At 65.3% G+C, this 57,671-nt stretch carries 46 protein-coding genes (2 of these 46 cut by a window edge); 22 read left to right on the top strand and 24 right to left on the bottom strand.

The window, feature by feature from the left end:
- The 4 genes from IPI56_01975 to IPI56_01960 form a co-directional block, all read left to right on the top strand.
- Positions 1–1,024, top strand: partial view of a HAMP domain-containing histidine kinase gene (locus IPI56_01975; protein ID MBK7544511.1) — the 3' portion only. 929 nt of this gene lie to the left of the window's left edge; 1,024 of the gene's 1,953 nt are visible here — the last part of the coding sequence; its start codon lies beyond the left edge, outside the window; it ends in the stop codon at positions 1,022–1,024.
- A complete protein-coding gene (locus IPI56_01970) occupies positions 1,021–1,701 on the top strand; it encodes a response regulator transcription factor (protein MBK7544510.1) in 681 nt (226 codons plus the stop codon). The genes IPI56_01975 and IPI56_01970 overlap by 4 nt, the downstream gene beginning before the upstream one ends.
- Positions 1,698–2,702 (top strand): tetratricopeptide repeat protein, encoded by a 1,005-nt coding sequence (locus IPI56_01965; GenBank protein MBK7544509.1) that lies wholly within the window; start codon positions 1,698–1,700, stop codon positions 2,700–2,702. The genes IPI56_01970 and IPI56_01965 overlap by 4 nt, the downstream gene beginning before the upstream one ends.
- Before the next feature lie 121 nt (positions 2,703–2,823).
- Positions 2,824–3,180: a hypothetical protein gene (locus tag IPI56_01960; protein ID MBK7544508.1), complete on the top strand. Its 357-nt coding sequence runs from the start codon at positions 2,824–2,826 to the stop codon at positions 3,178–3,180.
- A 114-nt stretch (positions 3,181–3,294) separates the two neighbouring features.
- Here the strand turns inward: IPI56_01960 and purD are convergent, their stop codons facing one another.
- The 14 genes from purD to nrdR are packed head-to-tail and all read right to left on the bottom strand — an operon-like array spanning position 3,295 to position 18,341.
- Entirely contained in the window at positions 3,295–4,587 is a 1,293-nt protein-coding gene (gene purD / locus IPI56_01955) for a phosphoribosylamine--glycine ligase (GenBank protein ID MBK7544507.1), read from the bottom strand.
- Positions 4,584–5,978: an amidophosphoribosyltransferase gene (locus IPI56_01950; GenBank protein MBK7544506.1), complete on the bottom strand. Its 1,395-nt coding sequence runs from the start codon at positions 5,976–5,978 to the stop codon at positions 4,584–4,586. The genes purD and IPI56_01950 overlap by 4 nt, the downstream gene beginning before the upstream one ends.
- Before the next feature lie 10 nt (positions 5,979–5,988).
- Positions 5,989–6,780, bottom strand: a complete 792-nt coding sequence (gene purQ / locus IPI56_01945; GenBank protein MBK7544505.1) for a phosphoribosylformylglycinamidine synthase I — start codon at positions 6,778–6,780, stop codon at positions 5,989–5,991.
- Positions 6,777–9,161, bottom strand: a complete 2,385-nt coding sequence (purL, locus tag IPI56_01940; GenBank protein MBK7544504.1) for a phosphoribosylformylglycinamidine synthase subunit PurL — start codon at positions 9,159–9,161, stop codon at positions 6,777–6,779. The genes purQ and purL overlap by 4 nt, the downstream gene beginning before the upstream one ends.
- Positions 9,158–9,619 carry a phosphoribosylformylglycinamidine synthase subunit PurS gene (locus IPI56_01935; GenBank protein MBK7544503.1) on the bottom strand — a complete coding sequence of 154 codons (462 nt, stop codon included), beginning with the start codon at positions 9,617–9,619 and terminating at the stop codon, positions 9,158–9,160. The genes purL and IPI56_01935 overlap by 4 nt, the downstream gene beginning before the upstream one ends.
- 13 nt (positions 9,620–9,632) lie before the next feature.
- Positions 9,633–10,514: a phosphoribosylaminoimidazolesuccinocarboxamide synthase gene (locus tag IPI56_01930; GenBank protein ID MBK7544502.1), complete on the bottom strand. Its 882-nt coding sequence runs from the start codon at positions 10,512–10,514 to the stop codon at positions 9,633–9,635.
- Between the two features lie 19 nt (positions 10,515–10,533).
- Positions 10,534–12,060 carry a glutamine-hydrolyzing GMP synthase gene (gene guaA, locus IPI56_01925; GenBank protein ID MBK7544501.1) on the bottom strand — a complete coding sequence of 509 codons (1,527 nt, stop codon included), beginning with the start codon at positions 12,058–12,060 and terminating at the stop codon, positions 10,534–10,536.
- Entirely contained in the window at positions 12,057–12,608 is a 552-nt protein-coding gene (locus tag IPI56_01920; protein ID MBK7544500.1) for a hypothetical protein, read from the bottom strand. Before IPI56_01920 ends, guaA begins: the two co-directional genes overlap by 4 nt.
- The gene (locus IPI56_01915; GenBank protein ID MBK7544499.1) at positions 12,608–13,021 is read right to left on the bottom strand and encodes a hypothetical protein; all 414 of its coding nucleotides are present in this window, start codon (positions 13,019–13,021) and stop codon (positions 12,608–12,610) included. The genes IPI56_01920 and IPI56_01915 overlap by 1 nt, the downstream gene beginning before the upstream one ends.
- A gap of 21 nt (positions 13,022–13,042) precedes the next feature.
- Entirely contained in the window at positions 13,043–13,402 is a 360-nt protein-coding gene (locus IPI56_01910) for a signal peptidase I (GenBank protein MBK7544498.1), read from the bottom strand.
- Positions 13,403–13,430: 28 nt separating this feature from the next.
- On the bottom strand, positions 13,431–14,597 hold the full coding sequence (locus IPI56_01905) for a GuaB3 family IMP dehydrogenase-related protein (protein ID MBK7544497.1): 1,167 nt from the start codon (positions 14,595–14,597) through the stop codon (positions 13,431–13,433).
- Between the two features lie 30 nt (positions 14,598–14,627).
- The gene (locus IPI56_01900) at positions 14,628–15,188 is read right to left on the bottom strand and encodes a dCTP deaminase (protein MBK7544496.1); all 561 of its coding nucleotides are present in this window, start codon (positions 15,186–15,188) and stop codon (positions 14,628–14,630) included.
- 6 nt (positions 15,189–15,194) lie between these two features.
- Positions 15,195–17,741 (bottom strand): adenosylcobalamin-dependent ribonucleoside-diphosphate reductase, encoded by a 2,547-nt coding sequence (locus IPI56_01895; GenBank protein MBK7544495.1) that lies wholly within the window; start codon positions 17,739–17,741, stop codon positions 15,195–15,197.
- Positions 17,742–17,774: 33 nt separating this feature from the next.
- Positions 17,775–18,341 (bottom strand): transcriptional repressor NrdR, encoded by a 567-nt coding sequence (nrdR, locus tag IPI56_01890; protein ID MBK7544494.1) that lies wholly within the window; start codon positions 18,339–18,341, stop codon positions 17,775–17,777.
- 342 nt (positions 18,342–18,683) lie between these two features.
- Here nrdR and IPI56_01885 point away from each other — a divergent pair, with 342 nt between their 5' ends.
- The 6 genes from IPI56_01885 to phoU are packed head-to-tail and all read left to right on the top strand — an operon-like array spanning position 18,684 to position 23,620.
- Entirely contained in the window at positions 18,684–19,535 is an 852-nt protein-coding gene (locus IPI56_01885) for a phosphate ABC transporter substrate-binding protein (protein MBK7544493.1), read from the top strand.
- Positions 19,532–20,470: a phosphate ABC transporter permease subunit PstC gene (gene pstC, locus IPI56_01880; GenBank protein MBK7544492.1), complete on the top strand. Its 939-nt coding sequence runs from the start codon at positions 19,532–19,534 to the stop codon at positions 20,468–20,470. Before IPI56_01885 ends, pstC begins: the two co-directional genes overlap by 4 nt.
- Positions 20,467–21,372 carry a phosphate ABC transporter permease PstA gene (gene pstA, locus IPI56_01875; protein ID MBK7544491.1) on the top strand — a complete coding sequence of 302 codons (906 nt, stop codon included), beginning with the start codon at positions 20,467–20,469 and terminating at the stop codon, positions 21,370–21,372. The genes pstC and pstA overlap by 4 nt, the downstream gene beginning before the upstream one ends.
- Complete coding sequence (locus tag IPI56_01870) at positions 21,369–22,130, top strand: phosphate ABC transporter ATP-binding protein (protein ID MBK7544490.1); 762 nt, start codon at positions 21,369–21,371, stop codon at positions 22,128–22,130. Before pstA ends, IPI56_01870 begins: the two co-directional genes overlap by 4 nt.
- Positions 22,108–22,938: a phosphate ABC transporter ATP-binding protein gene (gene pstB, locus IPI56_01865; GenBank protein MBK7544489.1), complete on the top strand. Its 831-nt coding sequence runs from the start codon at positions 22,108–22,110 to the stop codon at positions 22,936–22,938. Before IPI56_01870 ends, pstB begins: the two co-directional genes overlap by 23 nt.
- A gap of 13 nt (positions 22,939–22,951) precedes the next feature.
- Positions 22,952–23,620, top strand: a complete 669-nt coding sequence (gene phoU / locus IPI56_01860) for a phosphate signaling complex protein PhoU (GenBank protein MBK7544488.1) — start codon at positions 22,952–22,954, stop codon at positions 23,618–23,620.
- Between the two features lie 45 nt (positions 23,621–23,665).
- Here the strand turns inward: phoU and IPI56_01855 are convergent, their stop codons facing one another.
- Positions 23,666–24,790, bottom strand: a complete 1,125-nt coding sequence (locus tag IPI56_01855) for a VWA domain-containing protein (GenBank protein MBK7544487.1) — start codon at positions 24,788–24,790, stop codon at positions 23,666–23,668.
- Between the two features lie 118 nt (positions 24,791–24,908).
- Here IPI56_01855 and IPI56_01850 point away from each other — a divergent pair, with 118 nt between their 5' ends.
- The gene (locus IPI56_01850) at positions 24,909–25,247 is read left to right on the top strand and encodes a hypothetical protein (protein MBK7544486.1); all 339 of its coding nucleotides are present in this window, start codon (positions 24,909–24,911) and stop codon (positions 25,245–25,247) included.
- A gap of 51 nt (positions 25,248–25,298) precedes the next feature.
- On the opposite strand, the gene IPI56_01845 is transcribed toward IPI56_01850, so the two are convergent.
- From IPI56_01845 to IPI56_01835, 3 genes are all read right to left on the bottom strand, one after another.
- Complete coding sequence (locus IPI56_01845; protein ID MBK7544485.1) at positions 25,299–25,637, bottom strand: hypothetical protein; 339 nt, start codon at positions 25,635–25,637, stop codon at positions 25,299–25,301.
- Positions 25,634–26,710 carry an A/G-specific adenine glycosylase gene (mutY, locus tag IPI56_01840; GenBank protein ID MBK7544484.1) on the bottom strand — a complete coding sequence of 359 codons (1,077 nt, stop codon included), beginning with the start codon at positions 26,708–26,710 and terminating at the stop codon, positions 25,634–25,636. Before mutY ends, IPI56_01845 begins: the two co-directional genes overlap by 4 nt.
- 83 nt (positions 26,711–26,793) lie before the next feature.
- Positions 26,794–40,512: a 4-alpha-glucanotransferase gene (locus tag IPI56_01835; protein ID MBK7544483.1), complete on the bottom strand. Its 13,719-nt coding sequence runs from the start codon at positions 40,510–40,512 to the stop codon at positions 26,794–26,796.
- 140 nt (positions 40,513–40,652) lie between these two features.
- Between IPI56_01835 and IPI56_01830 the strand changes: the two genes are divergently transcribed.
- The 7 genes from IPI56_01830 to IPI56_01800 are packed head-to-tail and all read left to right on the top strand — an operon-like array spanning position 40,653 to position 46,758.
- Positions 40,653–41,261, top strand: a complete 609-nt coding sequence (locus tag IPI56_01830; GenBank protein MBK7544482.1) for a sigma-70 family RNA polymerase sigma factor — start codon at positions 40,653–40,655, stop codon at positions 41,259–41,261.
- Entirely contained in the window at positions 41,261–41,728 is a 468-nt protein-coding gene (locus IPI56_01825) for a zf-HC2 domain-containing protein (GenBank protein ID MBK7544481.1), read from the top strand. Before IPI56_01830 ends, IPI56_01825 begins: the two co-directional genes overlap by 1 nt.
- Positions 41,706–42,623, top strand: coding sequence for a hypothetical protein (locus IPI56_01820; GenBank protein MBK7544480.1), 918 nt, complete (start codon positions 41,706–41,708; stop codon positions 42,621–42,623). The genes IPI56_01825 and IPI56_01820 overlap by 23 nt, the downstream gene beginning before the upstream one ends.
- 23 nt (positions 42,624–42,646) lie before the next feature.
- On the top strand, positions 42,647–43,573 hold the full coding sequence (locus tag IPI56_01815; GenBank protein ID MBK7544479.1) for an ABC transporter ATP-binding protein: 927 nt from the start codon (positions 42,647–42,649) through the stop codon (positions 43,571–43,573).
- The gene (locus tag IPI56_01810; GenBank protein ID MBK7544478.1) at positions 43,570–44,286 is read left to right on the top strand and encodes an ABC transporter permease subunit; all 717 of its coding nucleotides are present in this window, start codon (positions 43,570–43,572) and stop codon (positions 44,284–44,286) included. Before IPI56_01815 ends, IPI56_01810 begins: the two co-directional genes overlap by 4 nt.
- Positions 44,277–45,857 carry a GldG family protein gene (locus IPI56_01805; protein MBK7544477.1) on the top strand — a complete coding sequence of 527 codons (1,581 nt, stop codon included), beginning with the start codon at positions 44,277–44,279 and terminating at the stop codon, positions 45,855–45,857. Before IPI56_01810 ends, IPI56_01805 begins: the two co-directional genes overlap by 10 nt.
- Positions 45,850–46,758, top strand: a complete 909-nt coding sequence (locus IPI56_01800) for a DUF4340 domain-containing protein (protein ID MBK7544476.1) — start codon at positions 45,850–45,852, stop codon at positions 46,756–46,758. Before IPI56_01805 ends, IPI56_01800 begins: the two co-directional genes overlap by 8 nt.
- A gap of 4 nt (positions 46,759–46,762) precedes the next feature.
- Here the strand turns inward: IPI56_01800 and IPI56_01795 are convergent, their stop codons facing one another.
- The 6 genes from IPI56_01795 to IPI56_01770 form a co-directional block, all read right to left on the bottom strand.
- Complete coding sequence (locus tag IPI56_01795) at positions 46,763–47,770, bottom strand: HAMP domain-containing protein (GenBank protein MBK7544475.1); 1,008 nt, start codon at positions 47,768–47,770, stop codon at positions 46,763–46,765.
- A gap of 13 nt (positions 47,771–47,783) precedes the next feature.
- A complete protein-coding gene (locus IPI56_01790; protein MBK7544474.1) occupies positions 47,784–49,358 on the bottom strand; it encodes a hypothetical protein in 1,575 nt (524 codons plus the stop codon).
- Positions 49,355–49,783: a hypothetical protein gene (locus IPI56_01785; GenBank protein ID MBK7544473.1), complete on the bottom strand. Its 429-nt coding sequence runs from the start codon at positions 49,781–49,783 to the stop codon at positions 49,355–49,357. Before IPI56_01785 ends, IPI56_01790 begins: the two co-directional genes overlap by 4 nt.
- The gene (locus IPI56_01780) at positions 49,780–51,270 is read right to left on the bottom strand and encodes a hypothetical protein (protein ID MBK7544472.1); all 1,491 of its coding nucleotides are present in this window, start codon (positions 51,268–51,270) and stop codon (positions 49,780–49,782) included. Before IPI56_01780 ends, IPI56_01785 begins: the two co-directional genes overlap by 4 nt.
- A gap of 102 nt (positions 51,271–51,372) precedes the next feature.
- Positions 51,373–52,275, bottom strand: a complete 903-nt coding sequence (locus tag IPI56_01775; GenBank protein MBK7544471.1) for a hypothetical protein — start codon at positions 52,273–52,275, stop codon at positions 51,373–51,375.
- A 134-nt stretch (positions 52,276–52,409) separates the two neighbouring features.
- Positions 52,410–52,973: a hypothetical protein gene (locus IPI56_01770; protein MBK7544470.1), complete on the bottom strand. Its 564-nt coding sequence runs from the start codon at positions 52,971–52,973 to the stop codon at positions 52,410–52,412.
- Between the two features lie 351 nt (positions 52,974–53,324).
- Between IPI56_01770 and IPI56_01765 the strand changes: the two genes are divergently transcribed.
- The 4 genes in view from IPI56_01765 to IPI56_01750 are tightly spaced (each overlapping or abutting the next) and all read left to right on the top strand, a layout consistent with a single transcriptional unit that may run on beyond the window.
- The gene (locus IPI56_01765) at positions 53,325–53,723 is read left to right on the top strand and encodes a response regulator (protein ID MBK7544469.1); all 399 of its coding nucleotides are present in this window, start codon (positions 53,325–53,327) and stop codon (positions 53,721–53,723) included.
- Positions 53,720–55,897 (top strand): CHASE domain-containing protein, encoded by a 2,178-nt coding sequence (locus IPI56_01760; protein ID MBK7544468.1) that lies wholly within the window; start codon positions 53,720–53,722, stop codon positions 55,895–55,897. The genes IPI56_01765 and IPI56_01760 overlap by 4 nt, the downstream gene beginning before the upstream one ends.
- Positions 55,890–57,428: a response regulator gene (locus IPI56_01755; protein MBK7544467.1), complete on the top strand. Its 1,539-nt coding sequence runs from the start codon at positions 55,890–55,892 to the stop codon at positions 57,426–57,428. The genes IPI56_01760 and IPI56_01755 overlap by 8 nt, the downstream gene beginning before the upstream one ends.
- Positions 57,428–57,671, top strand: the 5' portion of a protein-coding gene (locus tag IPI56_01750; GenBank protein ID MBK7544466.1) for a HEAT repeat domain-containing protein. It continues 815 nt past the right edge of the window; the window shows 244 of its 1,059 coding nt (coding positions 1–244); the start codon lies at positions 57,428–57,430; the stop codon falls past the right edge of the window. The genes IPI56_01755 and IPI56_01750 overlap by 1 nt, the downstream gene beginning before the upstream one ends.

The raw sequence follows: 57,671 nt of genomic DNA, 5'->3' as shown, positions 1-57,671 counted from the left end.
GGCGGCCGCGCCGGCGGAGGACGGGGCCGTGTTCGGGAACGTGGACTTGGACACGACCGCCTGGGTGTCGGACCGCCTGAAAAACACGCCGGCGACCTGGGACGGGGGGGGCGAACGCCCCGCCGACGGGACCGGAGTGACCCGGACCCTGTGGACGGTCCACCCCCCGTTGACGCTCCGCTTTTCGGCGCCGGCCGGCGACGCCGGGGCGAGCCTCTTCCGCCAGCGGACGCGGGCCTTTGCCGGGATGATCGCCCTTTCCCTGGTCATCCTGGCGGCGGCCCTGGTTTTGGCCGCCCGGGCGCTGCGGCGCGAATCGGAGACGGCGGCGCTCAAGACCGACTTCGTGGCCAACGTTTCCCATGAATTGCGGACCCCCCTCAGCTCCATCGCCTACATCGGGGAACGGCTGGCGGCGGGGCGCGTTCGATCGGAGGACGAACGGCGGGAGTTGCACGACATGTTGCGGCTGGAAACCGATCGGTTGAAAGAATTGGTCGACCAGGCCCTCGACTTTTCCCGGTCGTTGACCGAGGGAAAAGGCTATGATTTTCAAACCCTGGATCTGGGGGATCTCGCGGCCGAGGCGCTTCGGCGTTTTGAGGGCCAAGCCCGGGCCCGGGACTTCGTCATCGCTTTCGCGCCGTCCCCGAACCCCGCGCCCGTGCGGGCCGATGGGCGGGCGGTGGTCCGCGCCGTGATGAACCTGCTGGACAACGCGCTCAAATATTCCGGCGAAACCCGCCGGGGGGAACTCGCGATCGTGGCCGACGGGCGGGAAGCGGGCGTGGCGGTGCGGGATTTCGGCGTCGGCATCGCGGACACCGATCGCGAGCGGATTTTTGAAAAGTTCGTCCGGCTGGAGCACCACATGAAGCGCACCCGGGACGGGGGCGTTGGGTTGGGCCTGGCCATGGTCAAAAACATCATGGACGCCCACGGCGGACGTGTCGGCCTCGACAGCGCGCCGGGCCGGGGGTCGGTGTTCACGTTGTGGTTTCCGCGGGAGGACACAAAGGCATGACGCGCGTTTTGGTGGTGGAGGACGACCCCCGGCTGGCCAAGTTGCTCGAAGGCGACTTGGAACTGGAGGGGTACAAAGTCGACGTGGCCCGGGACGGCTTGGAAGGGCTGGAAAAAGCCAAACGGGGAAAGCCGGACATCATCCTTCTCGACGTCATGCTGCCCAAGATGAACGGCTACGACGTCTGCCGAGCGATCCGCAAGGACGACGTGGACACCCCGATTCTCTTTTTGACGGCCAAGGGGCAGGAGAGCGAAAAGGTGGTGGGCTTCTCCCTGGGGGCCGACGATTACGTGGTCAAACCCTTCAGCGGCATGGAGTTGATGGCCCGGATCAAGGCCCTTTTGCGCCGCCGCCAACGGGAGGCCGAAAAAGTGACCGCCGTGGAGTTCGACGGGGTCCGGGTGGATTTCAAACGCATGGAAGCCGTGCGGGGCAAAAAAGACCTGGGGTTGACGCCGAAGGAATTTCAGATCCTAGAGCACCTCGTGCGCCACAAAGGCGAGGTGGTTTCGCGGCAAAAACTGCTCGAGGACGTTTGGGGGTACGACGCGTTGCCCAGCACGCGCACGGTGGACAACCAGGTCCTCACCCTGCGGCAAAAACTGGGCGGCAAGGACAAGGACGCCCACATCGTGACGGTGCACGGCGTGGGTTACAAATTCGTGGGTTTATGAAATTGCGCTCCTTCGTCGCCGTCGCCCTGCTCGCGGTCTTCGCGGGATCGGCGCGGGCCGCGGCCGACGACCCGGCGGCGCTGTACCGGGACGGCCTGTTGGCCGAAACCGTGGATCGCGATTTCGCGGCGGCGATCGATCTCTACGAACGGGCGGTCGCGGCCGCGTCGCCGCCCCACCCCAAAGCCCTTTTACGCCGCGCCCAATGCCTGGAGACCCTCGGGCGGACCGATGAAGCGCGCGCCGCCTACGACGCCGCTATCGCCCACGCCGAAATCAGCGACCCCGGCGTGGCGGAAACCGCGCGCTGGCGCCGGGACCGATTGACCGTCCCTTCCCCCACGCCGGCGGCGCTCCCCGCCGCGCTCCCTCGCCTGCGCGGTCCCCGGTGGGAAGTGCGCCTGGACGGCGGCTATTCCCTCCTTTACCCCGCGCGGCTTTACGGACGCAACGACGCCACCTACGCCTCGGCCGGGTTCTCCCCCCATCAAACGGCGTTGTGGGCGTCGGGGCATTATCGACTTTCGCCCCATTGGGCCGTGGGGATGGAAGCGGGGGAATTCCTCCCCCGTCCGGCGCGGGCGGTGCAGGCCGACGCCCTGATCGGCCCCGGGGACCTGGTGGCGCAACGGGTGGACGCCCGGGCGACCTATTTCGGCCCGACGGTTTTGGCGTCTTTTCGCCGACGACGATGGGTGGTGGCGGGGAGCGCCGGGTTCGGCCCCTGCGTCCAGCGGACGCGCATCGATCACCGCGTGCTGACCGGGGCGAACGCGGGCGAGCGCGGCGAAACCGGGTCCAGCAACACGGACGTCGCGGTGTCGCTGTCGGCGGCGTTGGAGCGGCGACTCACGCCCCGGTTTTGGATGGGCCTGGGGGCGCGCTCCCTCGCGGTGCTCCTGCGGGAATTCAACAACGGCCGATCGGCCACCGACCCGTTTTCCCGACGAAAAACAAGGCACCTTCTCTTTCCCTTCCTCCGCTTCGGTTACACCTTTTAACCTTCTTTTTCCCTATGCAATTTTTTGACAAATCCCGACAAAGGGTTTGCGCCCCCGTGACACCCCCGTCCCCCCCCGCGTGGTACATTGAAATGGAAGAACGAAAACAAAGGAGGCGGGTATGAAAAACACATGGAAACGCGGGTTGGCGGTCTTCATGGTGGGCGGCTTGGCGACCCTGGGGTTGGCCCCGTCCGCTCGGGCGGGACACAGGGATGTTCGCGGGGAGCATGTGGTCGTGGCCGTGGGGGTCGGGACGTTGTTGGCCTTGGCCGCCTTGAGCGGCGCGCACCATCACGACGCGCACTGCGGGCATGGCACGGTGATCCGCTACGAAGCGCCGCCCCCTCGGCATCATCACGGGCGGTGGTCCCATCGCCGCCACGGGGGGCGTCACGACGGCCGCGATGGCCGGGGGTCCAACGATTGGGACTCCCACCGCCGCTGGTCGGAGGATCGATCCGGCCGGCACTGGTAAAACCCCCGACGCCATCCGCGCGGCACCTCCCGCCGACGCAAACGCCCTTCCCCCGCCCGGGGGAAGGGCGTTTTTATTGAGGAGAAAGGAGCGCGGGCGGAAGAGGGGAAAAGTTTACGACTTCGCCAGGGCGGCGAGGGCGCGGGCGCCGATGTCGGTGCGGAAATGGGCGCCGTCGAACTTGATTTTGCCCACGGCCGCGTAGGTCGCTTGGCGGGCGGCCGTGAGGTCGGCGCCCCGGGCCGTCACCGTCAACACGCGGCCCCCCGCCGTCACCACGCGGCCCCGCGCGTCGCGGGCGGTTCCGGCGTGGAAGACCGTGACGTTATCGTTTTCCACGTCGTCGAGGCCGGAAATGACTTTGCCCTTCTCGAACTTGCCGGGGTAACCCCCCGAGGCGAGAACCACCGTGACGGCGGCGCCGGGATGGGCTTTAAATTTCTTGCCGGCCAAGTTCCCCTCGGCGGTGGCCAGGAAAAGAGGCAACCAGTCGCCCTTGCCCATGGGGAGGATCACCTGGGTTTCCGGATCGCCGAACCGCACGTTGAATTCCAGCACGCGGGGTCCGTCGGGGGTCAACATCAGGCCGAAATAGATGACGCCCCGGTAGTCCAAGGCCTCCGCGGCGATACCGGCGAGAAAACGGTCGAAAACTTCCTTTTCAATGGATCGCCAAAGGTCGGCGCCCACCTGGGGCACAGGACCGTAGGCGCCCATGCCCCCGGTGTTGGGACCCTGGTCGTTGTCGAAAACTCTTTTGTGGTCCTGGGTGGGCAACAGAGGCAGAAGGGTTTTTCCGTCGGTGAGGGCCATGACGCTAAGCTCTTCACCGGTGAGGAGCTCCTCGATCAGGATCCGCTCGCCCGCCGCCCCGTGGGCCCGATCGACCATCATGGACTCCACGGCGGCCAAGACCTCGGCGCGGTCCTGGGCCACCACCACGCCCTTGCCCGCCGCCAGGCCGTCGGCCTTCACCACGCGGAAAGTGTCTTTCCATTCCGCCGATCGAACGAAGGACAGGGCGTCGCCGGCGTTCACGAACACGCGGAAATCCGCGGTCGGCAAGCCGTGGGCGCGCATGAACTCCTTGGCGAGAATTTTGCTTCCCTCGAGGCGGGCGGCGGCGGCGTTGGGACCGAACACCAGGCGGCCCCCCGCGCGCAGGGCGTCGGCGAGGCCGTCCACCAAGGGCGCTTCGGGGCCGATGACCGTGAGGCCGATTTCTTTTTCGTTTAGAAAGCGGAGGATTTCCGCCGGCTTGTTCGGCGACAAGGGAAGGCAGGTCGCGGCGCCTTCGATGCCGGCGTTGCCCGGGGCGCAGTACACTTCGCTCACCGCGGCGCTTCGCCGCAGGGCCCACGCCAGCGCGTGCTCCCGCCCGCCCCCGCCCAACACCAGGACTTTCATCGGCAACGACCGCCGTCTTCGACGGGGATGGGGTAGCGCCGGTTGAAACAGGCCGTGCAATAGCTCGACGGGGATCCGCCCGCGGCCGCCAACATGCCTTCCAGACTCAGGTAACTCAAACTGTCGACGTTCAAGTACTCGCGAATACGCTTAACGGACATGCGCGTGGCGATGAGTTCCCGCGCCTCGGGGGTGTCGATGCCGTAAAAGCAAGGTCCCATGATCGGGGGCGAACTGATCCGCATGTGAATTTCCTTGGCGCCGGTTTTACGCAACATGCGGACGATTTTGCGGCTGGTGGTGCCCCGCACGATGGAATCGTCGATCAAGACGACGCGTTTGCCCTTGAGGGCTTCCGCCACGGCGGCGTATTTCATGCGCGCGCCGAAGTCGCGGATGGATTGTTTGGGCTCAATGAAGGTGCGTCCCTTGTAGTGGCTGCGGATGAGGCCCATCTCGATGGGAATGCCCGACTCCTCGGAAAACCCCAACGCCGCGCAGGTGGCGGAATCGGGGACGGCGACCACGATGTCGGCCCTCACCGGCGCCTCCTGGGCCAAACGGCGGCCCAGGGCCTTGCGCGCCTGGTAGACGCTGCGTCCGAAAATTTGGCTGTCCGGACGGGCGAAATAGACGAACTCGAACACGCAATGGGCCTTGGCGGGGCTCGGCAGTTGGCCGACGACCCGGGCGCCGTCCCCGTTCATGGCCAAAATCTCGCCGGGCCGCACTTCCCGGACGAATTGGGCGCCGATGATGTCGAACGCGCAGGTTTCCGAGGCGATCACGTGGGACCCGTTCAGCCGGCCCAGATGCAGGGGCCGCACCCCCCAGGGGTCGCGGACGGCGTACAGGGTCGTGGGTGTTTGGATCACCAGGGAGTAGGCGCCCGTGACCTGCTGCAGGGCGTCCTTGAGCGCCGCCGCCAGGTTGCGGGCCGGGGATTTGGCCACCAAATGGAGAATGACTTCCGTGTCCGACGAGGTTTGAAAAATGGACCCCAGCCCTTCCAACCGCTTGCGCAGCGCCCCGGCGTTGGTGAGGTTGCCGTTGTGGCCGATGGCGATGGGGCCCCGGGCCGTCGCGACCACGATGGGTTGCGCGTTGGCCACCGAGGAGGCTCCCGCCGTGGCGTAGCGCACGTGGCCCACGGCCATCCGCCCTTTGAGGCGATCCAGGACGTCTTGCTTGAAAACGTCCGACACGAGCCCCATGGCCACGTGGGCGAAGAATTTTTTTCCGTCGGAACTGACGATCCCGGCCGACTCCTGGCCCCGGTGTTGGAGTTGCTGCAAACCCAAGTAGGCCAAGCGGGAAGCTTCGGCGTGGTTGTAAATGCCGAAAACACCGCACTCCTCGTGCAAAACATCGAGCGGGCTTTTCTGATGGATCAAGGACACATTACCCCCGGGCCGCGCGACGGACGGCGTTTTTGAAAATCTGAAGGCCCACGCCGTCTTTCGGTCGGGGCTTGAGGCGCGTCCATTGGGCGTGCTGAAAGGGGAAAGCGTTCCGCTCCGGGTGGGGCATGAGCCCCAGGATGTTCCCGTCGACGCTGGTGATGCCCGCGACGTCGCCCACCGACCCGTTCGGGTTGCCGGGGTAAGGGGCGCGGCGGCCCCGGGCATCGACATAACGGAAAGCGATCTGGCCGTTTTTTTCCAGGGCTTTCATCCCGGCGGGCGTCGAGGTCATGAACTTGCCTTCCCCGTGGGCCACGGGCAAAGGAAACACGTCGGGCAGGCCCTGGGTCCAGAAACTTTTCCGGGCGGTGGTTTTCAAATAAATCCAACGGCACTCGAAGCGGCCGGAATCGTTGTCGGACAGGGTGACGCTGGGGTTGCCCAGGGCCTCGGGCGCCAACGGGTCGGGCAATAAGCCGGCCTTGACCAACACCTGGAACCCGTTGCACACCCCGAGCACGGGGCGGCCCAGCCGGAGAAAGTCCTCCAACTGTTCGCGCAGCCGAAACACCAGGCGGTTGGCCAGGACCTTGCCGGAGGCGATGTCGTCCCCGAATGAGAAACCGCCGGGGAACATGAGGAGCCCGTACTCCTTGAGCCGCGCTTCGCCCCGGAGGAAGGCGTTGACGTGCACCCGCTCGGGGGCGGCGCCCGCCGCCTCCAACGCCCAGGCCGACTCCACGTCGCAATTGCTCCCGGGGGACCGCAGCACCAGCGCCTTGACGCTCACGCCGGACCTCCGCTCCGCCAGGCTTTTTCCAGGGCCGGAAGCGGCCACGCCGCCGTTTTCCCGTCCAGCCCCACGACGCGCAGATCCGCCGCCCCGCTCACTTGGCCGATGGCCGCCAGGGGGGCCCCTTTCATCGCGCTCAAAAACGCGCGCCGGGCGCGGGGGGCCACTTCCACCAGGAAACGCCCGTTGGACTCGGAGAAAAAGGCTTTGTCGGTGCGGCCCTCGGCGCGCAGGTCGGCGGCCATCGGCAGTTTTCGCAAATCCACCCGGGCGCCCCGGCCGCCGCCGAAACACATTTCGGCCAGGGCCACGCCGAGACCGCCCTCGGAGCAATCGTGACAGGACGCCACCCAACCCGCCTGAATCGCGGCGGACAATTTTTCGTAGACGGGCCAGGTGGCCTCCGGTTCGAGGCGCGGCACGGCGCCGCCCTTCGTGCCCAAATGGATCCCGTAGCGCGACCCCCCCATTTCGTCCCGGGTTTCGCCCACGGCGTAGATCCAGTTCCCCGGGGTTTTGAAATCCATGGTGACGGTTTGGGCCACGTCGTCCACCAAGGACAGAGCGGAGATCAACAGCGTCGTGGGAATGGCGCGCCGGTGGCCCTCGACTTCAAACTCGTTGAACAAGCTGTCCTTCCCGGAGATGAAGGGCGTTCCGTAGACCTTCGCGATGTCGTGGCAGGCCTGGGCGGTGCGCACGAGTTCGCCGAGGATTTCGGGCCGCCAGGGGTTGCCGCCGCAGAAGTTGTCCAGAATCGCGATGCGGTCGGGCCGCGCGCCCACCGCGATCAGGTTGCGGACCGCCTCGTCGATGGCGGCCGCGGCCATCCAGTAGGCGTCCCACCGGCTGTAATGGGGGTTGAGCCCGGCCGCGAGCGCCACGCCGCGGCGTTCCCGGGGGTGCAATTGCAAAACGGCCGCGTCCGACGGGCCGACCCCGGTGGGGCCCACAAAAGGTTTCACCACGGTCCGGCCCTGGACTTCGTGGTCGTACTGGCGGACCACCCATTCCTTGGAGGCGACGGTGGGCTGGGCCAGCACCGCGAGCAGGGCCTTGGGGACCGGCGCGCCCTTGGGGAACGCCACCGCCGGGGGCGGCGACCAGCGGGACTCCATGGACCGTTTGGGCACCCCGTCGTGGAGGAACGCCATGTCCATGTCGACCAAGGTGTCCTTTCCGTGCATCACTTTCAAGCGGCCGTCGGAAGAGAACGTCCCGATTTCGGCGCAGTCCACGTCTTCGTCCGCGAACAGTCTCAACAGGGGCGCCAGGTTCCCCGGCGGCACGGCCATCACCATGCGCTCCTGGGACTCGGACAACCAAATCTCCCAGGGGACGATGCCGGCGTATTTGAGCGGCACTTTTTCCAAATTCACGAGGGCCCCGGTTTTTTCGCCCATCTCGCCCACGGCCGAGGACAGCCCGCCGGCGCCGCAGTCCGTGATGCCGCGGTAGAGGCCCTTGTCCCGGGCCACCAGGAGGACGTCCATCATTTTTTTCTGAACGATGGGGTTCCCGATCTGAACCACGCTCGAGGGGATGCCCGTGGTGAGGGTGTCCGAAGAAAAGGTCGCCCCGTGGATGCCGTCCCGGCCCACGCGGCCGCCGGCCATGACGATTTTGTCTCCCGGCTTCACGCTTTTTTCGATGGTGGATTTGGGCATGAGCCCCAGGGTGCCGCAAAACACGAGGGGGTTTTCGGCGAAGTCGGCGTCGAAGACCACGGCGCCGCTGACGGTGGGGATGCCCATGCGGTTGCCGTAGTCGCGCACGCCGGAGACCACGCCGTTGACGATGCGCCGGGTGGACAGGCCGGACCCGGTTTTTTTCTCGGCCTGTTCGTCCAGGGGGCCGAAACAGAACACATCCGAATTGGCGATGGGTTTGGCCCCCAACCCGGCGCCCAAAATATCCCGGATCACCCCGCCGAGCCCCGTGCCCGCGCCGCCGTAGGGTTCCAGGGCCGAGGGGTGGTTGTGGGTTTCCACTTTAAACGCCAGGGCGTCTTCGCCCCCGTCCGTGGAGGCGTCCACGATGCCCGCGTTGTCTTTGAACACCGACAGGCACCAGGGTTTGTTCAAGTCCTCGGTGACTTTCACGATGGTGTCTTTGAGAAGGTCTTTGTAGTTCCGCCCGCGTTCGACCCCGTTTTCGTCTTTTTCAATATGGCGAACGGCGGCCCGGAAGGTTTTGTGCTTGCAGTGCTCGGACCAGGTCTGGGCCAGAGTTTCGAGTTCCGGGTCGGAGGGCGGCCGGCCCTGGGTTTTGAAGTGGGCCTGGATCGCCGTCATTTCTTCGGCGTTCAACGAGAGGCCGCGCGCTTTGCTCAACGCGACCAGGGCTTCGGGGGACAGGGACAGGAAATCGGCGCTCACAGGATCTCCACGGTCTGCACGAGGGGGTTCATCAAATGGTCCTCACAAAAACGGCGCAGGGCGGCGGGGGCCGCGGCGCCGAAGAAATCGAACACCTGGCCGGACCGCACGCCTTCGAGATTCGTGAGGCCGGCGTCCCGGGCGGCCAACCGCACCGTGTCGGCCACGGGATCGGACACGCCTTGTTTCAGCCAGATCTCCGCCAACCGGCCCCCTTGCGGACGTCGCACGTGGTCGGCGGGGAACACCGACGCCTCCTGGGTCACCGGGTCGGCCAACACCTTGTCCGCCAGGAACCGGGCGTCTTTTTCCGAAAGGCCGCCCGCCAATTCGTAGGCCTGCCCCGCGCGCACGCGGGTCACGCCGGCGAGACCCGCCAGCCGCCCTTCCCGCCGGACGTGCTCCCCCCGGTGGTCGACGACCGCGGGTTTCAAGTGGACCAACACACGCCAGTTCATGGGGTCTCCAAAATCAAACGAACCGCTCGCCCGTCAATTTCTCGTAGGCGGCGACGTATTTTTCCCGGGTTTTGGCCACGACGTCCGCCGGCAGGGCCGGAACGGGCGGGCGGCGGTCCCATTGAATCCGATTCAAATAATCACGCACGAATTGCTTGTCAAAACCGTCCTGGGGACGGCCGGGCGCGTAGGGGATCTTGTCCCAAAAGCGGGAGGAATCGGGGGTCAACGCTTCATCGATCCAGACAATTTTACCATCCCGAAGGCCGAATTCAAACTTCGTGTCGGCCAGCAGAAACCCCCGCTCTTCGGCGTGGCGGGCGGCGGCGGCGTAGATCGCGAGGCTGACGGCCCGGAGGCGTTCCGACAGGTCCGCCCCCACCAGCGCGACCATGCGCTCGTAGGAAATGTTTTCATCGTGCTCCCCGTCGGGGGCCTTGGTGGCGGGCGTAAAAATGGGTTCGGGCAGGCGTGCCGATTCCCCCAGCCCCGCCGGCAGAGAGACACCGCAGACACTCCGGGAGGCTTGGTACTCCTTCCAGCCGGAACCCGCCAGATAACCGCGCACAACGCATTCCACGTCCACCCGCCGGGTTTTCTTGACCAACACGACGCGCCCGTCCAGGCCCGCGCAGGCCCGGGCGACCTCGGGCGGGAAATCGGCGACGCGGGTGGCGATCAGGTGGTGCGGGCAGACGGCCGCGAGCTTGGCGAACCAAAAATTGGACATCTGGCAAAGAATCCGGCCCTTGTCGGGCACCGGCGTGGGCAGGACGAAGTCGTAGGCCGAAATGCGGTCCGTGGCCACGATCAACAGACGGTCCCCCAGGTCGTAGACGTCCCGAACCTTGCCTCGGGTCCACAGCTTAAACGGCAAAAGGTCGGTCGTGGTCATGGGCGTCGCGGGGCGAATCCTATTCCCACTCGATGGTGGCGGGGGGTTTGGAGGAGATGTCGTACACGACGCGGTTGATGCCGCGCACTTCGTTGATGATCCGGGTGGACATTTTGGCCAACACCTCGTCCGGGAGCCGCGCCCAATCGGCGGTCATGGCGTCCACCGAGTTCACGGCCCGCACGGCAATGGCGTTCTCGTAGGTTCGTTCGTCGCCCATGACCCCGACGCTGTTGACGGGCAAAAGGACCGCGAAGGCCTGCCAGAGTTTGTGGTACAGGCCCGCCTCGCGGATTTCTTGTTCCACGATCAGGTCCGCCTCGCGGGTCTTGCGCAGCTTGTCCTCGGTGATGTCGCCCAGGACCCGCACCGCCAGGCCCGGTCCCGGGAAAGGCTGGCGGAACAATATTTCGTCGGGCAAACCGAGCTCTTTGCCCAGGGCGCGCACCTCGTCCTTGAAGAGGAATCGCAGGGGCTCGACCAGTTTCATCTTCATTTTATCCGGCAGGCCGCCCACGTTGTGGTGGGTCTTGATGACGGCCGAGGGGCCCTTCACCGAAACGCTTTCGATCACATCGGGATACAACGTGCCCTGGGCCAGGAATTTGACGCCCTTGAACTTTTTGGAGAATTCCTGGAACACCTCGATGAACGCGTGACCGATAATCTTCCGTTTGCGTTCGGGGTCGGTGACGCCTTTGAGTTTGCGCAAGAAACGTTGCCGGGCGTCGACGATGTGGGTCACGTACCCCTGGGCCTTTCCGAAAACCTTGCGGACGCGCTCCTCCTCCCCCGCGCGGAGCAGGCCGTTGTTGACGAAAACGCAGACCAGTTGCTTGCCGAGGGCGTTGTGCAACAGGGCCGCCGCCACGGAGGAGTCGACCCCGCCGGAGAGCGCCAACAGGACCTTCTCCTTGCCCACCTGGTCGCGCACGATCCGGGTCTGTTCTTCGGCGAAGGAAGCCATGGTCCAGTTCGGCTTTTCCCCGCAAATTTCAAACAAAAAGTTCGCCAACAGCTCCTTGCCCCGGGGCGTGTGGTGCACCTCGGGGTGAAACTGGACGGCGTAAAAGTTGCGCGCGGTGTTGGCGATGGCCGCGTAGGGCGCGTTGGTCGTCTTGGCCACGATTTCAAAACCTTTGGGCAACGCCTCGGCGTGGTCGCCGTGGCTCATCCAGACGGGGATCTGGGCGCCCAAACCCGTAAAGAGGGGGTTGTCGGCGGACACACGAATGTCCGCGGGCCCGTATTCGCGCCGGGGGGCCTTGCTGACCCGGCCGCCGAAGTGGGTCACCATGACTTGTAGGCCGTAACAGATGCCCAAAACCGGCACGCTCAGGTCGAACAGCGCGGGGTCGGGTTTGGGCGCGCCCTTGGCGTACACGCTCGACGGTCCCCCCGAGAGGATCACCCCCGCCGGGTTGGCGGCGCGGATTTTGTCGATGGGGTGGTTGTAGGGGTGGATTTCGCAAAACACGTTCGCCTCGCGCACCCGGCGGGCGATGAGTTGCGTGTATTGGGATCCGAAGTCGAGGATGAGGATCATGGGGCTGTCGTCTCCTGTTTCTTTTTTTCCGCCGCCTTGAATCGGTTGAAGGAGTCCTTGGGGGATCGAGCGCGTCCGAAAACCACCTCTTTTTCCAGTGTTTCCCAATCCCAGGGATACCCTGGCCCTTTGACCAGCAAGATGTTTTTCTTGAGCGTTTTCCCGTTTTTCCCCATGTAGTAGCGGCGTTCCAAAATCGTCTCGTTCACAGCCCCCGCCCGGCAAAAAACAAATCGCAAGCGTTCTCCCCGATCGTAATAAGCGTTCACGGTCACCACCGAATCCTGCCCCCCGAGTGATTCAATGTACAGCCGGGCACGGCCTTCCGAATCGGCATAGAGGGTTGCGTCTTCGAACTCGCTGATGGGGACCGTCTTCGATTCGATTGTTTTTTCAACCCGAAGGGATTCCACTTCCTTATAAACGGCGCGGATTTCAGCAATTTCAGAGGGCGACGATTTCGGAATGGGCCCCCCGATCACCAACACCCCGCCAAGAACCAGCGGAACCCCCAAGACACAGCCTTTGCGCGTAGGGACGCGGCGCATCACGACTGTTCCCGAACGGTTTGGGGCGCGGCCTTCAAATACAACGGGAGAGCGCCTTCCTGCCGACCGTCCACGGCCAGGTCGATGGAGTAGCGTCCAAACTTTTCGAGTCGAAGCTGCTGCAAATTGAGGATCAAGTTCGCCACCGCCGACTCGTCCCCCGGCGCCACCCCGATGCGGATTTCGGTTTCAAAGGGGGGCAGAGCGTGCTTGCCGTCGGCGTCCACCACGGCGATCTTGACCCGGTGGGGCCCCGCCTCAATGCGCTGGAAGCGCAACCGGAGCGCCACGGCGCAGGAGGGATGAACCGCCGGCGCGTTCGGCGCCACGATGGCGTCGAACGCGCCCAGCAAATTCAACTTCCCCCCCGCCTCCGTGGCGGCGTCGCAAAGGGCGAACAGCTCGAGGTTCATGGGCGCCCGCCGGCGGCGGTGTTAAACGATTCCCTTGGCCGGAGCGGTGTAAACGGCCTTGCCGAAACCCAAGATGGGCAGGAACACGAAGGGCAACAGGACCATGCCCACCGCGAAACCCAACCCTTGGCCGAAGGCCTTGGAAAGCTTGAAGTAAAGCAGGAACATGAAGACGATGTTGACGATCGGGATCAAGAAGAACACCAAATACCAGCCCGGCCAACTCACGATTTCACAGAGGACATAGAGGTTGTAGAACGGGATCAGCGACGCCCAACCCGGCCGACCGGCTTTGACGAAAATCCGCCAGCTGGCCACCAACAACAGGACCAGGATGCCCAACCACACCAACAACCCGAACACGCCATTTCCCGATTGCATTATTGAGGTCTCCTTTGTTTGAACGGGGCTATTTCTTGCCCATACCGACGCGCTGCGCCTGCTGGAACAGCTTGCCTTCGTGCTTGATTTCCGGCGCGATGATGATTTCCGTCAGTTGAAATTCTTTGATGTTTGTGGCGCCCACGGCCCCCATGCAGGTGCGGATGGCGCCGACGATGTTTTGGGTGCCGTCGTCGAGGGAGGCCGGCCCGTGCAGGATTTGCTTCAAGGTGCCCACGGTGCCCACCCGCACGCGCGTGCCGCGCGGCAGGTTGTGGTGCGGGGTGGCCATGCCCCAGTGGTACCCCAGGCCCGGGGCCTCTTCGGCCCGGGCGAACACCGAGCCGACCATGACCGCGTCGGCGCCGGAGGCGAAAGCCTTGCAGACGTCGCCGCCGGTGCTCATGCCCCCGTCGGTGATGATCGAGACGTAGCGGCCGGTTTTCTTGAAATAAAAATCCCGAGCGGCGGCGCAGTCCACCGTGGCCGTCACCTGGGGGACGCCCAAACCGAGCACGCCGCGGCTGGTGCAAGCGGCGCCGGGGCCGACGCCGACCAACAGGGCCGCGGCGCCTGTTTCCATGAGTTCCAGGGCGGCCGAATAGGTGACCACGTTGCCGATGATCACGGGGATCTTGAGCTTTTCGCAAAGCTTCGACAAGTCCACCACGGGGCCTTTGGCGGATTTGAAGCGCGCCGTCGTCACCGTGCCCTGCACGATGAACAGGTCGGCCCCGGCGTCGGCGGCGATTTTGCCCACGCGCTCGGCGTTTTGCGGGATGGAGGACACCGCGCAGAGGACGCCTTTGGTCTTGATTTCTTTGACCCGCTGGGCCACGAGTTTTTCTTTCACCGGCTCTTTGGAATAAATCTCTTGAACCAGCTTGGTGGCGACTTCCGGTGTGGCTTCGGCGATTTTTTTGAAAAGGGGCTTGGTCTTTTCGTAGCGGGTTTGGATGCCGTCCAGGTTCAACACCGCCAGCCCGCCCATTTGCCCCATGGCGATGGCGAATTCGACGTCAACGACGCCGTCCATGGCGCTCGCCAAAATCGGGATCTGCAGTTTCACGGGCCCCAACCGCGTGGACACGTCGGCGTCCTCGGGGTTCACCGTCACGGTGCCCGGCACCAAGGCCACTTCGTCAAAACCGTAGGCCCGGCGGGCCTCCCTGTCACGACCAATAAAGAACGCCATGCGATGGTTCCTCCTGGGAAAGGTAAATTTTTAAATGACTTTCGGGGCGGTGATGGTCTTTTGACCCTGGTACTTGCCCTGGCGGTCGGCGTAGGACGTCGCGCAGACTTCGTCGGACTCCAAAAACAACACTTGCGCGATGCCCTCGTTCGCGTAGACCCGCGCCGGCAGGGGCGCGGTGTTCGAAATTTCCAGCGTCACGTGCCCTTCCCACTCCGGTTCGAAGGGGGTGATGTTCACCACCAAGCCCATCCGCGCGTAGGTGCTTTTTCCGAAGGTGACCGTCACCACGCTGCGCGGGATGCGGAAACGCTCCACCGACCGCGCCACGACGATGCCGTGGGGCGGGATCTCCACGAACGTCTCGGTGCGGATTTCCTGGAACGGCGCGCGCGACGCGTCCTTCGGGTCCAGGACCGCCCCCGGGACGGCGGAATAAAGCCGGAACTCGCCCGCCACGCGGAAGTCGTAGCCGTAACTCGACAACCCGTAGGAGATCACACCCGGCCGTTTTTCCCCCTCGGCGAAGGGATCGATCATCCCGTGGTCCAGCGCCATGCGCCGGATCCACGTGTCGTTTTTAACCGGCACGCGCTTTTACGAGCACTCCGAGTGCCCGCAGTCGAAGCAGGTCACGCCGGTGCAGCCGCTCTGCTGGGCCACGTTGGAGGAGAAGCAATCCGGGCAATAGAGCGCGGCGGAACGGTTCCACAATTCCAAGCCGCCCTTCGCCTCCTCGCCGGCCGGCGCCGCGGGGGGCGTCTCCATCTGGCCGTGCTTTTGCAAGTGGGTTCGCAACGCGATGGCGATGGCGTGCGGGATCGAGTCCACCCGTTGGGCGCCGAAGCCGAAGGGGCGGTCGCCCTTGACGGAGTTGAGGTGTTTCAGGATCCGCTTCGGATCCCCGCCGGCCTCGAGGTACTTGGAGATCATGATCCCCACCACCGAGGTCAAACCCGAGATGTCCGTCCCCAGGGGCGAAAGGCTCGTGAAGAGGCGGTAGGGGCCCGTTTCGTCGTAGTCGATGTGGATGTGCAGCCCGCCGTGGCCCGTGCGGATCTCGTAGTACTCGGAGGACATGCCCCGGGCCGTGTCGCGGGCCTTGGGTTTCGGCGCGGCGGCGCCGCCCGTTCCCAGGTTCAGCACCTGCTGGCTCTTGGAGCCGTCCCGGTAGATCGTGGTGCCTTTGCAGCCGGCCTTGTAGGCCTGCCAGTAGGCGGCCTTCACGTCCTCGCGGGTGGCGGAGTTGGGCATGTTGATCGTCTTGGAGACGGCGTTGTCGGTGTGGGTCTGGAACGCCGCCTGGATCTGCACGTGGAAGGGGACCGCCACGTCGTGGCTCGAGGCGAAGAGTTTCTGGAATTTTTCCGGAATCTCTTTGACGCCGCGGGCCGATTTGTGGTTGCCTTCGACTTTTTTCCAGAGCTCGTTCTCCGCCATGCCGAAGTAATTGTTCCGGCGGGCGACTTCGCGGAAGAGCGGGTTGACTTCGTGGAAGACGTCGGCTTCGTTGGGCTTCTCGCCTTTTTTGAGGGCGTCCAGCGCCCTCGCGTTGTAGCGCGTGTAGGCGATGGCGAAGAAGGGCTCGATGCCCGCGCCCTGCAGGCCGGCGGCCAGCCCGATGGTGCCGGTGGGGGCGATGGTCGTGCGGGCGCAATGGCGCGGCAGGCGGGCCTCGCCGCGGAAGTGCGGGCTCTCCGGATCGAAGATGGAGCCTTTCCAGTTGGGGAAGGCGCCGCGTTCCTCGGCCAGGGCCTCGGAAGCCTCCAGGGCTTTCTCGTTGATGAACCCCATGACCTTGGTGGAAAGCGCCAGGCATTCCTCGGAGTCGTAGGCCACGCCCATTTTAACGAGGGCTTCGGCCCACCCCATGACGCCCAACCCGATGCGGCGGTTGCCCTTGGACAGCTCTTCGATTTGGGCCAGGGGGTAGTTGTTGACTTCGATGACGTTGTCGAGGAACCGCACGCACAGGGCCACGGTTTCGGCCAACCGGTCCCAGTTCATTTGCCCCAGGGTGACCTCCCCCTCCACGAAATTGGAGAGGTTGATGGACCCCAGGTTGCAGGGCTCGTTGGGGAGAAGCGGTTGTTCGCCGCAGGGGTTCGTGCTTTCGATCTGCCCCAGTTGCGGCGTGGGGTTCGAGGCGGAGTTGTTGATCCGGTCGATGAAGATGATGCCGGGGTCGCCGGTGCGCCAGGCGCCGTCGACCATTTTTTCGAAGACGTCGCGGGCGTTGAGCCGCTTGCCGGTGGGCTGGAGGGTGCGGGGGTTGAGCAGGTCGTACTCCTCGCCCTTTTCCACCGCGTTCATGAATTTTTCGTCCACGGTGACGGACACGTTGAAGTTTTCCATGACGCCGGGCTTGTCCTTCATGGTGATGAAGTCTTCGATCTCCGGGTGCCAATAGGGGAGGATCCCCATGTTGGCGCCGCGGCGGGCGCCGCCCTGCTTGACGACGTCGGTCATCTTGTCGAAGATCTGCATGAAGCTGATGGCGCCGGAAGCCGTGCCTTTGGTGGACTTGACGTTGTCCCCGGAGGGGCGCAGCCGCTGAAAGGAGAACCCGGTGCCGCCGCCGGACTTGTGGATGAGCGCCTGGGCTTTGACGGCGTCGGCGATGCCCTCCATGCTGTCCGGCACGGGCAGCACGTAGCAAGCCGACAACTGCTGGAGGTCGCGGCCGGCGTTCATGAGGGTGGGGGAATTGGGCAGGAAGTCGAACCGCGCCATCATGGCGTAGAACTTGTCCCGCCAGGCCTCGGCCAGATCGCGGGCCTCGGGGATCTCCGCGGCGGCCTTGCGCAGGTTGTCCAGATAGACGAAAAAGTTTTTGTCCCGCTCATCGGACGTGGCCAGGCCGTGGTGGAGAAGCGTCATGCGGCTTTTTTGGCCCTTGCGGGTGTGGGCCTCGACGGTCTTGCGCTTGACGCCGTCCCAGAGGTGCCAGCCGTCCGCCTCGGGGGCGTGGAGGAGTTCGCCCAGGGCGATGTTGGCGGCGACCCGTTCCAACCACACCTCGGGCGAAGGGTCGGTGCGAAGATATTTGTCGGTGATGACTTTGCGCTGGTTTTCCGACAGGCGCAGGGCCGGGCGGGCGCGCGATTTTTCCGACGGGCGAGCAGGGGCGTCAACGGGGTTCATGGGCGTTCCTCCATCCTTCTTCAAGACGATTCGTTAGACCGTCGCCGGCTGGGCGGCGTCCGGCAAAAGGGCATCCCCCGACGCGGGTGATTTCAACATCGGGTCTTTCGGGACGGCGAGGCGGGCCGCGCCGAGCGTCACGCGTCGGCGGTGGGCCTGCTTCAGCCGCTTGATTTCCGTCAGGAAGGAGTCGATGTCGCCGAAGGAGCGGTAGACGGAAGCAAATCGCACATAGGCCACGGTGTCGATGTCGTAGAGCCGCTTGAGGATGCGTTCCCCGATTTCCGCGGTGGGCACTTCCAGCACGTAGTCTTGCAGGCTGTATTCCACTTCCGAGACCAGCTTCTCGATGACGGCGGGGGACACGGGCCTCTTGCGGCAGGCGCGGACGATGCCTTCGCGCATCTTGTCGCGGCTGAAGGGCTCCCGGCGGTTGTCGCGCTTGATGACCATCAACGGGGTCGATTCGACCCGCTCGTAGGTGGTGAAGCGCTTGCTGCAGTGCAGGCACAGACGGCGCCGACGGATCACCGAGGCCGACTCCAACGGTCGGCTGTCGATGACGCGGTCTTCCGGATGATCACACGCGGGGCATCTCATGGACTTTCCCTACAACAGGTGGGGTCTCCCTCCCAGGATTCTACCACATATTGATTCTTCGCCCCACGCGGCGGGCGGCCACGGGTTGTGGCGGCGCGTATCTTACACCACCATCCCTAGTGAGTGTCAAGCGCGTTTTTTACCGACGATCCGCGGGCCGCCGCTCGGCGGAAAAGCGCGTTTTTGTAAATTTTTTCCGCCCCCCAAAAATTTACTTGCGCCGTGGCGCGGCATTTAATTCCCGACGGGAAAACGGCCCCGCGCGGCGCGCGTGTCCCGTCCGGCGCGCCCGCGGTCTAGGCCAATCCGGCCGAAAGTGCTAAATTCCTTTTCGCGATACCCATGCCGACCGCCCGAACATTCGCCGTCCTTTGCGGGATTCTCCTGTCCCTCGCCTCGCCCCGACCGAACCGGGCGGCGGAAACCGTCACCATCAAAGGGTCCGACACCCTGGTCATCCTCAATCAGCGCTGGGCGGAACGGTACATGGCCACCCACGGAAAAGCCATCGTTCAGGTGACGGGGGGTGGATCGGGCACCGGGATCGCCTCCCTGCTTGCGGGATCGACGGACATCTGCGCTTCCTCCCGCCCCATGAAAGAAAAGGAGCGGGTCGCCCTCAAGGCCAAGACCGGGCGCGACCCCGTGGAAATCGCCGTCGCCAAGGACGGCATCGCGGTCTATCTCAACAGCGCCAACCCCCTTTCCGCGCTCACCACCGAGCAGGTGGCCCTGGTGTACCGCGGCAAGATCACCAATTGGAAAGACCTGGGCGGGCCGGACCAAAAAATCATCCTTTATTCCAGGGAAAACAATTCGGGGACCTACGAATTCTTCAAAGAACACGTGTTGAAGAAAAAGGATTTCACCCCCTTCGCCCAGTGCCTGCCCGGAACGGCCTCGGTGGCCAACGCCGTCGCCCGGGACAAGCGTGGCATCGGCTTCGGCGGCGCCGCCTACGCCAAGGGCATCAAGTTCGCCGCGCTCCAGGCGGATCCCGCCCGGCCGGCCATCCTCCCCGATGAAAAACACATTTTGGACGGTACCTACCCGGTCAGTCGCGACCTGTATTACTACTTGCGCGGGGACCCCGCAGGCCCCATCAAGGATTTCATCGATTTCGCCTTGAGCCCCGAAGGCCAGGCCATCGTGGCCAAGGTGGGGTTTTATCCCATCGCGGGGAAAAAGAAATGATTCAGAAAAAACTCTCGGAGCGGATCATCGAGGGATTGATCCACGCCAGCGCCGCCATCGCCATCGTGGGTTTGGTCCTCATCTTCGTCTTTATCGGGAAAGAAGCCGTGCCCCTTTTCACCTCGCCGGAGGCCCGCGCGGAGGCGGGCCTGTCTAAGTTGTTCCTGGCGCAGGTCCCGGAACCTGGCGAGCCCGCCGGGCACATGTGGCAACCGGTGTCGGAAATTCCCAAATATTCCTTTTGGCCCCTCATCATCGGGACTCTCAAAGTCACCTTTGTGGCGTTGGCCTTCGCCTTCCCCCTGGCCCTGGGGGCGGCGGTCTTCACCTCGGAGTTCGCGCCCCCCTGGCTCAAGGAAATCGTGAAACCCGTCATCGAACTCCTGGCGGGCATTCCCTCGGTGGTGCTCGGGTTTTTCGCCCTGCTCGTGATGGCCACCGCCGTTCAGGACCTGTTCGGTTTGGACTACCGCCTCAACACCATCAACGCCGGCATCGCCCTCGGCCTGGCGGTCATCCCGATCGTGTTCACCGTCGCCGAGGACGCCCTGACGGCCGTTCCCCAAAGCTACCGGCAGGGCTCGGTGGCCCTGGGCGCCACCCCCTGGCAAACGGCCCGCCGGGTGGTGTTCCCCGCCGCCTTTCCCGGCATCTTCGCCGCGGGCATTCTGGGCTTCGGCCGCGCCATCGGGGAGACGATGATCGTCCTCATGGCCTCGGGCAACCAGGCCATCCCGAGTTGGCATCTGGGGTACGGGTTCCGCAGCCTCTCGGCCACCATCGCCTCGGAACTGGGCGAAGTCGTATCGGGCAGCCCCCATTACCACGTGCTTTTCTTCATTGGGGTTTTGCTCTTTGTCTTCACTTTTTTAATCAATCTCGCCGGCCAAATGTGGGTCGGTCGGTTCCGTAAAAAGCTCACGGGGGAACAATGAAACGCCGCTGGATCGACCTCACCAGCGTTTTTTTCAAGGCCTTAACGGGTTTGGCCTGCCTGATCTTGACCCTCGCGGTGGTCCTGATCCTGGGGAACGTCGTGATCCACGGCGTCGGCCACATCAATTGGGATTTCCTTTCGACGGCGCCGCGGTCCGGCATGACGGAAGGCGGCATTTTCCCCGCTATTTTCGGCACGGCTTTTCTGGTGATCCTCATGACCATCGCCGTGGTGCCCCTGGGCGTGTCGACGGCCATCTATCTGCAGGAATACGCGCCCAAAAAATCCCGCTGGGTGCCCCTGGTGCGGATGGCCATTCAAAACCTCGCCGGCGTGCCGGCGATCGTTTTCGGCCTGTTCGGGCTCGGCTTCTTCATCAATTTCGTCGGTCGGGGTCTCGACAAATTCTTCTTTGACAACAAGCTCTACTTCGGCCAACCCGCCATTCTTTGGGCGGCGTTGACCTTGGCGCTCCTCACTTTACCGACGGTCGTGGTCGCCACCGAGGAGGCCCTGCGGGTGGTGCCGCGAAGCCACCGGGAAGTGGCCTATTCCCTGGGCGCCACCCGTTGGCAGATGGTGCGGTTCGTCCTGCTGCCCCAGGCGGTGGGCGGCATCTTGACGGGAACGATCCTGGCCATCAGCCGCGGCGCCGGCGAGGTGGCGCCGATCCTTTTCACCGGGGCGGCCTACTTCCTCCCGTACCTGCCCACGCGGCTCAACCACCAATTCATGGAGCTGGGCTATCACGTCTACGTCATGGCCACCCAATCACCGGACGTGGACGCCACCCTGCCCATCCTCTACGCCACGGTGCTCGTGCTGCTGCTGTTGACCTTCGGCCTCAATTTCACCGCCATCATCATCCGCTCGCGCATCCGCCGGAGGATCCAACGATGAGCCGCCTGGGCGCCGCCGAAAAAATCCGGGTGCGGAACCTCACCGTCCGGGCGGGGGGCAAAACCCTCTTGAACGACGTGTCGTTGGACGTGTCTCAAAACGAGATCCTCGCCATCATCGGCCCGGCCGGCGGCGGCAAAACCACGCTGTTGCGGTGCCTCAACCGGCTCACCGACCTGGAGGACAACCTGGAGGTGCGGGGCGAAATTCTTTTGGACGACCGTGACCTTTTGGACCCCAAAACCGACGTGGCGTCGCTGCGACGGCGGATCAGCATGATGTTCGCCGTGCCAACGCCCTTGCCCATGTCCATTGAAGACAATTTGCGCCTGGGCCTTCGCTTTCAGGGGGCCCAAACGCCCCGGGGCCGCGTGGAGGAAAGCCTGCGCGCCGCCTTCCTTTGGGATGAGGTCAAAGACCGGCTGGGCGCGTCGGCCTTGGAACTGTCGGGAGGCCAACAACAACGTCTTTGCCTCGCGCGCAGCCTCATGCTCGCGCCGGACATCCTGCTTCTGGACGAACCCTGCTCGGGCCTGGACCCCATCTCCACCGCCAAGATCGAAGAGGCCTTGAAAGGTCTCAAGGAAAAAATGTCCATCGTGCTGGTGACCAACAACGTCAAACAGGCGTCGCGCACCTCGGACCGGACGGCTTTTTTACTGATGGGCCAACTGATCGAAGAAGGCGAAACCGGGCAAATTTTCACCAGCCCCAAAGAACAAAGGACGGCCGACTATGTCTCCGGACGTTTTGGTTAAAACCCCCGAGAAAACCCCGGACCGTCCCGCGGCGGCCCAGAACGCGCCCACCGAGACCCCGGTGTTGGAGACGCGGGATTTAAACTTTTTTTACGGCAACTTCCAGGCCCTCCAAAACATTCACATCGCGATTCCGGACCGGGCGATCACGGCCTTCATCGGTCCGTCGGGTTGCGGCAAATCGACCCTTTTGCGAACGCTGAACCGTCTGAACGATTTAATCAACGGCGCGCGCGTCGAGGGCGAAGTCCTTCTGCGCGGCAAGAACATTTACGCGCCCAAGGCCGACCTCATCGGCCTGCGCAAACGCGTGGGTATGGTGTTCCAGCGGCCCAACCCCTTCCCCATCAGCGTTTTCGAAAACGTGGCCTACGGGCCCCGGGTCCACCACGCCGTGCAGGGCGCGGGGCTGCGGGAACTGGTGGAGAAATGCCTGAGGTCCACGGGGTTGTGGGACGAGGTGAAGGACCGCCTCGACGCCCCGGCCCTCGCGCTTTCCCCCGAGCAACAGCAACGGTTGTGCATTTCCCGTTTGTTGGCGGTGGAGCCCGAAGTCCTTCTCATGGACGAGCCCTGCTCCGCCCTCGACCCGTTGGCGACCCAGCGCATCGAGGAGATGATCATCGACCTCAAACAACGCTACGCCATCGTGATCGTGACGCACAACATGCAACAGGCCGCGCGCGTTTCCTCGCGCACGGCCTATTTCCTCCTGGGCGACCTGGTGGAATACGGCCCGACGGGGCAGATCTTCACCAGCCCCCAGGACCCGCGCACCGAACAATACATCACCGGCCGTTTTGGATAAAAAGGAGAACCCCGTGGAACGCCATTTCGACGAAGAACTCAACCGCCTCAAGGAGCTCCTGCTCCGCATGGGCGCCACCGCCGAGGACATGATCCAGAAGGCCGTTCGCGCCCTGCGCGAACGGAACGAAAAGCTCACCCAGGAGGTGTTTACCCTGGAGGAGCAGGTCAACCACATGCACGTGGAGGTCGACGACCGCTGCCTGAAGCTCATCGCCCTGCACCAACCCATGGCGGCGGACCTGCGCCTCATCACCGCGGCCATGAAAATCAATTCGGATTTGGAGCGGATCGCCGACCAGGCCGTGAACGCCTCACAGACCTGTTATTACCACCTCTTCAAGGAAACACCCGTGCCCCAGGTGAGCCTGGTCTTCCGCATGGCGGAGATCTCCCAAAAAATGCTGCGCGAGGCCCTGGACGCTTTCTCCCGGGGCGACGTAAATCTGGCCCAGGGCGTCTTCCCCCAGGACGAGGAAGAGGACAAACTCAAGGCCGAGGCGATCACCAGCCTGATCGATTTGATCAAGAAAGACCCGACCCATTCCACCCAATTCGTGGACTTGATCCTGCTGGCCAAGAACATGGAACGCATCGGCGACCACGCCACCAACATCGCCGAGGACGTCATCTTTATGGTCCAGGGCAAAGACATCCGCCACCGCTTCGCCGATCCCAAATAAAAAAGGGGCGCGGGCCCACGGCCCGCGCCCCTTTTGTTTATTGCCTCACTTGCTGTCGAAGGCGTACCCCAGGCCCCGGGCCTGTTCCCGGACGGCGTCGAGGATCGCTCGGTCGAGGGTGTCTTTGGCGTCCGCGGGTTTCTCGGCCAGGAATTTTTCCCGTTTCTTACCCAGCGCGTCCAATTCCGATTGAATCTTTTCTCGTTCGGCCTGTTTGGCCTTCAACGCGCCCTCCAGTTCCTTCGCGTCCTTTCCGCGCATTTCGGCCGGCAGGTCTTTGGCCTCGAGCTCGACGGCTTTCATTCGACCGCTGACCACGGCGCTCACGGCGTCTTCCGCCGCCAGGGACTCGCTGTACTGCCGTTTGGATTTGAAAAGCGAACGCTCCACGGAAGCCCCGGCCGGCGCGGCCTTGAGGGCCGCGGCGTCGGCCCGGCTTTGCCGCGCGGCCGTTTCTTCCGCCCGGGCGCCGAAATAGACGAAGGTGTCGTTGAACAACCGACCCAGTCGTTCGATCTCGTCGTCGTAGGGACTGCGCCGCACCACGATGTCCCGGTCCTGGTTGATGGTCAGGAACGCCCCCCGCCCGCGGTCGGCCCCGTCCCGCCAGCCGGTTTCAAGGCCCTCGCGTCGGTCGCCGCAGAAGATCGTGTTGACGACCACGCCCCTGTCCACGGCCTTTTGGACGGCGTCGCGGAAGTTCACATCCCCCTGGGTGAAGGGTTCGTTGCCGGCGATGAAGAGGGTTTTGTAGGTCGACGCGCGGCCGTCCCATTGAAGGTTTTTGACGGCGTCCTTGATCACCGCCCCGCAATACTCTTCGCCCCCGTTGGTCCGCAGGCCGAACAACATCTCGGACACCCGGTCCAGGTCGCGGGTGAAGGGCAAGACCTGCCGCAGGTATTTTTCCCCCGCCGAGAGGCCGGAATTGCCGTATTCGTAAAGCGCGACTTCGATGCGGGGCGCGTGCCCCCGGCAACGGGAGCCGGCCAGGTCGTTCACGATGCGCCAGAGCTGGGATTTGGCCTGGTCGATCAACCCGTCCATGCTGTTGGACGTGTCGAGCAAAAGAGCCAATTGCACCAGGGGCCGATCGGGCCGGGGATCGACGGGATGAGCCCCGGCCGACACGACAAAGAAAGACAGAATCACCGCTGAGATCCGTTTCATAGACGCCTCCGGGGGAAGTGTCCCCTTGTTGGTACGACACCGAAGGCGCGGTTTGGTTCCGGGGACTAAACTTTTGTGTCCGTTAAAGCGTCAGATAAATGCCAGTGAGGAGCGTGTCATGAGAGCGTGGCCAAGGTGGGCGGTTGTTTTGTTGGGGCTGGGGACGATGTCGCTTAGCGCCGCCAACCCTCCAAAAACACCGGTGTCCAACCGAACGAGGACCGAAGCCGAGGTTCGGCAAGAGACCCGAACCCAGGAAAGGGAGGAGGCGCGAACGCAAAAACGCCAAAAAGAGGGCGTTTTCGGCGATGAGTTGATGACAAAACAAGAAAGAGCGCAGTACCGCAAACAGTTGAAGGAATGCAAAACCGAAGAGGAGCGGGCGCGGTTGCGCATGGAACACCGCCTCCGCATGCAGGAGAGAGCGAGACTTCAGGGAATCGAACTGGCCGATTGACCCGAAGGGCACCCCAGGCCCGCCCCGAAGGCGGGCCTTTATTATTCCCCTTTAAGGCCGGTCCTCAAACGTTCCTCCCCGGTGAACGCGGACGAGCCGGCCGTCCTCTACCCAGACGTTCCGAAGCGTTTTCCCCTCATCCTCAAACCAAAGCACGGCGTTGGCCCCGCTCGAAGTGATTCCCACCAGTCGACCGTAACCGGCCGGCACGAACCCCAGGGAACGCCCCTGGCTGAATCGCGCGCCTTTGTCCACGGTCCCAAAATCCAATTTTTCCTCCGCGACATCGTTGGAATAATAGACCCCCTGCCGAAAGGCGCGAACGCTCGCCGCCCCCGCCGCTCCAAGCCCTATTCCCACGGTCAGCGCCAACCAAACCCATCGTTTCATAGGATCCTCCCTGTGTTCGTGAAATCCAGCCCGATCCCTCCCCAGAGCTTGCGGGTCAAACTGGAAATCGCAAGCCGCGGAACATCCCGGGACGCCACCCAACGCCCGCCCCCAAACGGCGCCACGGATTCGCACAACCACGGGAACATGAATATCTCCCGGTGGGACAACACATGCCGCAAAGGCGTGGGCGCGCGGACCGAGCGCGGGCGCACGCCGAAGCGGTCCCGAAAAAGGCGGGGGATCTCGGTCCGGGACGGCGGACTCGCGAATTCCAATCCGGGGAACTCCCACAGACCCGCGTAGAGCCCGGTGGAGGGTCGCCGGCGAAGGAGCCAGCGGCCGTCCTTCTCAACCATCGCCGCGTGCCAATAAATTGTTTTTTTGGCGGGCTCGCCGCCGGTGGCGGGGATGTCGGCGACGCGGTCCTGTCGACGGGCCCAACAAACCCCCGACAAGGGGCACCGCGCGCAATCGGGCGCGGCGGGGCGGCACACGGTGGCTCCCAAATCCATCAGGGCGGAATTGTAGTGCCGGGCCCCGCCGGGGGGCGTCAAGGCTTTCGCCAAGGCCCAGAGCCGTTTCGATACCGGGGCGGTTTTCGTGTTTTGCCGGACGCCGTAAACCCGGGCCAAGACCCGGATCACGTTGCCGTCCACCAGCGCCGCGGGTTGATTGAAGGCGAAGGACAACACCGCTCCCGCCGTGTAGGGCCCCACGCCCGGCAGGGCATCCACGGCTTCCCGGTCGCGGGGCATGCGGCCGCCGTGCCGGTTCACCAGAATTTGCGCGGCGCGGTGGAGGTTGCGGGCCCGGGCGTAATAACCCAACCCCGACCACAATTCCAAAACGCTTTCCAACCGCGCCGACGCCAGGGCGGCGAGGGTCGGAAAGCGTTGAAGGAAACGCTCGAAGTAGGGGATGACCGTCGCCACGGTCGTTTGTTGCAGCATGAGTTCCGAGACCAGGACGGGGTAGGGGTCCCAGGAGCGCCGCCAGGGCAGATCGTGCCGCCCGTGGACGCGGTACCAGGCGAGGAGTTTCTTTTGAAACGTCGCGGGGGCGGGTCGCACCCGCGCATTTTACCAGTTCCATCGATTTCGACGGCGCCGGGGGGGATTCCGCTGAACCCCACAACGCCGACGGTGATTTCGGGTTAAGCGTTTTGGGCGAGAATTTGGAGAACTTGGATTTGGCTGTTAAAATCCACGGGGCGGAGCGGCATGGCCTCCATGAACCGACGCAGGGCTTCCCCAAGGGCGGCGGGCAGAGCCGCGACGGCCGCGGCGGCCGTGCCCACATTTTGGATCAAACCCTCCGAGGCGCTGACCGCCAGGGACAACGGCCTGTCCCAGTCCGGCCGGGCGATCAGGCGCGCGTAGCTCTCGCCCAAGGCGTTCAGGTCCAAGGACCCCGCGGGCGCCACCGGCCGATCGAGCACGGCGATCCACGGATCCGTCCCGGCCCACCGGTTCAACCGCTCCCGGGTGGATTCGTCGGACCCCGCCAGGATGAGCCGCACCGGGGTGTCGGCCCCGCGGTTAATAGCCCGCACCCGTTCCACGGTGTCGCGGACGGTTTCCCGGTCGTTCCAGTTGCAAATCTCCAATTGGGCCGGGGCGCCCGGGGGGAGCGCGCTCAAAGTCGATTCACCGAGGGCCATTTGGCGGAGGCGGTGCAACACCACCTCCCAGGGGGGAAGCGGGCCCCGCTCGAAGGGCGGCGTCTTTCGAAGCGCGGCTTCAAAGGGCCGACGGTAATCGCTTCGAGCCAGGGCCGGGGCCAGCCGTGTGAGGAATTCGTGACCGCGCGAACGCCCGTCAACGCTTTGGACGTCCAACGGGCCCTCAAAGGGAAGGAATTCGTTGAGCTTGAAGGCCAAATTCCGCTCCTCCAGCCGGAACGCCGTTTCAAAATTGATGGGCGAGCCCCACACCGCGGCGGACAAAATGGCGCCGTCCCGGCCGGCGGCGGGTTCCAACCAAGCCGGCGTCGCGGGGGCGCCCGGGCGAACGAAGGTTTTGTGGAACTCCTCCAGGGCCTTCCCGCGCACCATTTTCCCAGAAAAAAGGTCCCGCAAATCCTGAACCGCGAAATGGACCTCGCGCCGCTCGGCCGCGCTGAGGCCCTCCGGCCCCACCGTTCGGATCACCTCGGCGGCCCGGCCGAGAAAGCGAAGCGACGACCGCTCGTCATGAACCCAGGCCGCGCCCCGCAGAAGCGTCCGAACGATTTTCCCCCAGGGCAACGGGCTCACCTGGACCGACTCGACCCATTCCCCCCGCTTGCCGCGACCCACCGCGCGGGCCACGAGCGACACGACCACCACCGACAAAGCGACCCAGGCCAAAGCGGTCCAACCGACGATCTCGAGGACTCCCGTCGCTCCGGAGGCGGCGTCGACGGCCCAGGCGGCGCCGGGGGTCAACGCGCCGATCAACAGAACGCCCACGGCGGGGGCCAGGAGAGCGGCGGCCCGGGCCGTGCCGGCGCTCCAACGGACCCAACGGTCGTTCACGGGCGGCCCGGCCTGGGGGTTGAAATCCAAATCCTCGATGCGCTGCCACCCCTCTTGGTTGGTGATCCGCACCGTGACGAACCGCGCGGGGTCGTTGGACTCCAAGATTTCGACCGAGGCGGCGTTGCGCAGGGTTTCGCGCCAATCCCGAATGACCGCCGCCGGGGACGGACGCGCGCCGATCAGCCGCAGGAGACCCCGGTACCCCCGGCGCGGTGTCCGCAAGAACGGATGGCCAAAATTTCCGTTGACGATCTCCTGGCCTCCCGCCTGGGGAATGTTCTGCCCCTCTTCGCCCAACAATTCCCGCAGGTCCACCATCAGAGGCACGCCCAAGCGTTCATAGACGAGGAGCAACTTGAGGAACGTCTCCGTGGGGCCGCCGATGTTCGCCAGGGACGGCATGTCAAAGTTCGTCGGGAACGCGACGAACCGCCCTTTTTGGACGTCCCGGGCGTAATTCAAGGCGGCCAACAGGTCCGGCAAGGCGCGGGGGTCGTTGCCCGCCGCCACCCGGCGGTAATTGTGGTGGGGATCGACATGGTAAACCTGTTCCTCCGGAAAGCGCCGCAGGAATTCTACGGCCCAGGGGCCGTAGGCTTCCATCAGGAAATGGAACGATAGCCCCCGCCGCGCGGCGTGGGCCTTGGCCCCGTTGATCAACTTGGTCCAAAGGTCCCATTGCGGATCCCGGGCGGGATCGATGAGGTCGTGGGCCATGTCCACCCGGACCCGGGACACCCCGGCGTCGATCAACCGACGGAGATGCGATTCCAAATAGGAGAAATATTGCGGGTGGGTGAAATCGGGAGCGATCTGGTCCACCCCCATGTACCGCCGAACCAAAAACCGGCCTTCGGGAAACGTCAACAAAACGTGGTCCCGGTTCGCCTCAAGGAGGGCCCGGTCCGAGAGCGCCGCCCGTTCGCCCTCCACCTTGACGACCTCCTTCGCCCACCCAAGGCGGTCGAAGGTCACGTTGAGGGGCGTCAACCAGGGGACGAGGTCGACGGTCACGGTCAGGCCCTTTTGACGGGCGGCCGCCGTGAAGGAAGCCAGGGACGACCAACGGTCTTCGTTGGTGTCGCCGTCCACGACCGCGGGGTTCAAACGGTTCATGTCGTCCACGGCGTAGTTGTTCCCGAAATCATCGCCCAATTCGATGGACCGGCCATCGACCGTGACGGTCATGCGCTTGGGGGTGTAGTCCTGGACGAAAACGGTCGCGGGGCCGAACCGGAGCAGGTTCGGGGCCGCGGTGCTTTCGGTGTGGACCACGACGCCCGCGGCGCTGGGTTCATAGAGCCCGTTGTGGATGTAAATGTCGTTCATGCCGATCTCGGCGAGGAAGGGCAAAAGGCGGGTGGCCTTGGCCAGCCCCCGGTCCGTGGCCATTTTGGCGGCGCGCAAATGGCTGCCCACGTCCATGAGGTTGACCATGGCGGTGCGGAATGAAGGAATATTCGGCGGGTTTGCGGGGAGCGGAACGTCTTTTTCCTCGGTCGGGTCCTCGGGGAAAAAATCGAACACCCGAACGACTTCTTCGCCGTTCTCCCACGTCAGTCGAACGGCGAAATAACGCGTCGGGTCGGAGGTGTCCAACACCTCCACCCGGTCGGCGGCGGCGAGCTCGGCGACCCAGGGCCCGACGCCCAGGGGATCTTCCCGTTCCAACCGCCGGCGGAATTCCCGCCAATCGCGACGGGCCGGGTTGGAAAAGGGGTGCTGAAACCGGCCCGCTTCGTCTCGCGTTTCGCCGCCGGCCTGGGGGATATTCTGCCCTTCCTCTCCCATCAATTCCCGCAGATCCAGCAACAGAGGCAGGCCAAGCCGCTCGTAAGTCAGCAACATCGCCACGAAAGCCGCGGTCGGCCCCCCCATGGCCCGGAGAGACGGCTCGTCGAAATTGGTCGGGTAAACGACGTATTGCCCCCGGCGGCGGCTCAAGATGTCGTCCAAGTCGCGGCGCAATTCGGGAAGGGCGGCCCGGTCCCCCTTCGCGAGCGCGCGGAAAATGTGAAAAGGCGCGGCGTGGTAGACGTAATTGTCCGGGTAGCGGTCCAGGAACCGTTCGGGCCAATTGTCTTTGAACGCCTCCATGATGAAGTGGATTTTTTGCCCTTTCGATTCGGCGTAACGACGGGCGTCCTCGATCAAACGGCCCCAAAACTCCCAATCCACGCCGACCTGGGACACCGTCAAGTCCCCCGCCATATCGACGCGGACGCCCGTCACCCCGGCGTCGATCAACCGCCGCAGGCTCCGGTCCAGGTAGGCGGCGTAGTCGGGGTGGCGGGGGTTCGGTTTCATTTGGTCTTTGCCGGGGAAACAATTTTTCACCAAAAGCCGTTCGGCGCCGAAGGTGAGCAGGGCAAATTCCGCGTTGTCGGGTTGTGCCAGCAATTCTTCGTCCGACCGGTCGCGGTCCGCGCCAACAACCGGCCGGACCTCCTCGGCCCAGCGCGCGGTCTCCGGCGTCAACGCGTCGGGGGAGATCCACGGGTTGAAGTCGACCACCACGCCCAACCCGGCGCGCCGCGCCGCCGCCACCGCCTCGGCGAACCGCGCCCAGCGTTCTTCGTTGGTGACCCCGTCCACGACCGCGGGGTTCAGACGGTCCATGCTGGCGATGGAGAAATTGTTGCCGTGGTCCCGGTAGACGAGACCGTCGCGTTCCATCCGCTTGGGAGTGTAACCTTCGACCCGAACCTGGGCGGGCCCGGATTTCACCAACCGCGGCGACGCGCCGCCGTCGCGGTGGATCATGTCCCCCAACGCGCTCATCGCGTAGAGGCCGTTGTAAAGGTAAACCTGCGTGAACCCCCGGCGGGCCAGGGTGGGGAACAACCGCGCGACCTTGGCCAACCCGCGCGCGGTCGTGAAGCCGTCGCCTTCGATGCGGCTGCCCGCGTCCATCAGGTTGACGGCGGCGACGCGACCGAGGGGGGCCTGTTCGACCGGTCGGCGGCGGTCCGGGGGAACCGGGCGGTTCGTGCCGAGCGCCAACCACGGGAGGACGCCGGCCGCCGAAAAAACGGTTTGGTGCCATTCCGCAGCCCCGATGGGGAAGGGGCCGAAGGCCATCCAAAGCAGACCCAACCCCGCCGCCAACACCCACAGGGTCAGCCGCCCCGCTCCGCCCCGCGGCCGGGCCGTGGACGGTCCCGCGCCGTCGCCCGTGAGCAAGCCCCGGGATTTCAATTGATCGAGCCATCGCGACCATTCGTCCGCGGGAACCCCGAGCCGGCGCGCCCGCGCCGTCGAAACGGACGCCGGGGCGCCGACCGCTTCTTTAATCAACGCGCGCAGATCCGTCGGCGCGACGCGGGGCGCGGCGGCCGCCAGCGTCAGCGACATCGGCGCGGCGTCCCCCCCGGCGGTCCCGCCGTCCCGACCGAGGAACCGGGCGTGGAAAGATTCTTCGGTCCAGCCCAGGAGGCCGTCCACAAAACGGTGGGCGACGGCGGATTGGAAACGCGCCGCCGCGTCCGGCTCGTTCCGAACCACCGCCAGGGCCCACCGGAGCGTCCCGTGGTATTGGGCTTCCTTAAATAGCAGACCGGGCCGGATGGATTCCAAGGCGTCGAGGGCCTTCGCGGCGGCGGGGGCGTCGTTGGCCAAGAGGGCGGTTTCCGCCGCGACGAAGAGGAACGACACCCTTGGGGCGTCGAGGCTGCGGCGGGCCACTTCAGGGCCCAGTTGCGCAACGGCCAATTCGGCGGTTTCCAAAGTGTTTTCCAATAGGGACCGAAGACCGGCGGGGCCTTTTCCCAAATTGAGGAGAGCCGCTTTCAAATCCCCGGCGAGACCCGTCAAGCGGTCGTAACCGCCGGTGCTCATGGCCCGATCCACCGACCGCGCCGATTCCACGGCCCGCGCGATCAAAGCCGCGGGAGGGCCCGTGGCCCCGGGCGGGGCCATCCACAGAAGTCCGCCCATCCAGGACAGATACCGCTCCAGCGCTTCCGCCATGAAAACGAGGCCCGATAACCCCAGGACTTGGGAGGCGATCCCCGGCGCGCGACCGCCGGTGGACGATCGAAGATCGCGAGTGCGCGCCACCATGGCCATGTAATCGATGTCTTTGGAGGAATCGTTGAACCCGGCGATGTCGACGAAGCCCAAGCGCCGGTACAAATCCCGGGCGCGCGTGTTGTCCACGCGGGCGTCCTGATAAATGTAGTCGATGCCGGCGGCTTCGGCCGCCTCCGCCGCCGCGCGCCACAGGCGCCGCCCGACCCCCTGTCCGCGGGCGGAGTCCAAAACCCCGGCCCGGAAGACCACAAGGCCCTTGGACACGGGCAGGCCCCGCAGGGCCAAATCCTCGCGCGCGTAGGGCTTGTCGGCGTTGGGTCGAACGCCGATCAGGTAACCCACCGCGCGGCCCTTCACGACCGCGAGAAAACTGAATTCCCATTTCCCCTCGAGCGGCGTGCCGGTGGCGGCGCGCTTTTCCTCCAAAAAGCGCGAAAGCGTGCGCCACCCGCCCGGGCGGCCTCGCTCCATGGCCAACAAATCGGCCTCGAACCGCCGCGCGCTCTCCGGCGTCAAGGGCGCGATCTCCACCTCCTCGGCCCCGAAGGGCGCGGACGGGGCGAGTGCCGCTTTCCCGACTTCGGGCAATGGAATCGACAGGCGAAACACGACCGCCCCCGTTGCGGGTTCGCGTCGCCAGGACCAGCGGGCCCGGGGGGCGAGAACCGACGCGACCGCCGCGTCGGAATAAACTTTATTAACCAGGGATCGGACCCGCGCCACCGCCTCTCCGCGGCGGGAGCCCGGGCCGCGTTTTTCCTTGGGGACGGGGGGATTGGGGGACGTCACCGAATACTCCCCGTCCAACTCGGCGGGCAGCGGCAAATCGCTCGGGTTGACCACCTCGACGAATAGGGCGTCCCCCTCCACCCAGGCGTCGACGAAGGCCTCCGCCCCGGGCCGGCCGTGCTGTTGGGTGTTTTCCACGGCGTAATACACGATGTCCTTTAAGGCGTGGAGAATGATTTTCGCGCCCCGCTCCGGTTCCGCGTTGACAAAACCGGCGCCCAAGCGGTCGCTCAACCGCCGCGCCTGCCAGGTCGTGCCCTGGCCTTGGCGGATGGGCACGAATTTTTGGCGCAGGGCGAAGCGGGCGCCGCCCGGGTCGGCGAGCAGACGGTGGACGCGCGTTTTCCCTTTTTCCTTGATCCAGGGACCCGTCGGATATTTCCGAAGGAGGAATTCGTATTCGTATTTCCCGGGCGGGACCTGGAGGCGGGTCGAGAAAAACGCCTCCCCGTTCCGCCAATAGGCCCCCTTCAAGGGGTCGGTCATGGAAAATTCCTGGACGCGGTTCCACGTCCCGCCCCAATCGTCCACGGCGCCCAGTCGGACTTTCATTTCAAATTGATTGACCGGCTCACGCCCGAAGGCTTCGACGTAGGCGTGCAAGACCACGGAATCCTTTCCCCGAAGGATCTGCCAGGACCCCCAACCGGGGGGGGCCGTTTCGGTCAGGCCCCGCAAGACTTCCATGGGGTCGCGTGGCCGAACCCGCGGGACCGGGGACTCCTCCGCGCCTCCGGTTGCCGGTTTCACTTCCGAAAAGATCTTGAAATTTTCCCGGTAATGCTCGATGGAAACAAAGGCCAGCAACGCGCCGAATAAGATGTTCCCGGCCAATGGCTCCCACCACGGGAACCCCGCCAAAACGCCCGCGAGAAACATCGCGGCCCCCAGTTTTACGACGGAAGCGTTCGACAAGGCGTCCCGATTGAGAGGCCAATGCAAATAACGAAAAAGCGCCCACGCCCCTCCCCCCGCGGTCACCGTCCTCAAAACATCAAACACCAGGGAATCGCCCAGGCCGGGGGCCAAGGCCGCCAACAAAAGGGGGAATCCTTTTGCGGCCAGGGCCAACACCCCCGCGCCTTCCAAGGCCCCGGCGACGTACACGGCGTACCACCGCCCGATCGGCCGACCTTTCCATTCCCAGTCCGGGGGAATCCAACTCCCACCCGGCGGAAGCCGTCGGAGTTCCCCCGCTTTGACCATGGAATCCAGCCGGCCCGGCGTAAATTCGGCGGCGAGGTCGGCGTAGGGACGGTGGGGGGCGCGTGGAGCGGTGTAATGCTCGGCGATCCCCCGGAGGACATGTTCCGCGCGCGGCGCGAAACCGCGGGCGGCGAAATAATCCCGCAGAAATTCCCCCATGCTTTCGACGCTTTTTTGGGCGCGCCGGAAAGACGCCTCGTCGATGGATGAAAAACCCGAGGCCGGCGGGAGGGTTGGGGGGTCCCCCGGCGGGCGGGCGCCCGCGATCAATTCAACGGGACCCCCAATGACGTCCCCCGGGCGGAACCGGGTTTGGCCCCGTCCGTCCCAGGCGAGCCAAACGCCCACGTTGTCATCGTTGGGGTCGTTCGAACGGGTCACCCACCCTTGAACCAGAAGGGGGCCGGGCGATTTATCAACCCGGAAAAAAGTGGTGGGCGTTTGGCGCGGACGGGAGAGGCCGTCGTTGGCCAACACCACCTCCTGGCCCCGCCCCAACGGGACGGGCCAATCGAACACCCGCGCGTCGGCGCGGGCCAGCGAACCGGACCGGTCGCCGGCGGTCACGCCGTCGGCGTCCCAGTCGCTGCCGATGTTCATGGAGCTGAATTGGGCGATTTTCATCGCCTCGCCCGAATCCGCGCGATCCGGGTCCAGAGCGAATTCCCGGTTCGCCTTCAACGTAAAGGCGAGTCCGGTCTCCACCCCTCCCGAAGGGTCCGATGGGCGAAACGTCCATGTCCAATCGTTGGCGCTCACGTGGGGGGAATCCAGCCGCCCCTTCACCGTCAGGCGGCCCTCTTCGTCGGTCGAATAGGTCGCGTCCGTGATGAGGGTGATGTGCTGGCGTCCGTCGGCCCAATAACCGGGGGTCACGAAACTGGTTCCCCAAACGGTGTCGGGCGGGGTCAAGCGAAAATACCCATTCCCCTTGATAGACCCCACCTGCACCTTCCCCTTCAGGATCTTAAGCTCGGTGAACGCCCCCGCCGGGGTCCGAATGGCCCGCGCGCCGGGACCCGAATCTTCAGCCCCCAACACCGTCCAACCCTGTTCGGCGAAAATTCGTTCCTCCCGGGCGTCGACGGGAAACGAAGACCCGACCCCGAGGGACAAAACCACCAACAACGAAACCACGCCCCGCCCCAATCGGGCCAATAGGGAGGGTTTGTGTTGCCCGTAGCCGGGGGAGAGCGGATTCAAATCGGTGCCCACGGGGACCGCGCGCAGGCGCCCCGGCGCCGACGTCGCGCCGTCGATTTCAACGGTGAAGGTGTAATCGCCGGGGCGGGGCGCCCGCCATTCGGTTCGCCACCGGGTCACACCGGGCGGCGTGCCCCCGACAAGGGACCCGACAGAATCCCCCCCCTTCAGGGGGAGGTCGGCCAGGGTTCGGCCCTCCGGGTCTTGAACCCGCCAGCGGGGGACCCCGCCCGGGCGGTTCACGTAGGCGTCGATCACGAAGGGTTGGCCGAACGGCCGAATTTGAACCATAACCCCATCGGTCTCCGGGTCGGTCCGCAGCAGCCCGGTCGGCGGCGCCGCGCCGCGGTGCCGCCCCCCTTCGGCGACGAGACGCGGCAGGGCCGTGAGGGCGCCGTGGGCGGGGTGGTCGGCGTCGTTCGTCGCGAGGACCCGGCCCATTTCCTCGACGGTGAAGGGCCAGCGGCCCGTCCATTGGCCGTCCTGAACCCCCGGGGCGTTGATGCGGTGCTCTTCGCCCAGCCCCAAAAGATCCGTCCACGTCAGCGCCGCGATGCGGGCCGGGGATTTCATCACCAGGGCGATCAACCCGTCGCGGACGTCGGGGGTGAAAGATCGCAAATCCTCCGGCGGCGCGCGGTCCGGTCGCATCAGTCCCCAGAGATGGCGCCGGTCGGCTTCGGACCATTCGTTTTCCCAGCGGTGCCGGAGCGTGGTGGAATCGTGCAGACCCATCGTCACGTAGGCGTTGGCCGTGTGACGGGTGGGGTGGTAAAGGCTGCCGGGGTTTTCGCCGTAAATGACCGGCAGATAGTCGGTGCCGCCCAAACGCCGCACGGACTCGGGCACGCCGGGCGGGACGGTGCCGAGGGTCTCCCAAACGAGCTGGGTTCCGTTCGCCTGGGCCGTGGCCAGAAGGCGCGAAAGAATTTCTTCCCCGGGGGCGCGGACGAAGGCGGCCGGGCGCAGGCTGTCCGTGGGGCGCACGTCGCCGCCGGACCCGAAAAGGTATTCCCAGAGGAATCCCCCGTCCCCGCCGTCGGACCGGGGCGTGAGCCGCAGGAAATCCCACCAGGGCCGGTCTTCAAAAACGGCTTTTTCAACGACGTATTGTCGGTTCCAGGAACCGCCGGGGGGCGTCCCGTCCGCCGACCGCGCCACGATCAAGGCCGCGTCCGGCGTCAACGCGCCGTCCGCGCCGAACAGCCGGCCCCGCAGCACCGCCGGCAGGGAATTGTCTTCGACCGGCGTCCCCCGGTCCAACCTTTGGAATTTTTCCAGCAGGAGCCGGCGCGCTTCGTCCACCGCGGCGCGCTTGACGTCGTCCCCCGCCGCGCGGCCGCGTTCCTGCAATTCCCGCAGGGCGCGGTAAAGGCCAAGGCTCTCCAACGTCAATCGCCCCCGGGCGTCTTCGCTGAACAAGTACGAGCGATAGTAGCCCAACACGTGGTCGAGGCGCACGCAGGAGGCCCACCGCTGGTTGAACCGCAGCAATTCGTCTATAAAATCGGCGCTCGCGGGGTTCGACCAGTCGAAGGGATAAAATTGCCAGTATTGGCCCGCGGGGTAGGCCGACTCGGGCGGCACCCCCTGGGTGACCGATCGCCGGTACCCGTCGCTTTTTTTTAACCCAAAAACTTCCGGGTGGATCCACAGGTCGGCCCCGTCCAGCGCGAAGGGAATGTCCAACATCACCTCGACCCCCAGGCGGCGGGACTGGTCCACGAACCGTCGGCGTTGATCCGCGGCCAGGAACTGGAGAAACGTTTCGAAAGCGAGCGCCTCGCGGTTATCGATGCGGGCGCGGCGGAGGGCGCCGCGGTCCCGGTCCCGCAGGCCCGCCGGCCAGTTGCGCCAGTCCCACATCGGGCCCGCCGCCGCGCCCGGGGGTTCGGCCAGGAAGCGCCTTTTCAATACCACGTAAAGCAAGTGGTCCGTCAGCCACGCTTCGTTGGCGCCCCGAAATTCGGCCAGCGCGGCGCGCACGGCGGGGGTGTCTTTCACCTCCGCCCAAAGCCGGGAGAGGGCCTCGCGCTTAAGGGCGTCCACCTCCGCGTAGCGCACCCGCGGGGAAGCGCGGAGAGCCGCGATCCGTCGCTGGATCTCCGCGGCGGCGACCCAGGCGGCCGTTTCGCCCTGGGGGGCGAAACGCGCGACGGCGGCCTCCACGTCAATCCGGTTCGGCTCGATGGCCCGGGAGCTGGCCACGGAATAGGGGGAGTTTCCGGCGGAGGACATGTTCAAGGGTTCGATTTGAAGAAGCGTGAGACCCAGGGCCCGGTGCAGTTCCGCCGTCCGCGCGGCGGTCCCGAAATCGCCGATGCCCCAATCCCGGTCCGACCGGATTTGGAACAGCGGCGCGTAGGTGCCCACGGCGGTCCGCATCCCCGCGCGGGCGGGAAAGACCGTCGGCGGGGTTTCGAGTTTGAGAACGCCGAGCAAGGCGCCCGGATCGTTGAACGCGCGGCGCACCAGCACCCCGGCGCCGGCCTCTTTCAATAGAACGTCATCGGCCGGCTCCAGGGCCAACCCCACCCCGAGAACGCCCTGGGACCGCGCGGCCTCCATGTCCGAGGGGGCGTCGCCGATCATCAGCGCCTGGTGCGGCGCCAAATTTTCTTTCTTCAGGGCCTCGGCCAAACGGGCGGCTTTGTCCCCGTCCCCGAAATACCCGTCCAGGAACGGCGCCAGCCCCAGCCGTTCCGCCCGGGCGCGGCATTCCGCGGCGTTGCCGCCCGTGAGGACGAACACCGGCCGCCCCGACGCTTTCACCGCCTGGAGCAATTCCATCGCGCCGGGCACCAAACGGGGATCGAAATTGGATTCAATACGGGCCTTGATCAGCGCCCGGACCTCCCGATAAACCGCCGTCCAGGCCGCGGCGTCCATCGGGGGGAAACCGAGCGCGCGATCGTTGCGAAGCGCGGCCAATTTATCCGCTTCGCCCAAACCCGAGATCCGTTTCAGGAAACGCGCCATCGGCGCGCGTTTCGCCGGGTCGCCGTTGAACAACCGGTCCACGAACAAATTCGCCTGGGGGTCGAAGGGGTAACCCGCCCAAAGGGTCAAATCAAAATCAATGAACACCGCGCGGGGGTCCAAACGGCGCACCGCGGCGGGGGAAACGACCGCCACGGACGGCGGTGCCCCCCACGCCCCCCGGAGGAGATTCCGCGCGCGGGAACCGATCCGCCCGGTCCAGCGGCGAAAATCTTCGCGGGTGGGACGCGCCCGCCCGACAAGCCCCCAACGGGCCTTGCGCCCCCCGGGTTTCGTGGGGTCGAAGGAGGCGACGATCGTCCGTCCCCGATGACGGACGCGGACGGAAGACACCCCCCCCTTCCGTCCGCCGTCAATGACCGTGAACGTCCGCTTCAAGTGGTCGCGCACCGGACCGGGCAGCGCGCCGTCCGGCTCGCCGCCGACGGCGACGGCGCCCGCGGTCAATTCCGTGCGCGCCAGACTCTCGTCCGAAGCCGGCGGCGCGGCGAGGAAAAGTTTCGGTCCTTCGAACAAGCGGTCCAGGGGGGTCTTTTCCTCGGCGAAGACCGCCAAATAGGCCGCGCCCTGGGGCCCTTCGATGTTGGTGAGTTTGGGAACGACCGAGGCGACGGCGTACCCCGCCCGCGTCAGGCGTTCGGTCAATCCCCGGGCGTGGTAGCCCCCGGTGACCAAAAGGGCCTCGGGGGCATCGGCCAATTTTTTCAACATCCCGGCGGCCATGGCCTCGTCCCGGGATTGAGCTTCGACGTAAAAACGTTCGGCGTACGCCAAAACGGCCGATCGCGCCGGCCCCTTCGCCGCCAGCCCGGCCCATTCCTCCGGCGTCAAAGAGAAGTCGGCGAGTTTTTCCTCCAGGGCCAGGCGTCCGGATTCCTCCCAAAGCCGGCGTTCGACGGGCGTGGACAAGAGCCCCTCGACGACCGCCTCTTCCCGCACCCGTAAATCCTCGAACAACGCCTCGGCGTCGATCCGGTGGGCGTGCAACACGTAGCGCAGGTAATCGGCGAAGGCCGGGGTGCCCGACAGAGCCACCCCGGCCTTTTGGCACAGTTCATCCAGTGAAAGATAGAAATCCGCGGCGCTCAACTCGCCCGACCGATAGGCCACCCCCTGGGCCACCAACCGCGCCGTGTCCTCGGGCGAGAGCGACCGCGCGAGCCGTTCCAACACCCGGCCGCGCTCGGCCTCCACGCGGGCGAAATCGATGGCGTCCTCCATCGCCAGAGTGTCCAGGAAGTGCGCTAGGGCGGGGTGACGGCCCTTGGGCAGAGGCGCCAGGGAGCGGGCGAAGGCCCCCAAGCGCGTCGCGCCCCCATGATAGGCGCGGGCCCGGCGGTCGAAATCCAGGAGAGCCGTGTTCCCCGTTTTGGCTTTTTCATCCTCGAGCGCGGCGCGGGCCCGGCTCAGCCGCTCTTTTTCGGCGGCCAATCGGGGGTGGGCGCGACGGTAGGCCTCGACGTTGGCCGCGTAATGGGCAGGGTCGTCGATTCCCAGCACCAAAGGCGCGGGCCCCGCCCGCGTTAAAAGGGCCTGGATCGGACCGGAAATTTCGTTTTGCAGGAGCATTTCCTCCGCGGCGGCGGCCAGGGCCGCGGGGTCCGGGAACGCCCTCGGCACGGAGAGGTCCACGGGACCAAACGCCCCCTCCAACGCCACCCAGGGCGAACGCCGCCCCCCGGCGGCGAGGAGGGCGTCGACGGTCCCGCCCAGATTTTTTTGGGCTTCCACGTGGTGGTGCACATCCTGGAGATGGATCACCAGGCCGCGCGGGGCCTGGGGCGGCAAGGTCACCCGCCTCAACGACGCCCGGGCAGCGGGAACGGCCGCCAACCAGCGGCGGTGGTCCGGCGACAAACGTTCCGGAAGGCGCTCCTCCCGCGCCGACCGCGCCGCGGCGCCCGGTTCCACCGCGGCGACGCGGGGCAAGGCGGCGTTGGGCAAGGCGGCGGGCCCGGCCTGGGCCAGCCAACCCCGGGGGTCCGATTGATCGGAACGCCGCGCGCGTTGGCGGTCCGCCCAAAACCGGGACTCGGCACTGTGGACGAAAACCACGTTCGACAACGCATAGGCCACCGATAGACAAAAGGCGGTCGTCTTCCTATAAACTATAGGGGAGAACACGCCGTAATCCTATGCCTGAAACGCCGATCATTCCCTTAAAATAATGTAACAATATTGTAAATTCTCGAACCAAACAGGGGCCCGCCCGTAGGAAATAACGAACGGCCACACCATCGCGATCGACGGAAAAGGACGGCCCCATGACAAACACCGGAGCGCTCAACATCGCCCTCGACCCATCGTTTTCAACCGACACACCCCGCCCCTTGACCCCCGAAGATTTTTGGGCCCTCGCGGAGCGCCACGGCGACAAGCTCTACAATTTCGCCTGGCGCCTCGCCGGCAACGAGGCCGACGCCTCCGATTTGGTTCAAGAGGCGCTCGCCCGCGCCTTCGCCGCCCGGGACCGCTACGACCCCGGCCGCCCCTTTGACGCCTGGGCCGGACGCATTCTGCACAACGTCTTTATGGACAACATGCGCCGTTACGAACGGCGGAACGCGGTCTCCTTCGACGCCCCGCTCCCCGACGGCGAGACCCCCCTGGTCGAAAAGTTCCGGGGGAACGACCCCAACCCCGTCGACGCCCTGCTCGACCGGGAACGCGACAGCTGGGTGCGCCGCGCTTTGCGGCAACTGCCCCCCGTGTACCGGGCCGCGGTGACCCTCTGCGACATCGAGGGCCATTCCTACGAGACCCTGGCGGAGATCCTGGACTGCCCCCTGGGCACCGTGCGTTCGCGTTTGCACCAGGGCCGCCGTTTGCTGCGGGCCTATTTCGACCGGTACCGCGCCGAGGCCGCCCGGTGATCCACCCGCCGGACTGGTCCTTTCCCTCGGCCTTTGTCGACGGCGCCCTCGCGGACGATGAACGCGTTCTTTTTGAGGAACACCTGGCCGGGTGCGCCGAGTGCCGAAACGAAGTGGCGGCGTTGCGGTCCCTCAAGGCCCGACTGGCGGAGGCCCCGCGACGGCCCCTGCCGGCCGCCTTGCGCGCCTCCTGGGCGCGGCGGAGCCGACCGCCCCTGTGGCGGCGATGGATCCCCCCGGCGCGAAGCCCCCGGTGGTTCGCGGCGGGGTTGGCGACGGCCGCGTTGGCCGTCGCGACCGCCTGGGTGTTGCAACGGGACGTCGCGGTGCCGGCGGCGATCGACCTCGAACCCTTGATGGCCGCCCACGCGGCCTCGGCCGCCGAACGGCCGATGCCCGTGAGCGGCTTTTACGAGGACGACGCCGTGCGCTGGGCCTCTTACAATGACGACGCTGACTCGCGTTAGCGGCCTGCTGTTGCTGGCCGCCGTGGGCCTCCGGGCCGCCGAACCCGACGGGGGCGCCCTCGTCCGCCGGGCCTTCGAGGGACCGCGCGCGCCTTACCAAGGCGAGATCACCATCACCCATTGGTCCGCCGCCGGCGCCCGCGCCGAAGAAGCCCGCGTCTACGTCCAAGACCGCGGCACCTATCGCTACGAATACCTCACCCCGGCGGGACGGGTGGGACGCGTGGTGGTGGGGGCGAAGGGCGTGGAGCACCTGCTGAAGCCCGAGGGCCGTCGGGCCCGCTCCAAACCGATCCAGCCCGCCCTGTCCCCCGACAAAGAATGGACCCTGTTTCAAAGCAACTACCGCGTCTCGGCGCCGACGCGGGACCGCGTGGCCGATCGGGCCGTTTGGAGCGTGGAGTTGACCCCCCTGACGGAAGGAAAACCCCGGGAGCGTTGGTGGGTGGACGACGACGCCGGCGTCGTCCTGGCGTTGCGCCGGTACGGCCCCGATCCCGGGGACGCGTCGATGGTCCGCTTCGTTCGGTTCGAGGCCGCCCCCGGGCTAAACCCGCGCCTGTTCGAGGTGGCCGCCGAATCCGAAACCCCCGCCGCCGACGCGCCGGCCGGGGTCGACGCCCCGCGCGCCCTGCCCTGCGGGTTCGTCTTGAAAAGGGACCGGCGCTTCCAAACCCAGGGCGTGACGGTGACGCAATGGACCTACACCGACGGGCTAACGGTGGTGTCTTTTTTCCGTACGGAGAAACCCGTGCGTCTCGCCGTCCCCCGGGGACGGATGGCGGTGGTCCAGGAACACCGCGGCCCCGCTTATTTCACCGTCATCAGCGACGGCTCCGAAGCCCTTTTGCGTCGGCTGTGCGCCGAATGGCCCGACGACTTGCGAGCCCCTTGAGCGTGTTCTAGAATCGTTTTTTCATGATCAACGTCCAAGGACTCATTAAAGATTACGGTCCCACCCGCGCCGTGGCGGGGGTGTCCTTCACGGTCAACCCCGGCGAGGTGGTCGGCCTGCTCGGCCCCAACGGCGCGGGCAAAAGCACGACCCTGCGCGTGCTCACGGGCTACCTGCCCCCCACCGCCGGGACGGTCACCCTCGACGGCGTGAACGTCCTGGCCGACGCCCTCGAAACGCGCCGCCGCGTGGGCTATCTGTCGGAGACCAACCCCCTCTACGAATCCCTCGGGGTGTGGGAGGCTCTGGAACTCTTCGCCCACCTGCGGGAGATTCCCCCCGGGCGCATCGACGCCCGCCTGAGGGAAGTTATCGACCAATGCGCCCTGCGGGACGTCGTGTCCAAGGACATCGGTGAACTGTCCAAGGGGTACCGCCAGCGGCTGGGATTGGCCCTGGCCATACTGGCCGACCCGCCGATTTTGATCCTGGACGAACCGACCTCGGCCCTCGACCCCAACCAGCAAAAGGACGTTCGGGACCTCATCTTGCGTCTGAAGGAAAAGAAGACGGTCCTGTTGTCCACCCACATCCTGCCCGAAGCCCAGCGGATGTGCGACCGCCTGCTGATCATCCACAAGGGCCAAATCGTCGCCCAGGGCACCGTGGCCGAATTGCAGGACCGTCTCGCCGGGGCGCAAAGTTTTTACGTCCGCCTCAAGGCCCCCGCCGCCGCCGCGGAAGCGCTGGCCGGTCTGGCGGGCGTGACCGCCGTCGAGAAACGGGACGAGGCGGAAGTCGGCTGCCCGGGTTTCCTTTTGACGGGGACCCGCGACCCGCGGGAAGATTTGGCCCGCCTCTGCGCCGACCGGCGGTGGCCTTTGATGGAGCTGCGGCGGCAAACCGCGACCCTGGACGACATTTTCCGCCAACTGACGGTGACGCCGTGAGAATCTCCCGCGCCCTTCTCTTGACCCGCAAGGAGTGGAAAGAGTCTTTCAATTCCCCCACCCCGTACATCGCGCTGGTGCTTTTCTTCGTCATCATGGGTTGGCTTTTCACGGCGTCCCTGTTCCTTGTCGGGCAGGCGTCCCTCGATGAATTCCTCACGCCCCTGCCCCTTTTGTTGGCCGTCTTCCTGCCCGCTTTCACCATGCGCCTGTTCGCCGAGGAATACAAAACCGGGACCGTGGAAACGCTCGTCACCCTGCCGCTCGAGGACGCCGAAATCGTGCTGGGCAAGTTCGGCGCCGCCCTCGCGATTTGGGGGGTGTTGTTGGGGTTGTCTTTGGTGTACCTCGCTCTGCTGATCGTCCTGGGTCCGCCGGACCTGGGGCAAGCGGCCGGCGGTTTCCTGGGGGCGCTCCTCCTGGGGATCTTTTACAGCGCGCTGGGGCTTTTCGCCTCGTCCCTTTCCCGCAGCCAGGTTGTGGGGTTCCTGTTGGGTTTTCTTCTTTGCTTCGTCTTTTTCCTGGTGGGGCAATCCGCGGAGTACCTGCCCGGACTGACCGGTCGACTCCTGTCTTACTTCGGGGTGGACCGCCATTACCAACCCTTTCTCAAGGGGATCGTGGACACCCGCGACGTCCTCTACTTCCTCTCGGGCACCGTGTTGGCGCTCGCGGGCACCCTGGCCAGTTTCAACAGCCGACGATGGCGCTAGACCCCCTCCGCGAACGGAAAAGACGGCTGAGCCTGGTGTCGGGCTCGGGCCTCCTTTTGCTGGGGGGGATCCTGGCCGGCGTCAACATCGCGGCCGACCGCGTTTTCGCCCGCTTCGACTGGACCGCCGACAACCGCTACTCCCTCTCGCGGGCCTCCCGGGAGCTCGTCCGGTCCCTGCCCGACCCGGTGGTGGTCAAATACGTCCGCACACCGGCCCTTCCGGAACCCTACGAGACCCAGGGCCGATACATCCGCGACCTCTTGAGCGAATTCCGGGCGGCTTCGCGGGGACGATGGACGGTGGAAACCGTCACCCCGGACAATTCCGACGCCTCCGTGTCCGATCTCGCCCGCTTGGGTCTCGAATCCGCGCGCTTCACCCAAATGGCCTCCGATCAGTTTCAGGTGCGCGAAGGATTCCTGGGGTTGGTCCTCTTTTACCAGGATCAACAGGACGTCATCCCCTTTGTCAAAAACGCCAACAATTTGGAGTACGAAATCGCCAGCCGCCTGCGGGTGATGAGCCAGAAAAAGAAAAAAACCCTTTTCTTCGTTTCCAACCACAACGAGGTGTCGCCCCAGCATATGAAGCAGGGTCCGGCGGCCCGCCTTTTCGAAGAATTCCACGTGGAACCGACGCGCCTTTCGCTCAAGGACGATCCCGGAATCTGGCCCGACGCCATCTTCCTGTTGGGCCCCCAAAACAAACTGAACGACGACGAGCTGGACGCGCTGGACCGCTACATCTCTTCCGGGGTGCCGGTGGTGGTGGCGCTCAACCGCCGCGTGGTGATGCCCAACAGCTTTCGAAGCATCGCCCAGGAAACGGGGCTGGAATCCTATCTGGCCCACTACGGCGTGAATGTCGACCGTGAATTCATTTTGGACGAGCGCTGCCAAAACATCGTCATGCAAAGCCGGGAAAACGCCTACTACGTCAGTTATTGGCCGTTTGTGATGGCGAACAACCTCAACAAGGACCACGTCGCCGTTCGGAACCTGGACGTTTTGGCCTTCCCCTACGCGAACGCGGTGTCCCCTTCGTTCGGCGACGGCGCGCCCCTCGCCTTCACCCCGCTCGCCCGTTCCTCCGAAAAAAGTTGGGTCTGGGAGGGGGCCTACAACGTCGACCCGCCGAGCCTTTTGGCGCAACGCCAATCCCAGTCCCCCTCCCGTCGCGGGCCCTTCACCCTGGCCGCCGTGGTGGAAGGAAGCACGGTGACCTTTCGCGCGCCCCAACGTTCGGTGCCGAACCTCCGGCTGGTGGTGTTGGGGACCTCGTACTTCGCCAACCCCCAATTTCCCCATCCCGACGGAAACCCGCTGTTCATCTTGGCCTTGGCCCAATGGCTGACCCAGGACGGGCAATACCTCGCCATGCCGCCCAAAAGTTCGCCCTACCGTCCGCTGAAGATGCTGGCCCCCGTGCTCAAAGGGCTGACGAAGGCCGTCGGTTATTTTTTGGTCCCCGTTCTGATCGTGCTCGCCGGCCTGCTCCATTGGCGCCACCGGCGAACGGTCCGCGCGGAGGTTCGACGTTGGATGGAGGAGGGGACCGGCCGTGCCTAAATGGATTCGTTCCTTGGCGGCGGCCGCGGTGGCCGTGGCCTTTGTGGTCGGCTTGAGCCTTTGGCCGCGGTCGAACGAGCGGCCCAACACCCCACCCCCCCCCCGCGATCTCAACCGCGTCGAAATCCGTCGACCCGAAGGCGCGGTGGTGCTGGAGAAAACCGGGGACGACTGGCGGGTGGCCGCCCCGGTGCGGGCCCCGGCGGGGGAGGGCCTGGTGATGGGCGTCGCCAACGCCCTCAACGAACTTACGCTCGAAGCCGTCCTGAGCGACCGGGCCGAAAGCCACTCCCTTTTCGAGGTGGACGAGGCCAGCGGAACCCTGTTGCGGGTCTGGGGCGCCGGGACCGACGCCCCGACCGAATGGTGGGTGGGGCGGACCGCCCCGGACACGACCCGCGCCTATCTTCGAAAACCCGGGGACAAACGGGTCTATCTGGCGCGCGGCTTGCGGCGGGATTTTCTCTACGGGGAAGCCAACCGTTGGCGGGAAGGGCGACTGCTCCCCCTGCCGGCTCAAACACGCGCGCGGGCGATCCGGTTGGAGCGGGGGGCGACGCGGTTTGCCCTGGAGCGGTCGTCAACGGGGTGGACCGTGAACGGGAAACCCGCGCACCCCCTCAAAGCGGAAGGGTTCGAGAACCGGCTTCGTTATCTCACCGCCGAGGATTTCATCGACGATGCGGACGCGTCCGTCGCGCGCCGGTTGGGATTGGATCGACCTTCGGCGGTTCTGACCGTCACTCTGGAGGACGGATCCACCCACGCGATCCGTTTCGGCCGAACCGAAAAAGACCCCATCGCCCGGACCATCGCCCGGCGGGACGGGGACCCCACGTTGTATTGGGTTTCCGGCACCCCGGAAGCCCTGTCGGCCACCACGGAACTTTTCCGGCCTTAAAAAATCAGCCGAGCTTGCGGGATTTGTTGGGTTGTTGGCCGGCCAGCTGGGCCAGCACGTCGCGGAATTCGTCAACCGCTTCCTCGAAGTTGTCCTTGGCCTTGTCACCGAGCGGGGTGGTTTTGGCGGTCACCGGGGCCGGGGGCGGAACCGCCGATGGCGCCGGGGCGGGGGCGACCGCCGCGACCAGGGCGCCCACCTCCGAGGGCCCCGCCACCGCGGGGGCCGCGCGTCTTTCCACAGGGAGGCTCCGGGGCCGCATCAGTTGAATGGCCATTTCCCCGATGCTCTGGGCCAAATCCATCAATTCGTTTTGCCCCCAGAAACCCAGGGGCACGTTCCTCTCGCCCCGGGCCATCCGGTCCGCCCAACGCCGCAGGGCGTTGACCGGCCCGATGGTCGCCCGGTACTGCCACAACAAGAACGTCAAGCCGAGAACCGCCAAGAATATCAACCCGCCCAAAAGGTTCATGTGGTTCCGCCGCAGGTTGTCCAACATGCCCGCTTCGGTCTCGGCCTTGGCGTCCTCCGTGCGCCCTTTTACCGCGTGGAAATCCTTGAGCGCCCGATCAAACACCGGACCAAAAGTTTTTTCCACCGCCTCCATCGCTTCCACCCGCCGCCCGGCATCCACGCCTTTTAAAACGGTTTGCGCCTCCCCGGCGACCCGTTTCAACAACCCCTGCACGATGCGGATCTCATCGCCGACGGCGTTCCCCGCCTGGACGGCCTTTTGCCAATCCTCGACCCGCTGACGGCAGCGGGTTTGCGCCTGAACCAGTTGAAGCTTCTCGGCCTCGTCCCCCAACAGGACATAATTGGCCAAGGCGCGGCTCTGGCGGTTGAGGAAATATTCAATGTCGGTGACCGCCGCGTGGGTGTTGAGGGCGAGACGGCTCCGGTTGAAGGCGTCCTCTTCGCGACGAATGTTTATGAGGCACCACGCCCCGACCGCCCCGGAAGCGGCCAGGAAGAGAAACGAGAACAACGTGACTTTCGCGCGGAGGGTCACCGGTTCGAAAGCCTCACGGTTTGTTGAGCCGATTGAGCTCTTCGCGGACTTCCGTCAAGTCGATGCCCGTCTTCTGGTATTTTTTCAACATGCGTTCGAGCAGGGAAACGCGCTCGGCCGCGTCCGCCCCCTGGGCGACCGTCTTTTTGTAAAAGTCCAGGGTGATGCGGAAATCGCTGGAGACTTGGGCCAAGTCGGATTTGACGCGTTCCTGCTCGTTCCGCACCGTCGACAAATCGATCCCTTTGTTCTCGTACCGGCGCACCAACGCGCTCAACAATTCCTGGCGCTTGGAAAGCGTGGCCCCGCGTTCCACTTGAACGCGGTAAGCCCGGTAGGAGGCCTGGTAGGCCGCGGCGAATTCCTTGACCGCTTTTTCCCGGGCGAACCGCTCGCGTTCCTCCGCCGTGAACACGCGCGGGGCGGCCGGGGCGGGTTTTACCGCCCCGCCTTTCGGGGCGTTCGCCAAAGCCTCTTTCAATCTCTCGATCTCTTGGGTGTATTGAGCGAGCAAGCTGTTCCTTTCTTCCTTCACGAACAGAGCCTCCGCCTCGGCTATTTTCAAGGCTTCCTCCGCCCGCACGGTGGCCTCCCGCTCCTGGGCGATCAAAGACAGCAATTCGTCCTCCGCGGGGGCCCTCCCGAACCGGTAGGACAAGGCCACGTTGTGCAGATTGCCGGTGTCGTCCGCCGCGCCCAGGGGCAGGGCGAACACGTAATCCAAGCCCACGCCGTTCACCTCGTACCCGAGGCCCATGTTGATGCGGCGGTAATCCCGATTGCCGAACCCCGCCCCGCCCCGAACCGCCACGAGCCCGTAGCGCCGCAGCAACCACCGCCGCTCGGCCCCGACCAGGAACCGGTGGTCGTTTCGTCCGATCAAATAGGCCCCGCGCGTCAGGTCCGCGGTCACCCTTAAATCGTTGTTGTCGTAGGCCACACCCCAGCGCGTCACCAAAGGCAACCGATCATCGCTGACGAGCCCCAGATCCGGTCGATTGATGTTTTGAAACGCCAACCCGGTTTTCACGTGGGGGACCAGAGTGTAAAGCGCGCCGAAATCCAAACCCACCGCCGACACCGAACGCCCTCCGTTAAAGACGGGATCGGGGATGACGGCGTTGCCCACGCCGTAATCGCGGTTGAGGAATTTCAATCCCCCCCCCAGGGCCAACCGGTCCCACCGGGGGCCCGGCAAGCGCCGGCCGTAGGCGAGCGAAAAAGTCCTCTCTTTGAAGAGATCGTCGACCCGCAATTCCTGGTAACCGAGACCCGCGCTCCCCCACCGGCCGTCCGGCGACAGCGGGGAGGCTCCCCCCAAAAACGCCTGGGCGGAACGGGTCTGGTCGGACAAGGAAGGAAACAGGCGGGCGTAATAGACCCCCAGCTCGGGACGGGCCAAATCCGCCAACCCGGCGGGGTTGTAATACAAGGCGTGCATGTCGTCCGCCAGCGCCGTGAACGCGCCGCCCATCGAGGTGGGGCGCGCCCCCACCGCCAACTCATCAAAGGCGCGGCCCGTCGAAACGGCCAGCGCGGCTCCCCCGAGGATCAGGCCCATCCGCCACAGCCCGCGGGGGCGATTCATTTCGCCACCACCACAACGCCGGTGAACATGACTCCCTCCCCTTCGATTCGATAAATGTAAGGCCCCGCCGGCGCGGTGCGGCCGGCGCGGTCCCGTCCGTCCCACATCAAATCGTAGACGTCGTGGGGCGGGGCGCACGCCGCGGTGGCCGGGCGAAGCTCCGCCACTTCGGCCCCGGCGGCGTCGGAGACCGTGCCGCGCAATTCCGTCAAAGCGGGGTTGTCCATCTGAAAACACACCACGTCGTTGATCGCGTCCGCGTTGGGGGTGAACACTTTGGGGGCCACGCCGGCGTCGGGGTTGAGGGACAACGCGCGCGCGGAGCGGCCGGCAACGAGCAAAGCCCCCAGAGCCAGCAACAAGCCGACCCGGATCGGTGGAAACGGCCGCGGCGCGCGGCCCGATGTCTTCGTGAGTGAGATCATTTCGCCACCACCACGCTCCCGGAGAAGGTTTTCCCTTCGCCCCGGATCTTATAAATGTATACCCCCGCGCGGACGATATGTCCAGTGGAATCCCGGCCGTCCCACATCATGACGTTGTCGGCGGCGCCCGTGACCCGGGTCAACGGGCTCACTTCGGCGCCGGACAGGTCGATGATTCCCCCGTCCAAGGCGGACAGGCGCGGATTCTCCAGATAGAAGTAGACGGCGTCGTTGATGCCGTCGCCGTTCGGCGTGAAGATCCGCGGCACCACGCTGGCCCGATCGAGGGAGAGCCCGTCGGGGGTTGCGTAGTTCCGCACCTGATACACCCCGGGGAACGCCGTTTGGAACGTGACCGTGCGGGGCGCGGTCGCGGATTGCGCGTTCGTCCGCCCCATCTTGATCCAGGTCTTTCCGTTCCACCAGAACACCCCGATCCGCGCGGCGTCATCGCCGGGGAGGACCGTGTATTCCAACGTGACCGTCATTTCGGCCCCCGAGAAGGCCGCGGTGTTGGACGCGGCCGACCCGTCGGGATTCGCCAGGCCGACCCGGTAGGTGCCCCGGTTCCACGTTCCCGTCGCGAGGGCCGGGGTCGCGTCCGGGGTCACGCTCAATAGATAATCCGCGCCCCCGCGGGTCAGCTCCGGCCACAGCGCCCGCGCGAGGAACGCTGCGCTCACGGTGCCGCCGGCCTCACGCGCCCCGAAGACGATCCCGTCGGGGACCGTCACGCGGAAGAAATTGGAGGGCGCCACGGGCGACTCGTTGCCCGTCGCGTCCACCGCGCGGATGAGGTAATAAAGATCCGTCCCCGCGGCCAACGCCACGCTGCGCGCGCCCTCCGGGACGAACCCGACGGTGTTGCTGGAAGTTTCAAACCCGAAAAGGCTCGTCGAGGAATACACCCGATACCCGACGATGTCCCCGGCGGGAGAACCGTCCATGTTGCGCGTCACGGCCGGCCAAGTCACGACGTGATTGGCGCCCGCCCGGGTGGCGCGCACGCCGGCCACCGCGACGGGGATTTCCGCGTCGGACGACCGGGTCAGGGCGTTCGCCTGGGGGACGGTGTTGTCGAGCGGCGACACGTTGCCGGACGCGTCGATCGATCGGACGGCGAAGTAATAGCGGGTGGCCTCCGCCAGGGCGAGCACCATCACTTCCGGTTGGCCGGGCGCCTGGGGGACCCCGAGGAAAGGCTCCGCCGTGGCGGTCGCCCACCACAGGGCGGCGTTCCCCCCGACATCGGCGATGGAGAACGTCGCGTAACGGACGAGGTAAGTCTGGACGGCTTCGCCGTTCAGCCCCACGCCGTCTTCGTCGGGGGCGAGCCAATCCAACACCACCTGCCCGGGCGTGACGGAGGCCGTCGCGTTGAGGGGCGCGATGGCCGCGGGGGGATCGACGTCAAGAATCGACACGGTGAACACCAGGCTGTCCGTCGGCGCGGCGCGCGCGGCGCCGCCGAAGACAAAGAGGCCCACGGTCAGGATTCCTCGCGGAATCCAGGCCCTGAGCCTGCCCAGGCAAGTCCCTCCGTGTTGCCTCATTTCACCCACCGATCTCCTTTTCTCCCGCCGTTCTCCTTATTCCGTCGTCACATAAACCCGCGTCGTGTACTGAAGCGGGATGCCCAAGTCGGCCAATTCGCCGGTGAGGAGGAACAGAAACTTCCGCCCCCGGTTATCCGGCGCGTCCGGAATGTTGAGGGACAACCGCGCCTCGGCGATCCGATTCGGTTTCAACTTGAGCGTGTCCGGTCGGACCGTCAGCCATCCGGGATCCTTCGGCTCGTCCCACCCCGGCTCGCGGAGGCTGTTTTGCAACTTCGCGCTCACCAGTTTGAGGCGGACGGCCTCGTTCCCTTTGTTGGCGATTTTGACGGCCGCGCCATACATGTCCTTTATGTTGATGGGACGTCCCACCGGGACCTTGTCGAGCCGCAGGCTGGGGGTCATGTCGAGATCCAGACGACCCAGAGCCACCCGGTCCCGCTCCTTCGCCAGCGCCGTCGGCCCCATCGCACCGACGGAGAAACGCACGTAATGGTTGACGGCCAACGCCAATTGACCGGTGGTCAGGGTGCGCGCGTGGAGGTTGATTTGAAGATGCCGGCCCTGCAGGGCGGGGTCGTTCGGAACCGACAGGATGACCTCCGCCGTCCCCACCTCCCCCGGACCCAGGCGGAACCGGTTGGGCACGACGCGAATCCATCCCGCGTCCGGCGCCGGTTCGTAACCCTCTTTGGGGTTGATTCGCTGCGGGCCCGGCAACTCCACGTCCACCTGGATGTCGACCGCCGTGTCCGAATTGTTGATCACCACGTAGGGAACCCCTTTCGCTTGACGCAGGTTCAACACGAGGCCCGGGGCGACGTTTTCCAGAACCACGTCCGGAAACCGCACCGCCAGGGACATTTTGGCCGCCACGGGGACGGCGACCACCGCCGCCCACAGGACGATCCCGCTCCATCGCCTTGACTTCATCATTCGCCTCTCCTTCTCGCTTCGGGGCGCTGTTCGGTCCGCCGCCGCTCCGCGGCGGGAGCCGGAAACGCTCGCGTCTCCGCTCCCGCCCGGTGTCGTTTCGGATTCCGAGCAACCCCCTCAGGGACGGCCGGTCGTTATTGCGCTTCGATTTCGACCGTGAAGCTCCGCTGGGTGCTGACGCTCGACGAGGTCGGCATGTCCAACCGGAACCACAGACCGCGGGTCGCGCCCACCGTCACGGCTTCGCCCGATTGGTCGCCGGCGTAGTTGGTCGCGCTGGACAACGTGCCGAGGCCGGGGCCCGCGGAGACCAACACGTCGTTGGTCGTGTCGAAGTTCGCCGTCACCGGAGCTCCGCCCACGGTCGGGTCATCGAACAGGGCCATCAATTTGTAACGGTCCGCCGCCGGGACCTGGACGCCCGTGGCCGCCGTCCACACGCCGTCGTTCGCGCTGACGCGCAGGGCCCAGGTGGAGACGATGTTGCCGTCGTTGGTCACCGTGGCGGACGAAGACAGGTTGTCGGTGGTCGCGAGGACCAACGCCCCGAAGTCGTAGCTCGCCCGGTCGATCGAGACGCTTTTCGTTCCCGTCGGCGTCACCGTCAACACCACCGTGTCCGTCACCGCGGCCATGGCGCCGCCGGCGGCCACCATCATCACGCCCATCATCATCATTTTCCGCATCGTTGTTTTCATTGTGCTGCCTCCTTGAGGTTGTATCGCCGGAATCCGGCGATTGCATCCGAATCCGTTCTTTTCCCCTCGAAGAATGCCGAGGGGGGTTCTTCAAAACCGCGCGCCGCAAAGAAAAACAGAGGACAGAGGGGAGCGAACCCCCGTTGGGTGAACGGGGTCGTGGGACCGACATAAACAACGGGTGGGTGAAGCATTTTACCTCGCGCCGGGGGAAGTTTCCCCCTGTGGTTTTGGTGAACCCAAGCTTTATATAACCCCATCCGTCCTCCCTTGCAAGTGTTTTTAACATCGAACCGCAACCGGGTCTGGACAAATTCCCCGTTGGGGGGTATATAGGGCGGGGAGAGCGCCATGCAATCCATCGCCATCATCGAAGACAACGAAGACAACCGTCTGCTGCTGAAAGGCATTCTGGAAGATTTCTTCCGCCTGGTGGAATTCGACGAAGGCGCGGCCGCGATCGCCGCCTTGCCCGCGTCCCCGCCGGACCTCCTCCTGCTCGACATTTCCCTGCCCGGCATGGACGGGTTGGCCGTGCTCCGCGCGCTGCGGGAGTTCCCCCAATTGAAAATCGTTCCCGCCATCGCCCTCACGGCCCACGCCATGGACGGCGATCGGGAACGGTTTTTGGCCGCCGGGTTCGACGACTACGTGGCGAAACCCATCGTCGATGAAACCCTGCTGTTGACCGCCATCCAACGCGGCCTGGCTCGCGCCCAAAGCGGAAACAAACCGCCCCCCCCCGTATGAATCTTTCGTCTCCCGATCTCCCCGCCCCGCGGTTGTTGGGCCGCGTGGAACAAGGCTTGTCCTTGGCCAAATACCTGGGGTGCGGTCTTGTCACCTTGACCATTTTTCTGACCTGGGGGGTTCACCGCTGGAACGCGCGCGAGCGTCGCTCCGAAATGGCGCGCGCTTTGAACCTGGGGCAAAACCTTTTGACCGAATCGATTCGCGCCTGCGAAAACACCGCCTTGACGACCCGGGCCGCCTTCCAAACCCACGACCGGCTCGACGCGGGCCTTTGGTCGGGGTACATCAATGCCTTGAATTTGAAACCGGACGGCCCCATTAACTTGGGGTACGCCCCCTTCTTGAGGGCGGCCGCCCCCGGGTCCCGTCCCGGTGGCTTTTCCCCGCGGACGCCCCCCCCGTCAGGTCGACGAGAGGAATCCGCCCCGCTCCTTTTTTTTACCTCGCATTTCGGAACCCAGCGTGTTTTGTCGGGGTACGACAGCTGGGCGGATCCCGACCGGCGAACCGCCATGGAAAAAGCCCGGGATTCGGGGGGAGTGGCCGTCACCGCGCCCCTGCCCCTCAAAGGCGGCGTGGGCGGAGTCGCCACCCGGGGTGTCGTTTTTTACGCAGCGGTCTACCGGAACGGCCCCGCCCCGTCTTCAGTGGCCGAACGCCGGAAACTCCTGCGCGGTTTTATCGTTGTCGCGCTCGCCATGCCGCGATTGAGAGAGACCATAAAAACACGGGCGGGCCCCTTGGATTTTGCCTTGTGGGACACCGCGACACCTCCCCCGGGCAGTTGGCTCGTGGGATCGCCCCCCGTCAAAATCCCGGGCCCGGAATTCTCCACGACGGTCCCGGCCGCGGATCGCTCCTGGCTCTTGGTTGTAACCCCATCGGGAAAGGGGGACCCCTGGTTCCGGTTGCCGGCCGTGTGGGTTCTGGTGGGCGGTTTTCTGATCGCGGCGGTGGGCGGGGGGCTGGTGATTGGAAACCGTCGGGCGCACACGGACGCCCTTCAATTGGCCCGGACATTGACGCTGGAAATGCGCCAGTCGGTCCTTTTCCTCGATTCCGTCCTCCACGAAATGCCGTCGGTCGTCTATGTTAAAGACGCGGAAAAACTCCGGTTCGTGCACGTCAACCCGGCGGGGGAACGCCTTTTGGGAATCTCCCGTTGGGAAATGATCGGCCGACGCAACCACGATTGTTTTCTCCCGGAAGAAGCCGACGTGTTTGAGTCGCACGATCGCGCGGTGGTGGCGTCGGGGCGCCCCAGCGAGACCGACCTGGAATTCGTGACGACCCGTATGCGGAAACGGAGAATGTTGCGTGTGCGCCGGGTGCCGATCAAAGACGCCCAGGGGCAATTCCGATATATTCTTTGCGTCGTTGAAGACATCACAGAACAAAAATACTTGGAAGCGGCCCTGCGCCAAGCGAAAAACGAGGCGGATGCCGCGAACAAGGCCAAAAGCGTCTTCCTGGCCCAAATGAGCCACGAACTGCGCACCCCTCTCAACTCGGTCATCGGATTCGCCAACCTGCTCCTGAAAAACAAAAAAGAGAACCTCGGTCCCGAAGACCTCGTCCGGCTTCAAAAGATCCAAGGAAACGGATTGCACCTTCTGGAATTGATCAACAGCATCCTGGACCTCTCGCGGGTCGAGGCCGGTCGCATGCCCGTTAACAACGCCGCGGTGGATTTGGGGCGGCTGGTCACGGAGACCGTCGAACAACTGAGGGGGGGGCTGCCCGAAGGGGGCCCGGTGGTTCTGCGTTCGGACTTGCCCGGGCCAACGACTCCCCTCCAAACGGACCCGGGGAAATTGAAACAAGTGCTCATCAACCTTATCGGCAACGCCATGAAGTTCACTCCGCAAGGGTCCGTGACGGTCCGCGTCCGCGCCGGGGCGGACGGCGCGCCGTCCGCGCTGGAGGTGGCCGACACCGGCATCGGGATACCGCCCGACAAGGTGGGCCGGATTTTCGAGGCGTTTCAGCAAGTCGATAACGGCACCGCGCGGAAATTCGGCGGCACGGGCCTGGGGCTGACGGTGTCGCGGGCCCTGGTCGACCTTTTGGGGTTTCGCATGGAACTGGAGAGCGAAGTCGATCGGGGTTCGGTGTTCCGTGTGGTGTTTCAACCCGGTCCCTCGAAGCCGACGGAGGCGCCGCGTGGATGACAGCGCCGAACTGAAACTCTGGTACCGCCGGGTTCTGCCCGACAAGCGGCACGCCGTGGAACTGGCACTTGAACGCTGGCGCAACCGCGCGGAAGGGGCGGAGGCCGAGATCCGGCGGCTGGCCCACCTGCTCACGGGCTCCGGGGCCTCCTACGGTTTCCCGCAAATTTCGCAGCACGCCCAGGCGGTGGAACGCGCGGCGTCCGAGACTCTCGGCGCCCGCACCGAGGATCTGCTGCGCGTCATGGCTTCGGTCTTGACGGGGGACGAACGTTCGGGCGTTTTGATTGTTGATGACGACGCCGACGTCACGGCCCTTTTGGCGGCCAAATTGGGCTCGACCGGCCGCGCGGTCACCGTGGCGCACACCGCCCTCGAGGCGGAACACCGCCTCAAAGAACACCCCCCGGCCTTGATCCTGCTGGACTTGGTATTGCCGGATATCGACGGGCGTCGTTTGTTGTCCAAATGGAAAGGGCTCCCCGAGACGGCCTCGATCCCCGTGTTGGTTTTGAGCGCCTGGGCCAGCGGGCCCGTGCGCCAGGAATGCCTGTCTTTAGGGGCCGACGCCTGCTTTTCCAAACCCCTGGAACTCGAGGCCCTGGCGCGGGAAGTGGAAAAACGTTTGCGCCCCGGGGAGGGGTCCCCCGCCGGGTTTGAGCGTGACCTTTCAACCGGGCTCCCCAATCGCGCGGGTTTTCTCAAGCTTTTCCGCCGCGCGGAATTGCTTTTGCCGGGCCCGCAGCGGGTCATAAGCGTCGGACTGATGGAAGTGGACACCCTGGCCGTGATCCGCGCGTCCCAGGGAGACGGGGCCGCCGAAGACATTTTGGCCTGGGCGGCCAAGGCCGTGGGGCGCGCCATTCAACCCATGGGCGTGCTGACCCGTTGGGAAGGGGATCGGCTGGCGGCGCTTTTTCCATCGGTGGCCACCGACACGGCGATCCTGACCCTGGAACGCGCCCTGGGCGCCCTGTCCACGGAACGGTACCCGCTTCCCCAGGGCTCCACCACGCGGGTCACCTTTTCCGCGGGGGTGACGGAGGCCGAGGAGGGCGTCACGGTGGAGGTCCTGCTTTCGCGCGCAACGGAGGCCCTCGCCGAGGCCCGGGCCCAGGGGGCGGGACGAATCGCCCTGCACCGCAAGGGCGTCGGCCGAACCCGAAAAACGATCATGGTCGTCGACGACGACGAACTGGTCATCGCCCTGGTGCGTCACCGTCTGGAGCGGGAAGGGTTTCTCGTCGCCCCCTTTATGGACGGCGCCGCCGCGTTGGCGGCGGCCTCCGACACAAACCCCGATTTGATGATCTTGGACGTGAAAATGCCGGCGATGGACGGCTTTGAACTGCTGGAGCGCCTCCGCGCGGTTCCCGCTTTTGAAAAAACGCCGATTCTGATGTTGACCTCCATGGGGGGTGAAAACGATGTGGTCCGGGGCCTTGCCCTCGGGGCCGACGATTATATTCTAAAACCGTTTTCACCGGTGGAGCTCGTGGCGCGGGTTCACCGCCACATGAAATCCAAGTGATGGGATTGTCCCTCCCCGCGGCCCCCCCCGACCGGCTTCTTTGGTGTATGGCGGGCGCGGGCCTGGGGCTTTTCTTGTTGGCCTGCGGTTTCGCGGTTTACGCCGTCCTCGCGGGCGCCCGCTCCTTTCAAAAATCCAGGTCGGAGCGGGCGATCCAAGAAACCTGGACGCGCGCCATCCTCCGGGTCCTTTCGGGGGAGGAAGGCCCCCCCGTCCTCCTGCGTTTGGTTGGGAAAAACCAAG

It is taken from the genome of Elusimicrobiota bacterium, assembly GCA_016706425.1.
GTDB lineage: Bacteria > Elusimicrobiota > Elusimicrobia > FEN-1173 > FEN-1173 > JADJJR01.
Note: the sequence above shows the minus strand (reverse complement) of the source record. Positions and strands in the feature narration are given on the sequence as shown.

Bases quoted from the DNA above. Each gene is read 5' to 3' on its own strand.
- IPI56_01805 (MBK7544477.1), top strand. From the start codon at position 44,277: ATGGCGCTAGACCCCCTCCGCGAACGGAAAAGACGGCTGAGCCTGGTG.
- IPI56_01815 (MBK7544479.1), top strand. From the start codon at position 42,647: ATGATCAACGTCCAAGGACTCATTAAAGATTACGGTCCCACCCGCGCC.
- nrdR (MBK7544494.1), bottom strand. From the start codon at position 18,341: ATGAGATGCCCCGCGTGTGATCATCCGGAAGACCGCGTCATCGACAGC.
- IPI56_01820 (MBK7544480.1), top strand. From the start codon at position 41,706: ATGACGACGCTGACTCGCGTTAGCGGCCTGCTGTTGCTGGCCGCCGTG.
- IPI56_01775 (MBK7544471.1), bottom strand. From the start codon at position 52,275: ATGATGAAGTCAAGGCGATGGAGCGGGATCGTCCTGTGGGCGGCGGTG.
- IPI56_01910 (MBK7544498.1), bottom strand. From the start codon at position 13,402: ATGCAATCGGGAAATGGCGTGTTCGGGTTGTTGGTGTGGTTGGGCATC.
- IPI56_01915 (MBK7544499.1), bottom strand. From the start codon at position 13,021: ATGAACCTCGAGCTGTTCGCCCTTTGCGACGCCGCCACGGAGGCGGGG.
- IPI56_01970 (MBK7544510.1), top strand. From the start codon at position 1,021: ATGACGCGCGTTTTGGTGGTGGAGGACGACCCCCGGCTGGCCAAGTTG.
- pstB (MBK7544489.1), top strand. From the start codon at position 22,108: ATGTCTCCGGACGTTTTGGTTAAAACCCCCGAGAAAACCCCGGACCGT.
- IPI56_01895 (MBK7544495.1), bottom strand. From the start codon at position 17,741: ATGAACCCCGTTGACGCCCCTGCTCGCCCGTCGGAAAAATCGCGCGCC.
- IPI56_01770 (MBK7544470.1), bottom strand. From the start codon at position 52,973: ATGAAAACAACGATGCGGAAAATGATGATGATGGGCGTGATGATGGTG.
- IPI56_01850 (MBK7544486.1), top strand. From the start codon at position 24,909: ATGAGAGCGTGGCCAAGGTGGGCGGTTGTTTTGTTGGGGCTGGGGACG.
- guaA (MBK7544501.1), bottom strand. From the start codon at position 12,060: ATGATCCTCATCCTCGACTTCGGATCCCAATACACGCAACTCATCGCC.
- IPI56_01930 (MBK7544502.1), bottom strand. From the start codon at position 10,514: ATGACCACGACCGACCTTTTGCCGTTTAAGCTGTGGACCCGAGGCAAG.
- IPI56_01765 (MBK7544469.1), top strand. From the start codon at position 53,325: ATGCAATCCATCGCCATCATCGAAGACAACGAAGACAACCGTCTGCTG.
- IPI56_01855 (MBK7544487.1), bottom strand. From the start codon at position 24,790: ATGAAACGGATCTCAGCGGTGATTCTGTCTTTCTTTGTCGTGTCGGCC.
- IPI56_01905 (MBK7544497.1), bottom strand. From the start codon at position 14,597: ATGGCGTTCTTTATTGGTCGTGACAGGGAGGCCCGCCGGGCCTACGGT.
- IPI56_01920 (MBK7544500.1), bottom strand. From the start codon at position 12,608: ATGCGCCGCGTCCCTACGCGCAAAGGCTGTGTCTTGGGGGTTCCGCTG.
- IPI56_01965 (MBK7544509.1), top strand. From the start codon at position 1,698: ATGAAATTGCGCTCCTTCGTCGCCGTCGCCCTGCTCGCGGTCTTCGCG.
- IPI56_01885 (MBK7544493.1), top strand. From the start codon at position 18,684: ATGCCGACCGCCCGAACATTCGCCGTCCTTTGCGGGATTCTCCTGTCC.
- IPI56_01935 (MBK7544503.1), bottom strand. From the start codon at position 9,619: ATGAACTGGCGTGTGTTGGTCCACTTGAAACCCGCGGTCGTCGACCAC.
- IPI56_01830 (MBK7544482.1), top strand. From the start codon at position 40,653: ATGACAAACACCGGAGCGCTCAACATCGCCCTCGACCCATCGTTTTCA.
- pstA (MBK7544491.1), top strand. From the start codon at position 20,467: ATGAAACGCCGCTGGATCGACCTCACCAGCGTTTTTTTCAAGGCCTTA.
- IPI56_01845 (MBK7544485.1), bottom strand. From the start codon at position 25,637: ATGAAACGATGGGTTTGGTTGGCGCTGACCGTGGGAATAGGGCTTGGA.
- purD (MBK7544507.1), bottom strand. From the start codon at position 4,587: ATGAAAGTCCTGGTGTTGGGCGGGGGCGGGCGGGAGCACGCGCTGGCG.
- IPI56_01960 (MBK7544508.1), top strand. From the start codon at position 2,824: ATGAAAAACACATGGAAACGCGGGTTGGCGGTCTTCATGGTGGGCGGC.
- IPI56_01760 (MBK7544468.1), top strand. From the start codon at position 53,720: ATGAATCTTTCGTCTCCCGATCTCCCCGCCCCGCGGTTGTTGGGCCGC.
- IPI56_01870 (MBK7544490.1), top strand. From the start codon at position 21,369: ATGAGCCGCCTGGGCGCCGCCGAAAAAATCCGGGTGCGGAACCTCACC.
- pstC (MBK7544492.1), top strand. From the start codon at position 19,532: ATGATTCAGAAAAAACTCTCGGAGCGGATCATCGAGGGATTGATCCAC.
- IPI56_01785 (MBK7544473.1), bottom strand. From the start codon at position 49,783: ATGATCTCACTCACGAAGACATCGGGCCGCGCGCCGCGGCCGTTTCCA.
- IPI56_01790 (MBK7544474.1), bottom strand. From the start codon at position 49,358: ATGAATCGCCCCCGCGGGCTGTGGCGGATGGGCCTGATCCTCGGGGGA.